41 protein-coding genes (1 of these 41 cut by a window edge) are annotated in these 57,671 nt (G+C 53.0%); 31 read left to right on the forward strand and 10 right to left on the reverse strand.

Annotated elements, in window-relative coordinates:
- The 3 genes in view from HW115_RS09925 to HW115_RS09935 are tightly spaced (at most 51 nt apart) and all read left to right on the forward strand, a layout consistent with a single transcriptional unit that may run on beyond the window.
- Nucleotides 1–280, forward strand: partial view of a PPC domain-containing protein gene (locus tag HW115_RS09925; RefSeq protein WP_178932467.1) — the 3' end only. The gene continues 2,141 nt to the left of window position 1, outside the view; 280 of the gene's 2,421 nt are visible here — the last part of the coding sequence; its start codon lies beyond the left edge, outside the window; the stop codon is at nt 278–280.
- Between the two features lie 51 nt (nt 281–331).
- The gene (locus HW115_RS09930) at nt 332–3,157 is read left to right on the forward strand and encodes a PSD1 and planctomycete cytochrome C domain-containing protein (protein ID WP_178932468.1); all 2,826 of its coding nucleotides are present in this window, start codon (nt 332–334) and stop codon (nt 3,155–3,157) included.
- 26 nt (nt 3,158–3,183) lie between these two features.
- The gene (locus HW115_RS09935; RefSeq protein ID WP_178932469.1) at nt 3,184–5,664 is read left to right on the forward strand and encodes a WD40 domain-containing protein; all 2,481 of its coding nucleotides are present in this window, start codon (nt 3,184–3,186) and stop codon (nt 5,662–5,664) included.
- A gap of 640 nt (nt 5,665–6,304) precedes the next feature.
- Here HW115_RS09935 and HW115_RS09940 read toward each other — a convergent pair.
- The 5 genes from HW115_RS09940 to HW115_RS09960 all read right to left on the reverse strand — a co-directional run bounded on the left by HW115_RS09940 (nt 6,305) and on the right by HW115_RS09960 (nt 15,204).
- The gene (locus HW115_RS09940; protein ID WP_178932470.1) at nt 6,305–7,708 is read right to left on the reverse strand and encodes a sulfatase family protein; all 1,404 of its coding nucleotides are present in this window, start codon (nt 7,706–7,708) and stop codon (nt 6,305–6,307) included.
- Nucleotides 7,709–7,870: 162 nt separating this feature from the next.
- Nucleotides 7,871–8,668 carry a LamG-like jellyroll fold domain-containing protein gene (locus HW115_RS09945; RefSeq protein ID WP_178932471.1) on the reverse strand — a complete coding sequence of 266 codons (798 nt, stop codon included), beginning with the start codon at nt 8,666–8,668 and terminating at the stop codon, nt 7,871–7,873.
- A gap of 153 nt (nt 8,669–8,821) precedes the next feature.
- A complete protein-coding gene (locus HW115_RS09950) occupies nt 8,822–9,970 on the reverse strand; it encodes a XylR family transcriptional regulator (RefSeq protein ID WP_178932472.1) in 1,149 nt (382 codons plus the stop codon).
- Between the two features lie 79 nt (nt 9,971–10,049).
- The gene (locus HW115_RS09955; protein ID WP_227021403.1) at nt 10,050–12,119 is read right to left on the reverse strand and encodes a right-handed parallel beta-helix repeat-containing protein; all 2,070 of its coding nucleotides are present in this window, start codon (nt 12,117–12,119) and stop codon (nt 10,050–10,052) included.
- A gap of 124 nt (nt 12,120–12,243) precedes the next feature.
- Nucleotides 12,244–15,204, reverse strand: coding sequence for a hypothetical protein (locus tag HW115_RS09960; RefSeq protein ID WP_178932475.1), 2,961 nt, complete (start codon nt 15,202–15,204; stop codon nt 12,244–12,246).
- A gap of 266 nt (nt 15,205–15,470) precedes the next feature.
- Between HW115_RS09960 and HW115_RS09965 the strand changes: the two genes are divergently transcribed.
- Nucleotides 15,471–16,910: an SGNH/GDSL hydrolase family protein gene (locus HW115_RS09965; RefSeq protein ID WP_178932476.1), complete on the forward strand. Its 1,440-nt coding sequence runs from the start codon at nt 15,471–15,473 to the stop codon at nt 16,908–16,910.
- 3 nt (nt 16,911–16,913) lie between these two features.
- Here the strand turns inward: HW115_RS09965 and ppk2 are convergent, their stop codons facing one another.
- The gene (ppk2, locus tag HW115_RS09970) at nt 16,914–17,759 is read right to left on the reverse strand and encodes a polyphosphate kinase 2 (RefSeq protein WP_227021404.1); all 846 of its coding nucleotides are present in this window, start codon (nt 17,757–17,759) and stop codon (nt 16,914–16,916) included.
- Between the two features lie 128 nt (nt 17,760–17,887).
- On the opposite strand from ppk2, the gene HW115_RS09975 reads away from it, so the two are divergent.
- From HW115_RS09975 to HW115_RS10010, 8 genes are all read left to right on the forward strand, one after another.
- On the forward strand, nt 17,888–18,250 hold the full coding sequence (locus HW115_RS09975) for a hypothetical protein (protein ID WP_178932478.1): 363 nt from the start codon (nt 17,888–17,890) through the stop codon (nt 18,248–18,250).
- 95 nt (nt 18,251–18,345) lie between these two features.
- Complete coding sequence (locus HW115_RS09980; protein ID WP_178932479.1) at nt 18,346–18,954, forward strand: tetratricopeptide repeat protein; 609 nt, start codon at nt 18,346–18,348, stop codon at nt 18,952–18,954.
- Nucleotides 18,955–19,001: 47 nt separating this feature from the next.
- Complete coding sequence (locus HW115_RS09985) at nt 19,002–21,377, forward strand: ComEC/Rec2 family competence protein (RefSeq protein WP_178932480.1); 2,376 nt, start codon at nt 19,002–19,004, stop codon at nt 21,375–21,377.
- Nucleotides 21,378–21,528: 151 nt separating this feature from the next.
- Nucleotides 21,529–23,097 (forward strand): ABC transporter permease, encoded by a 1,569-nt coding sequence (locus HW115_RS09990; protein WP_227021420.1) that lies wholly within the window; start codon nt 21,529–21,531, stop codon nt 23,095–23,097.
- Between the two features lie 61 nt (nt 23,098–23,158).
- Complete coding sequence (locus tag HW115_RS09995; protein ID WP_178932483.1) at nt 23,159–25,051, forward strand: purple acid phosphatase family protein; 1,893 nt, start codon at nt 23,159–23,161, stop codon at nt 25,049–25,051.
- 18 nt (nt 25,052–25,069) lie between these two features.
- On the forward strand, nt 25,070–25,975 hold the full coding sequence (locus tag HW115_RS10000; RefSeq protein WP_178932485.1) for a tetratricopeptide repeat protein: 906 nt from the start codon (nt 25,070–25,072) through the stop codon (nt 25,973–25,975).
- A 512-nt stretch (nt 25,976–26,487) separates the two neighbouring features.
- Nucleotides 26,488–27,048 (forward strand): ribonuclease H-like domain-containing protein, encoded by a 561-nt coding sequence (locus tag HW115_RS10005; protein ID WP_178932486.1) that lies wholly within the window; start codon nt 26,488–26,490, stop codon nt 27,046–27,048.
- A 286-nt stretch (nt 27,049–27,334) separates the two neighbouring features.
- Entirely contained in the window at nt 27,335–28,549 is a 1,215-nt protein-coding gene (locus HW115_RS10010) for a S16 family serine protease (protein ID WP_178932487.1), read from the forward strand.
- On the opposite strand, the gene HW115_RS10015 is transcribed toward HW115_RS10010, so the two are convergent.
- Together HW115_RS10015 and HW115_RS10020 are read right to left on the reverse strand one after the other, a co-directional pair.
- Entirely contained in the window at nt 28,530–29,489 is a 960-nt protein-coding gene (locus tag HW115_RS10015; RefSeq protein WP_178932488.1) for a methionyl-tRNA formyltransferase, read from the reverse strand. The two genes, HW115_RS10010 and HW115_RS10015, sit on opposite strands and share 20 nt — an antisense overlap.
- 15 nt (nt 29,490–29,504) lie before the next feature.
- Entirely contained in the window at nt 29,505–29,804 is a 300-nt protein-coding gene (locus HW115_RS10020) for a hypothetical protein (RefSeq protein WP_178932489.1), read from the reverse strand.
- 552 nt (nt 29,805–30,356) lie between these two features.
- Between HW115_RS10020 and HW115_RS10025 the strand changes: the two genes are divergently transcribed.
- The 15 genes from HW115_RS10025 to HW115_RS10095 all read left to right on the forward strand — a co-directional run bounded on the left by HW115_RS10025 (nt 30,357) and on the right by HW115_RS10095 (nt 51,300).
- On the forward strand, nt 30,357–30,899 hold the full coding sequence (locus HW115_RS10025; RefSeq protein WP_178932490.1) for a phage tail protein: 543 nt from the start codon (nt 30,357–30,359) through the stop codon (nt 30,897–30,899).
- A gap of 60 nt (nt 30,900–30,959) precedes the next feature.
- Nucleotides 30,960–31,694, forward strand: a complete 735-nt coding sequence (locus HW115_RS10030; RefSeq protein WP_178932491.1) for a PEP-CTERM sorting domain-containing protein — start codon at nt 30,960–30,962, stop codon at nt 31,692–31,694.
- 51 nt (nt 31,695–31,745) lie between these two features.
- Complete coding sequence (locus HW115_RS10035) at nt 31,746–32,297, forward strand: phage tail protein (protein ID WP_178932492.1); 552 nt, start codon at nt 31,746–31,748, stop codon at nt 32,295–32,297.
- An 18-nt stretch (nt 32,298–32,315) separates the two neighbouring features.
- The gene (locus HW115_RS10040; RefSeq protein ID WP_178932494.1) at nt 32,316–33,347 is read left to right on the forward strand and encodes a hypothetical protein; all 1,032 of its coding nucleotides are present in this window, start codon (nt 32,316–32,318) and stop codon (nt 33,345–33,347) included.
- A gap of 234 nt (nt 33,348–33,581) precedes the next feature.
- Nucleotides 33,582–34,334 (forward strand): OB-fold-containig protein, encoded by a 753-nt coding sequence (locus HW115_RS10045; RefSeq protein ID WP_178932496.1) that lies wholly within the window; start codon nt 33,582–33,584, stop codon nt 34,332–34,334.
- Complete coding sequence (locus HW115_RS10050) at nt 34,327–36,399, forward strand: flotillin family protein (protein WP_178932497.1); 2,073 nt, start codon at nt 34,327–34,329, stop codon at nt 36,397–36,399. Before HW115_RS10045 ends, HW115_RS10050 begins: the two co-directional genes overlap by 8 nt.
- Nucleotides 36,400–36,450: 51 nt before the next feature.
- Nucleotides 36,451–36,825 (forward strand): GxxExxY protein, encoded by a 375-nt coding sequence (locus HW115_RS10055; protein ID WP_178932499.1) that lies wholly within the window; start codon nt 36,451–36,453, stop codon nt 36,823–36,825.
- Nucleotides 36,826–37,174: 349 nt separating this feature from the next.
- The gene (locus HW115_RS10060; RefSeq protein ID WP_178932501.1) at nt 37,175–42,301 is read left to right on the forward strand and encodes a DNA repair ATPase; all 5,127 of its coding nucleotides are present in this window, start codon (nt 37,175–37,177) and stop codon (nt 42,299–42,301) included.
- A 171-nt stretch (nt 42,302–42,472) separates the two neighbouring features.
- Nucleotides 42,473–44,107: a hypothetical protein gene (locus HW115_RS10065; protein ID WP_178932503.1), complete on the forward strand. Its 1,635-nt coding sequence runs from the start codon at nt 42,473–42,475 to the stop codon at nt 44,105–44,107.
- Between the two features lie 108 nt (nt 44,108–44,215).
- Entirely contained in the window at nt 44,216–45,868 is a 1,653-nt protein-coding gene (locus HW115_RS10070; protein WP_227021405.1) for a DUF2130 domain-containing protein, read from the forward strand.
- Between the two features lie 195 nt (nt 45,869–46,063).
- Complete coding sequence (locus HW115_RS10075; RefSeq protein ID WP_178932505.1) at nt 46,064–47,758, forward strand: potassium channel family protein; 1,695 nt, start codon at nt 46,064–46,066, stop codon at nt 47,756–47,758.
- 55 nt (nt 47,759–47,813) lie between these two features.
- Nucleotides 47,814–48,746 carry a hypothetical protein gene (locus tag HW115_RS10080; RefSeq protein ID WP_178932506.1) on the forward strand — a complete coding sequence of 311 codons (933 nt, stop codon included), beginning with the start codon at nt 47,814–47,816 and terminating at the stop codon, nt 48,744–48,746.
- A gap of 27 nt (nt 48,747–48,773) precedes the next feature.
- Complete coding sequence (locus tag HW115_RS10085; protein WP_178932508.1) at nt 48,774–49,802, forward strand: hypothetical protein; 1,029 nt, start codon at nt 48,774–48,776, stop codon at nt 49,800–49,802.
- Between the two features lie 119 nt (nt 49,803–49,921).
- Nucleotides 49,922–50,440 (forward strand): DUF3365 domain-containing protein, encoded by a 519-nt coding sequence (locus HW115_RS10090; RefSeq protein WP_178932509.1) that lies wholly within the window; start codon nt 49,922–49,924, stop codon nt 50,438–50,440.
- A gap of 179 nt (nt 50,441–50,619) precedes the next feature.
- Nucleotides 50,620–51,300 carry a 3-keto-disaccharide hydrolase gene (locus HW115_RS10095; protein WP_178932510.1) on the forward strand — a complete coding sequence of 227 codons (681 nt, stop codon included), beginning with the start codon at nt 50,620–50,622 and terminating at the stop codon, nt 51,298–51,300.
- 142 nt (nt 51,301–51,442) lie between these two features.
- On the opposite strand, the gene HW115_RS10100 is transcribed toward HW115_RS10095, so the two are convergent.
- Nucleotides 51,443–53,086, reverse strand: a complete 1,644-nt coding sequence (locus tag HW115_RS10100) for a peptide chain release factor 3 (RefSeq protein WP_178932511.1) — start codon at nt 53,084–53,086, stop codon at nt 51,443–51,445.
- A 170-nt stretch (nt 53,087–53,256) separates the two neighbouring features.
- Between HW115_RS10100 and HW115_RS10105 the strand changes: the two genes are divergently transcribed.
- From HW115_RS10105 to HW115_RS10120, 4 genes are all read left to right on the forward strand, one after another.
- Entirely contained in the window at nt 53,257–53,955 is a 699-nt protein-coding gene (locus HW115_RS10105) for a hypothetical protein (RefSeq protein ID WP_178932512.1), read from the forward strand.
- A gap of 54 nt (nt 53,956–54,009) precedes the next feature.
- Nucleotides 54,010–54,483 (forward strand): hypothetical protein, encoded by a 474-nt coding sequence (locus HW115_RS10110; RefSeq protein WP_178932513.1) that lies wholly within the window; start codon nt 54,010–54,012, stop codon nt 54,481–54,483.
- A gap of 95 nt (nt 54,484–54,578) precedes the next feature.
- Entirely contained in the window at nt 54,579–55,151 is a 573-nt protein-coding gene (locus HW115_RS10115; protein ID WP_178932514.1) for a hypothetical protein, read from the forward strand.
- 79 nt (nt 55,152–55,230) lie between these two features.
- Nucleotides 55,231–56,151 carry an endonuclease/exonuclease/phosphatase family protein gene (locus HW115_RS10120; RefSeq protein ID WP_178932515.1) on the forward strand — a complete coding sequence of 307 codons (921 nt, stop codon included), beginning with the start codon at nt 55,231–55,233 and terminating at the stop codon, nt 56,149–56,151.
- 43 nt (nt 56,152–56,194) lie between these two features.
- On the opposite strand, the gene HW115_RS10125 is transcribed toward HW115_RS10120, so the two are convergent.
- Nucleotides 56,195–57,595, reverse strand: coding sequence for a DEAD/DEAH box helicase (locus HW115_RS10125; RefSeq protein ID WP_178932516.1), 1,401 nt, complete (start codon nt 57,593–57,595; stop codon nt 56,195–56,197).
- Nucleotides 57,596–57,671: the final 76 nt, after the last annotated feature.

The following is a 57,671-nucleotide window of genomic DNA, read 5'->3' on the forward strand; positions in this document are numbered from 1 at the left end:
GCGACACATCAACAACCAAAGCAAAGAAGTCATCTTTGATCTCGAAGTCGCCCATGACGCAGCCAAGGGCAACCACAACTCCCTGTTCTGCCAAGTCCTCCCGAAACAAAACGGTCACGCCATCCCACACCAAACAGCCCAAGGTGGATCACTCCGAATCAACCCGCCACCACCGGTAAAAAAATCCACCAAACCGGGGCAAAAACCCGCAGCCGTAAAAAAACCAGCGGCAAACAAACCACTCTCCCGCTTGGAACAACTCCGCCAACGTAACCAATAAGTGCAAACCCTTCAGTTGCCCCACCACATCACACCTCACCTCGCCCGGATCATGTTCCGATTTCCCACCATCACCCGTTCAGCACTGACCAGCAGCACCCTGACCCTCATCTTCCAGGGAAGCTGTCTGGGCTCACCCGACTTTGTCAAAGAAGTGCAGCCTATCCTGGAAGAGAACTGCATCCGCTGCCACGGGGAAGAAAAACAAAAAGGATCACTCCGGCTCGATACCCGCGCCTTCATGCTCGAAGGTGGCGAAAATGCGGCAGCCATCGACCTCGATAAACCTGAAGGTAGCGAGATAATCCGCCTGGTTTCACTGCCAGCGGATCACGACGACCTGATGCCGCCACCCGGGAAAAAGGCAAGCCCTCCACTCAGCAAAGAACAGATCACCACCCTCACGGACTGGGTGAAAGCCAACGCCCCCTGGCCGGATGGCATCGTTCTGAAGGAACGCGCCCGCAGCCGCCGTGAAAGCAAGCTCGACCAAGCCGACCCGAACCTGCTGTCGATCGAAGTCTTCCCGAAACAAATCAGTCTGGAAACCAAGGAAGATTTTCACCGCCTGATTGCCATCGCCCGATACAAAGATGCCACCACCCGGGACATCACCCCCTCACTCAGTATCCACTTCGACGACCCGTCGCTGGTCCGGCTCGAAGGCACCACGGTCCACCCGGTCAGCGACGGCAGCACGCAGATGCACATCCACTACCGGGGGCAAAAGCAATCGGTTCAAGTAAGCGTCAAAGGGGCGACCACCCCCCGCCCAATCAGCTTCCAGCGGGATGTGATGCCCGTGCTCACCGCCGCTGGCTGCAACACCGGCTCCTGCCATGGATCAGCCCGTGGTCAGGATGGGTTCCACCTCTCTCTCTTTGGCTACGACCCCAAGGGCGATTACCACCGGCTCACCCGCGAAATGCCCGGCCGACGTATCAACCTAGCACTCCCCGAGGACAGCCTGCTACTCACCAAAGCCATCGAATCCGTCCCACACACCGGCGGCAAACTCATGGATTCCGACAGCGCAGCCTACCGCGTGCTGCTCAACTGGCTACAAGCCGGCGCCCAATACGACCCAAAAGATCCCGTGCTCCCGGTGGGTATCGAAGTCCGCCCGGTCGAGGCGGTTCTCAAAGGTTCGGGCGAATGGCTCCCACTCACCGTGCGCGCAATCTACTCGGATGGCAGTGACCGCGATGTCACCCGCCTGACCACCTTTTCGTCGAGTAACGACAACTCGGTCCAAATCGACCCCGCCACCGGCTTGATGACATCGGCCAAGCGCGGTGAAGCCTTTCTCATGGGGCGCTTCCACACCTTCACCGAAGGCATGCAAACCATCGTCATCCCGGAACAGGCCGATTACCGTCAACCCTCACCGCCTGAACACAATTATATCGACCCACTGGTGCATCAAAAACTCCACAAACTCCGTGTCATCCCCTCCGAACTCTGCGACGATGCCACCTTCATGCGCCGTATCTACCTCGACCTCATCGGCCAGGTCCCCACAGTCGAGCAACGAGCTCAATTCCTCGCGGATCAAACCCCGGACAAACGCGCCAAACTCATCGACCAACTCATCGACACCAAGGAGTTCACCGAAATATGGGTGATGAAATGGGCCGAACTCCTCCAAATCCGCACCTTCAATAACCAAGTCAGCTACAAAGCCGCCCTACTCTATCATAACTGGCTGCGCGAACGCCTGGTCGCCGACATGCCATTCAATCAAATCATCTACGAACTGCTCTCGGCCCGTGGCGGAACCTTCTCCAATCCCGCAACCAACTACTATCAAGTCGAATTGGAAACCAAAAAGCTCACCGAAAATGTGGCTCAGGTATTTATGGGCACCCGGATTCAATGCGCCCAGTGCCACAACCACATGTTCGACCGCTGGACCATGGACGACTACTACAACTTCACCGCCTTCTTCACTCAGGTGAAACGAAAAAAGGCCGAAGACCCACGCGAACAAATCATCTTCGACGGCAATGGTGAGATCCAACATCCGGTCACCAAACAAAATGCCATCCCCAAATTCCTCGGAGGGGGCACGCCCAACGAAGAAGACATGAAAAAGAAATCACGCCGCGAAGTCGTTGCCTCATGGCTGACCGCTCCGGAAAACCCGTGGTTTGCCCGCAACATCTCCAACATCGTCTGGGCCCACTTTTTTGGTGTCGGCATCGTCGACCCCGTCGATGACGTCCGGGTCTCCAACCCTCCATCCAACCCGGCACTACTCGATGCCCTGGCCAAACACTTGGTCGATTCCAATTTCAATATCAAAAGCCTGGTGCGCGATATCTGCAACTCACGCACCTATCAGCTGTCCAGCCGGACCAATGCCACCAACGTCAGCGACACCCGCAATTTTTCCCACGCCCAGGTGCGTCGGTTACGTTCCGAGATCCTGCTCGATGTCATTTCCCAGATCACCCAGACTCCTAACAAGTTCAAAGGCCTACCCCGCGGAGCCCGGGCGGTTCAGATCGCCGATGGCAACACCTCCACCTATTTCCTTAAAACCTTCGGCCGATCCACCCGCGAAACTGTGGCATCCACCGAAGTCAAAATGGACCCCAGCCTATCCCAATCACTGCACTTGCTCAATGGTGACACCACCCACAAACGCATCCAGCAGGGGAAAGTCATCCGCAGCATGCGCCAACAAAAAAAATCTCCACAGGAAATCATCGACCACCTCTACCTCACCTGCCTGTCACGCCCGCCCACATCAGGAGAATCCCAAACGCTGATGCTTCACCTGAACGAACTCAAAGAAGAAAAGGCCATAATCGAAACCCTCGAAGACATCTTCTGGGCACTGCTGAACTCCAAAGAATTTATCTTTAACCACTGATACCCAACTGCACCCAAGGATCAACCATGCACTTATCAGCTCCAAAGATTTACCTTCTGACTCTTGTTTGCGGATGCCATGCCGCCCTCGGCGCGCCACCCAATTTCGACGACCACATCCTGCCGATATTCGAGCAGTCGTGCAACAACTGCCACAACCCGGACAAATCCAAAGGAGACCTCGACCTCAGCACCTACAGCGCCACCCTGCGTGGAGGCTCCGGTGGAAAAATTGCCGAACCCGGCGAAGGCGCGGCCTCCAAACTCTACGGCGTGATCACTCACACCCTGGAACCAAAAATGCCGGAAAACGGCGATAAGATGGATAAAAAACAAGCCGACCTGATCCGGGCATGGATCGATGGCGGCATGCTGGAAAATAAGTCCGGTAAACCGAAAAAGAAGAAGAAAAACAACTTTGCCCTCGCCGCCCCAACCAGCACAAACAAACCGGACGGCCCGCCACCGATGCCCAAACACCTGCTGCTCGAACCCCTCGTTACCACCACCCGGGCCACGGCCGTCAACGACCTCGAAGCCAGCCCCTGGGCGCCCTTGCTGGCCATCACCGGGCAACGCCAAATCCTACTCTACCACACCGATACCCTGGAGCTCGAAGCCATCCTCCCCTTCGACCATGGTCAACCCGAGGTGCTCTCCTTCCACCCGTCCGGCAAGTACTTACTCGCTGGTGGAGGTATCGGAGGTAAATCCGGCACCACCATCACCTGGGACATTGAATCCGGCACCCCGGTCATTCGCGCCGGCAAGGACTTCGACTCCGTACTCGCCGCCTCACTGCGCCCCGACCTCGGTGGCGTCAGCCTGGGAGGTCCGGGCAAACGAGTCAAACTCTGGGACACCCGAAGCGACGAAGCTCTGGTCTCCATCAAAAAACATACCGACTGGATTACCAAACTCGCCTACTCCCCGGACGGCGTGCTACTGGCGTCCGGCGGGCGTGGCGGAGGCGTCTACATTTGGGAAGCCCACACCGGCAATGAGTTCCACAACCTACGCGCCCACCAAGCAAGCATCACCGACCTCGTCTGGCGCTCCGATTCCAACCTCCTGGCAACGGCCTCCGAGGACAAACAAATAATCGTCTGGGAAATGAACCACGGTAAGCAGGTGAAAAAATGGGCTCCTCACGGCGGCGGCGTGCTTTCGATCGATTGGGCACGGAACGGCAACCTCGTCACCAGCGGGCGCGACAAAAAAGTCAAACTCTGGAAACCGGACTTCAATGCACTCAAAGAACTCCCCCCTTTTCCCTCCATGGTTGTCGACGTGGTGTTCAGCCACGATGGCAAACGCCTGATCTGTGCCGAGTGGTCCGGCACCATCAGCGTCTGGGACGTCGCCAGCGCCAAGCAGCTTGGCACTCTTGCCGCCAACCCGCCGACGATTGCTGACCGAATCATCTCCCTGCAAAAGTCCATCACCGGGCTCCCAGCAAAAACCAAACAAGCCGAGCAGGCATGGAACGAGGCAAAACAGCACCTCACAAAGCGTCAACAAGCCGAGCAGCAGGCAAAGGCCACGGCCCAACAAATGAAACAAAAACAACAACAGGTCGAAAAAGAACGCCAACAAACCGATCAACAACAGAAGTCACTCGCCCAGGTTGGAAAACAATTGCAAAGCGAACATGAACAAAAACACCAAGCTGCCAAGAAAGCGCGGGAAGCTCTGCAACAACACAACCAACGCATCGCCGCCGCCCGACCACCCATCCAACAAACGGAAGCTCGATTGAAACAACTCCAGCAACAAAAACAGGAACGGCACAAACATGAAACCAACACCCGGAAACAAGCCGAGGCCGAACCCGAAAACCAAAACCTCAAACTGGCACACGAAAAAGCCGTCAGCGACCGACAAAAAACCGAACAGGAACTAACAAAAACACAACAATCGCTGGATCAACAAAAACACTCGCTGGCCCAACTCGAACAACAACGGAAAGGACCGGGAAACCAACAGGCGATAGCCGATCAGCAACGCCGCGAAGTCGATGCCAAATGGCAGGCCCATCACGAACAAAAAAAACAGCTAGAACAAAAGTTTCATCAAATCAACAAATCCAGCGGCGAACTCAAACAGCAACTCAAGGCCCAGGAGCAAAAACTGAAACAAACAGCCGAGGCCAAAACCAAAGCCGAGCAGCTGTTAAAAACCACAACAGGAGAAAAGGAACAGCTCCAGCGACAAGGCGCCAAACTCAACCAACAACTCAAACGTTGGCGTGCCGCCGCCATCAACACCGAGGCGATTCAACTCGAGAAAGAAGCCAAGCAGCTCCACCAGCAACAAGAGCGGTCGATCCAATCGTTTACCGCTCTCGCCGACTCGATCAGCAAGATGAAAAATCCGGCCGATCTCCAACAAAAATCCCGGGAACTGGCAAAGCTCCGAAAGGAAATCGATCAGCTGTCCGCACAACTCGTCCAGGTATCCAGCCAGGCCAAAGAGCGCCTCGCCTCCTACCACGCCGCCCTAAAATAGACTAATGGGGGACCTCCCAGCCCCCGAGCAAAGCCCAAGCCCTACTTCCCGCAAAATAGGACAGGATTCCATCCTGTCGACAAGCCAAGGAACAAACAAGCCTCCTCTCAAGGCCCGATCCCGGATATACACCGAAGCATGAAATGAAGGTGCTGTCCCCGTCACCAGAAAAACAATGGAGGGAGTGGGGGAAAGTGCATCCAAGTCCTCGGAAAAACCGCTTGAGTAGGGTGAGAGAACCTCTTTCCGACTCTAGAGCCAAACATTTTATATGATCAGGCTTTCATGAAATATGCGGGCTAGCTTCCATATCAAGCTCTTCACTATTTGTCCATTCCGAGAGAATGGTATCTTACCAAGTAGCAAAACAGACGGGAAGATTGCCGAGATAAATTTCTGTTTTGGCAAGGCGCGACGATGGAATGGTGCGGGCACCATGACTGAGGAGAAACGCAGCCAGAACAGAAATTTATCCGGAACTCTGGTAGACCACGAAGTGCATTTCCTCACAGCTTTAAAACTTTCAATCGTCTCATCTGTTTTGCGGAGTGGTATTACCAAGTAAGAAAACAGAAATTCATCCGGAAGACTCGATGACCACGAAGTAATTTCCCTCAAAGCGTAACCATTTTCAATCGTCTCATGTGTTTTGAGGAATGGTATATGGCAGTGTCCGCTTTTTACTCTCTCCGCCTGCTCTGGCCCTTGGGTAGGGTTTGACCTTGGGTGTTTTAAAGTCGGCGGGTTGAGGCTTGTCCACACGCAGCGCTTGGGCATCGCCGTACTGTTGCTGTTGAGCTTTAAGCAAGTCCATCATACGGGCCACCCTCTCGGGGTTTTCCGCTGAGACATCATGCATTTCATCAGGGTCGTTTTTGAGGTCAAACAGCTGATGACGGTTGATCTGAGGGAAAACCATCAGCTTCCAGCGCTCGTCACGGATCGAGCGTTGGCTGTCCTGGTAGGCAAGCGTTGCCACATCCCGAACTTTAGCGCTTTTACCTTCCAGCACCGGGCGGATGCTTTTGCCGTCGATCTTATCGGCGATCTTACCGCCTGCGAAATCCACCACTGTGGGAAAGACATCATGCAGGTAGACCAGCGCATCTGTCTTGCCTGCATCAATCCCCGGGCCGGCAACCATGAAGGGGACTTTCATCCCGACCTCATAGATATTCTGTTTACCAAACAGGCCGTGACTGCCAAGCGCGAGACCGTGGTCGGAAGAATAAATAATGATGGTCTCTTTTTCCAAGCCGCTCTGTTTCAGGTAATCAAGCAAGCGCCCGAGATCGTAGTCCATTGCTGTCATCAGCGCGTAATAGTCAAAGATGTGGCCCCGTGTGGCTTCCTTTCCTCTTGGCCAGGCCTCCAACCTTTCATCACGAATGGTCATCGAACCGATATCCCAGTGATGCATCGGCTTGAAGTTTTTGGGCAGGGGGATCTTCGCCGGGTCATACATATCCCGGAAATGTTTCTCGGCATAGCGGGGGTCGTGTGGACCGGACACACCAAGGTAGATGAAGAACGGCTTGTCCTTGTTGCGAGTCTGCTTAAGAAATTTCAGTGCATCATCCACAAAGGGGCGGCAGGCCCGGCCGCTCATCAGCGCATTCACATTGTGCACTTCCCCGTAATGGTCGAACTGCTTGCCAATCACTGGATGGTTTGCCCACGCACTTTTTTCACGGTAAAACGTTTCATAACCAGCGGTCTTCATCACCTTGGGCAAGGTATCTCCACTTGAAGGACAGCGCATTTTAGGAGCCCAGCGGTGCCAGACTTTCCCGGTCATCACCTGATTACGCGATGCGATACAGACCGCCCCTGTGTGAGCGCCGTAACAATAACCGTTGTTAAAAACCTTGGATCGCTCGGCTAGTTTGTCGATGTTGGGTGTCTTGATGTCAGGATTTCCCAAAACTCCAATCGTGTCCGCCCGTTGGTCATCCGTAAAAATAAACAGAATGTTCGGCTTCTTCGCCATGGCCAAACCGGCCAGAGCGCTTAATATGGCAAGTGCCAATAAACTTTTATTCATAGGTAAGGGTTGTTTCATCTAGCCGGATGCTCCGAGTTCTCCCTGAGAGCCTCTCTTAATACGGCGTCTGGCATAGACTGTTGCAAAAAACACCTCACAGCTCAAACGAACAGAATCAGCTGAGGAAATCACAAACCGGGAAAAGCAGTTCCAGAGTCCGCATTATTTTCTACGGCGCAGGATGAGGGAAACCCCTCCCAAGCTGAGCAGTGCTGCCGAGGAAGGTTCAGGAACAGCATGGATACTCAGTGCGGCTACGGGATCATCACCAACCCCAAAGGTGAACATCCGCAATTCATCCATGTCCCCAACAAAATACTGTTGGTTTTCAGTATGCGATTTTTGACCGATGGCATAATCACCGGTCCAGACGGGGGCACCATTAAAGGAGTCACCCACGACCTCCTTGCCATCGACGTATAATTTGGAGATTCCGTTGTTTCGAATGATCGCAATGTTGTACCACTGGCCCACGGTAGGGGTCATGGCATGAATGCTGTCGGAAGCCACACCGTTGCGCTGTAAATTGATTGGGCTATTGCTAAGCTTTGAAAAAGTCAGGGCTCCTGTCGTTCCACTGCGAACATAACGCTGGTGGCCTGCAAGACTGTGATGGCGCACCCAGAACTCCATGGCAAAATTATCAGCCGGCAGATTAGCTGTGGCTGCGTCATTTCGCCATAGCGATGTGCTCATGGCAGCGTTGCCAGCGAAAGTGGTGTAGGAGCTACTACCCGGGGCCGCTGGAGTTGTAGTGTTGATCGTCAGACTACCAACACCTTCTTTGGTATCCATCGAATAGCCATTGCCACTGGTATCCAATGCAATATTCCCTGCCCCGGTCGATCCATCCTCCCCCATGGGAAGGTGCATGATGGTCGTAATCGCGGCATGCGACGGGACAACATTCAAAAAGCCACCCAAAGCTGCAACGGTCATTTGTTTTGTTAATTTTTTCATCGTTCTTGATACCTTATCCTGTTGCCTTCTGCATTTCGTACCCATCCATGAACCATGGGCCACATATGACGTATAATAAACAGCCGCACACCACGGTGAGTCACGCTTTATGAATTATCAAAAAGCGGCCAAAAACTGCGAAAACGCGCAGACCTATGTTCTGTGCTGCCCCCTGAACTGTCCTGGAGTCATACCGGTTTCGCGCTTAAACATGTGGCTGAGCCTTTCCGGGTATTTCATTCCCGCCAACTCGGCGATATGCGCCAGGGTAAAATCAGTATCTTTGAGCCATCCTTTGATGCGCTCGAGCTGGGTTTCGATCAACAGACGTTTAACCGTCACCCCCATTTCCTTCTCAAAACTACGCTCCAGCAATCGCTGGGATACATGGCACTGATTGGCGATATCCTTCACTCTGGCGCCCTCGGTAGCTCGTAGTCTGATTTGCTCAAGAGCCTTCGCAACAATGGGGTCGGAAACAGCGCAAACACCACTCGAGAGCCGCTCGGTAACGCCTCTGGGCGCTACCACACGTTGAATCCCCATGCCGTGAGGGTCTTTACCCTCCATCATGGCCCCTAACCAAGAGGCGGCCAACCAGCCAACCCGGGGAATATCGGGATCAATACTCGACAAACTCGGAAAAACCATCGAGCACAGCAGGCTGTCATCATCCACCCCCAGAACCGCCAGTTGTTCGGGAACCGCCTTACCCAACTCATGGCAAAGGTTAATCACCCCGACTGCGACCGCATCACAGGCACAAAACACAGCGCAGGGCATCACCAAATCATCCAAAAACTGACGGATTTGACGGGATCTGGATTGGTAATCTCCATCCGGTATAGGCGGAACTTCAAGACTGCAGCACTCATACCCCCTTTGCTCTAGCTTGCTGATGTATCCCTCCTGCCTAAAGGTTGAATAGTGGCGGTTCTCATAGCCAATATAGGCAAAGCGCTCATAACCCTTACCTATAAAGTAATCGGCGGCCAAGGCTCCTACCGCCAAATGATCACTATTGATAAGCATCCCTGCCACAAAAGCCTGCTCTCCTTCAGCACACAGGTTCAACACGGGAATACCTTCCCGGCTTTTGGCACGTGAAATCGTTTGATCCAGTGAGCGGACAATGATTCCGTCCCCTTTCCAATGCTCCAACCATCCTGGCTCCGTCGTCTTTAAACCCCGTTCCTCAAAATGAAGATTCCAATCATGCATCTGGCCATACTTGGCAATCCCTGAGAGCAGGTTTCTCCCAAACTGGGTCGAGCTTTCAATAATGACCGCGATGTTTTTCATAAAAAGAGTTTTGTTGGAACCCCCTTGTCAGGCAAGAAATTTAGCCCCCACCCCTTGGCATGAACGCTTATTAAGCTATTCATTTGATATCATGAAGCGACCACACCTTGAGCTTTTTTTCTTTGCCCTCCGGTATTTCAAATGGTCCGGGAACGGGAAACATACCGTTGCGAGCACTTCCATGGTAATCTGACTTTAAGTGGTATTGGGAGCCGTCAGGTTGTAGGTAGGCTTGTCGCGGGACCTTGACTTTGCCGAGTAGTTTACTGGTCACCCAGGGAAAACGATTCACTCCGCCATCAAGATCCGGCATGACCAGATTCAAGTGATATGCCCCGTCCTTTTGCTCTAGCTTCAACCCGACCCTGTGCTCCTTACTCAACGTCGAATCCTTGCTATGTCTCGAAGGTGTTGCGCCTTGCAAAAACACATTCCCTGCCATGAAGACATCCATTCTGGCCTTATCGTAACCGGCAAGGCTGACAGATTTTCCGATGAACACATTGTTATAGTAGCGCTCATCGCCGCTGCGATTCGGGTCCAAACCTCCCATTTCGGTGGAGTGCTCCTTAAGCCACGGAGTTCGTCGACCTTCAGCATCACCGACTTTCACTTGAATGTTGCCCGCAAACAAATTGTGCGCATAGGCCCCTCCCTGTGAATTGACCAACATCGCTTTTTCCGATAGCAGCACATTGTGATCGAGCATGACCGGACCATGGTTCACCTCGAGGAAAATATCCTCTCGAGGCTTGTTGTCATGCAATAGGTTCTTCGTCACCCGTGTTCCCTGGGTCATCCAATCCAACCAAATGCCACGGCTGCAACGGTACACATGATTTCCTTCAATCAGAGAATCCAAGGCACCGTGAAACTTCATCCCCGCCATCTCGTGACCGCTAAACAACCTGCGCACGTGGATATCATGAATCTCATTCCCGATGATTTTTGAAAAAACCGCCCCGAGACTCCCTACAATGCCCGCTTGCTCGCAATGCGAAATATGGTTTCCCCTCACGATATGGTGACCGATGTTTTGGCCATTCCAGCCATGCTTGTAGGCGCGCTCGATTGTTTTTACATATCCCCCGGCACTGTTGGCCGAAGTATTGTCCCACTTGTCACCATGTTTTCCCAAAGTGATTCCCGTACAGGTGGAGTAACGAACCGTATTGTTTTCGATCACCCAGCCTTTGCTCCAATGGGTTCCCACCAGACCGATTTGTTCCGCAGTTGGCGGTGCCCAGGGGGTCGCAGCTTGTTCCAAAATAAAGCCACGCAATGTGATGTAGTTCACTCCGGTCTTGCTCGGATAAAAAACGGATTGCCGGGCATTCACTTCCACCAGTTGGGTATTGGGATCAACTCCCATGAACTGCGCCCAGACAGTGGTCGCATCACCAGCAGCAGGCTCGGAAAACCATAGCGGCTTATTGTCAGTCGGAGCAAAGACATCCTGCTTTTTTGCCGCCTCGGTTAACCAGTGACCATTAAGATACACCGCCGCGGTGTGATGTTTACGCTTATTCGGTTTGAACCAATCCCCCCGGATCAAATCCTGAAACGGGTTGAAATCCCCAAACATAACATTGGGGATCTCGACCTTCCAGATATCCCCCTGAACACGCGTCCAACCTTTGACCACTTCCGAGCCCTTGATCACCACCGTTTCACCTTCTGCCGCCCGATAGACAATCCGATGCTCATCTGAAGTCCCACCGCGAGGGGGATCGATCCTCTCACGATACACTCCCTCATGAACGGTGATCACATCACCCGGCATGGCAAGCTCCGCAGCTTTGGCTATGTGACGAAGAGGCGCCGCAAACGTTCCGGCAGAGGTGTCATTTCCACGGGGTGACACATGATACTCTTTGGCACTCAAACATGGCATGGCCGCCATCACGGCCATGCCTGCGGCCCAATGGGTAATACCACTCCGCAAAACAGATGAGACGATTGAAAGTTTTAAAGCTGTGAGGAAATGCACTTCGTGGTCTACCAGAGTTCCGGATAAATTTCTGTTCTGGCTGCGTTTCTCCTCAGTCATGGTGCCCGCACCATTCCATCGTCGCGCCTTGCCAAAACAGAAATTTATCTCGGCAATCGTCCCGTCTGTTTTGCTACTTGGTATAACAATCGATTTCATAGGATGCATTTTTCTAAAGAGGCGAGAATACAAACGCCCTGGAATGATCATTCTTACAAACGGGTTGCCTTTTCACCATGAAAAACGGGTCCGCCGTTTTCCAGCTAAGCTCAAGGTTCATTTGTCAATCGTTGGCATCCTTGAAAACATACCAGGTGTAACCCTTGGCCTTCACCTTGACCTTGACGGTAACTTCGTTGCGATCATTCAGGCTGTGCTGCTGCTTCTCAGCAGATTCTTGTTCCTGAATCATCGCCTCGCCTCGGATTCCTGTGTAATAAAGCGGAACCCGGATTTCCTGTTCCACATCGCGTTCCAGCGGATTATAAACCATCATCAAGCCCTTCTCTTCGAGCTTCGGGTTCACATGCAGGATGTAGTCCAGACTCCGTCCGTCGGGACGTTTCAGATGGAGAATATCAGAGGTGAGGATCGCACGGTGTCTTTTGAAAAACGCGACCATTTTTTTGAGCATCGCCAGCGTTTCAGGGGAATCATACAACTGGGGGCCCCGCATCATGCTGGTGACTCCGTAACCCAAGGTGCAAGCCAAGCGGTGTTCGTAGTCCGCAAGATTCTGTTTCAACGGTATCATGGCAGCCGCTTTTCCACCTCCCTTGTAATTGCTCAGCGGGACAAAGGTCCAACCCATGATATTATTGCGACTGTGCAAGGAGCTGTCATAGATCGTCCTCCGCGTCAGCAGGTGCTGCATTTCACGTGGTGCCGACCAGGAGGCTTCCCGGTAATTGTGCTGCACTTTGGACGCGCCATACATCACATACCAATCAGGAATTCTTAAGAAAATCCCCTGACCGTTCATCCAGCTGTAAAAATCCAGAATACGTTTGCGTTGCTGCCAGACGGAATCCTTGTAGCCTTTGTGGCCAGGGTGGTAATCAGCACCGCAGGGGTCGGTAGGGTAGGAACCATCATGAGTGAATAAGCCCATTCCGGTTTTCTGATAGAATGTCTTGATGTTCTTTAAATAATTCATCCCCCAGTTGCTCGCCAAACACGGGCAACGGCCGAAACGGCAATGTGGGCCACTGGTCTTGCCTGTCGCGGGGTCAATGCAGGAATCCTTCCCTGCTCCTCGGGAGGCCAGCAGGTTGTATCCGCCGATCGTGATACCTTTCTGCTTGGCATAAGCTTCCAAGCGCTTGTATTTGGCAATATTAGCCGGACTGACATCCTCGCAATTGAAACCACTTCCAAACGACATCAACATCAGCTCGTAGCCCACATCCGCACATTGATCGATGCCTTTCTTGACGTGTTCCTCCTTGGAGCTGGTGATATCGTATTCCAGCGGGCATTCCGTGGTCCAAGGGGCTAGATTCCGATACATCTGGGACTTTGCCAGTTGCTGGCGCTCCTGATCGTGGCTGTCAAAGGGAAGCTCCCAGATCCGGTGGGAAACAAAAACCTCGTCCGGGTCCAATGTTTCCTCCGGTCCTATGGGAGGTGAGCACTCCACCCTCACCAGCGCTTTGGAGGTAACCGCCGGCTGGCTTCGAAAGCTTGGGTCCCTCATCCAGTGCACCGCATAACTGCCCTCCGCCTGAGGGCCAGGAGACGCAGATTCTGCCGAGCCGTGGCGGAACAGGCCCGATTCGATGTAGAACCGCTTGGCGGGCTCCCAGCCCTGGCCTCCCGCTGTTGTGATGTTTTCGTTGTTGATCGCCAGCAACTCACTAACATAGCTGTTTAACACACAGGGTGTTTCACCGTGGTTTTGCACGCTGATCCATTTGCTCATTACGGGCAAGCCATCGTAGAGGTTATAGTGCACATTGATTTTCAGTTCCTTGAGATACCCCAATTGAGCCAAAGTTTCGTCGGTTTTTTTGCGTGCTCCGTATACCCGGAAGCTTTGAATTTTGCTGATCATTTTTTTGCCTGGCTTGTCCGCCTTGACCACACCTCCATGCATTCCGGTTTTGCCAACTCGAACCAAATCGGGAGCCCCGACAGGCAACTTGATTCGGGCTCCTACCTTTTTCCAATTTTTGTCATTCTGGCTGTAGAAACAAACAAGCTGCCCGCCATCAAGATAAGCGCGCAGAACAACAGGGGTGCTTGGATCAATGTCAGCGATCTTTTTGTATTTTCCTTTGCAGCCTGCATATAACACCCCTTTGGAAGGGTGACTGTAAATCTTTGCGGCCTCTTCTTTTTTGCCGGTTTTCTGCCAAATGAGAGCAATTCCGGGGCCTAGGCCATTCCCCGGGTTATGTCGGTTGACGGCCTTGCCGGATTGATCTGTGCCCGGGTCGATGCGGCATTCGACAAGCTTTACCCCTTCCGGCAAGGCGCGCTCGAGAAAGACTGACTCGTTCTCATATCCTGTGTACTCTCCGGCATAGCCTTCGTTGGTAAAGGTGCTATCCGAAAGTGAAGGGCTCATAACGGCTTTCCATCGAGTTTCCAGCACAGCACCGGTAAATTCACAAGCATCCAAAATCTCAGCGCCAATGGATAAATCCTGGCTGAATGTTAGAACCTCTTGTAGCACCTCGTCATCGATGTGGTATTGGAAGCGAATTTCACGTCCTTTTGGAGGCCAATCCTTATGCTCCGCCATCCATTGCGGATTAGCCTTCCAAGCAATGTGTGCCTGGATGGGGCCCTGATGAACGGACTCCAGTTTGCATGCCCCTTTGAGAGCTTTCATCTTCGGCAGGTCTTTTTCGAGAATGAAGCCTTTTTGACTGGCTGGCTCCAGGCCGCCGACGTTCATCGTCAGGCCGTTGATGGTGATGCGGGCCTCCGGTTCGGTGCTGCGGAGGAACTCCTCACCGCTCCAAAGGTTCTTAAAACTGATGCAGGCCGTATTGGGCTCAATCTGAAAACTCCGGCTGATCAGGCCATTGGAGAGAACCAGACCGCCACTCCGGGACTGGTATAAGCCAGCCTTGGCATGACGGTTATCAATCAACCAGTCAGATTTGAGTGCCACCTTCTGTTCATCGAATAAAGGCAATACCGTGGGGTCCACCGCCTTGTCCTCCGCCGCAAACATCAATTGCCCCGCCCCTAAAACCGCGTAGAGCAGTAAGGCTGTTTTGTTTATCGTTTTCATTACCATTTTGTTACACGCACATGAATTCGCATTAAACGAATAATGCGGTAACCATCATACGCGCTACCATACAAGTTTTAGCCTGGTGTTCATTATGAAAAAGCGACAGAGACTTGCGATTCTACGCACCTCTGGTCGCACAAAAAAATGAAGCCTTATGACATACCTCAACATGTCTCATCCCTGAAAATACCAAGACGCAACCCACCATACTCTCAAAACACAGCCCATTTGACTTGGCCATCAATCCACCTTATGGGTTCAGAATGAAAAAACTCCTCTTGGGCTGCACCATGCTGCTGGCAACGCTTTCGCCAAAGAGCAGTGCAGCAGAGCAAGTGCTCACACTTGGCGACTCACTCACCTTCGCCTATGAAGCCGAATTCGGTTTTCGTATCTCCGTTCCCTTTCTAGGAACCTACGGAGATAATTTCGACTCCAGCGTCCAAAACTGGGTGGAAATTCTCCACTCCCCCGACTACCGCAACGCCTACTTTGATCAAGGCGAGCGAGACGACATCACTCTCAACCTTCTGTTCAGTTCGACCAATCTGTTTTTTAGAAGGGAATACAACTGGGCGGTCCCCGGGATGAAAATCGACCAATTGCGGCGCTACCTCAACCAGGAAGTCAGCCTCCGCGATATCCTTGCCGAATCTCCGGAATTTGCCGACTTACTTACCGCTCTCGACTTATCCAACTACAAAGATGCGGATTTCGACGTCATCGATCTGGCCGAACAAGTGGAAAACTCGGCTGAGCGTCTGGTCCTCTTCATTGGTGGGAATGATATCAACCAAGTTTATGGAGACATCTACCTCAACAATGCTCCCGGTACCTTTGTCCAGGATTATATCGATGATGCAACCGCCATCATCGATTGGATCCAAACCATCAACCCGGACCTGCCGATCGTAGTCGTCAATGTCCCCCACGTCGGTATCACCCCCGATGTTCAGGCAAGCTATCCAAGCGATCCCATCAAAACCGAGCATGTCACCCAGGTTCTGATCAATCTGAACCAACAACTGGAACAACTCTGCCAACTCAAAGACATCGCTTATGCCGATATCTTCAGCATCACCCTGCCTCTCTTAACAAACGACAAGCTCTGCATTCACGGAATCACCTTCTCTAATTCGGGAAGCACCACCGGCGAACTTTCCCACGTCTGGCTCAACGGCCCGCTCAGTGCCAATTTTCACCCCAACACCAATGCCCACACCCTGATCGCCAATCAAATCATCCACGCATTCAACCGGCATTACCAATCCGGCATTCCCCCACTGACCGCGACCGAAATGCTCGTCGGGCTGCTCAACCATTCAGCAGCCGATATCGATATGCCTTTTGATGCCTGGATGAACGGTTTTGGCTTAAACGGGCACCCGGCCAGTGATGACTCCGATCACGACGGCCTCAATGCCGGCACCGAATTCGCCCTCGGCCTGAACCCAACCTTCAAAGACTCGGAATTTTATACTCAGTCGATAGCTGGATCTACCGAAACCCCAAGCTGGCAACTCGCCTACCCCGTACGCCTGCCCTCATCATCCCACTACACCTTGACACCGAAAACGTCATCCGACCTCATCCACTTCACTCCATTAAGCCCATCCACAGGAAGCGACGGGATCACCCGAGCCAGCCACCCGATCCTTACAGGCAAGGCATACCTCCGACTTGAAACCATCATCACCCCATAGCTGTCAGTAACGCTCCGGTATCCACTTCTTTCCGGCCAACGCAGCAACATCATCATAGGCATCCGACTCATCCCGCTCCGGTAAATCCACCTGGGGATCAGGCAATACCTCGTATGGAATGGTATCCAACAAGTGAGCCATACAATTCAGTCGGGCCCGCTTTTTATCATTCGAGTCCACAATGTGCCACGGCGCCCATTTGGTGTCCGTCACTTCTAACATCGCATCCCGGGCCCGGGAATAATCAAACCACTTGCTCCGAGCGGTCAGATCCATCGGACTGAGTTTCCACTGCCGCTTTTTATCCCTGATGCGTTGTTTAAAACGGGCCTCCTGGTTCTCATTACTCACCGTCAGCCAGTACTTCACCAAAATCGTGCCACCCTCAACCAGCCAACGCTCAAAGCCGGCACAGTTCTTCTTAAACTGTTCATATTCATCATCCGAACAAAACCCCATGACCTTCTCCACCCCCAGACGGTTATACCAACTCCGGTCAAACAAAACAATTTCTCCAGCCGTCGGCAACTTGCTGATATAACGCTGCAAGTACATCTCACCCTCCTCCCGGTCATTCGGAGCAGGTAAGGCCTCGACCCGAAACACGCGCGGACTGACGCGCTCCCGGATCCGCTTGATGATGCCTCCCTTTCCTGCGGCATCCCTCCCCTCAAACACGATGACCACCCGTAAGCCCTTGTGCTTCACCCAATCCTGCAAATGCACGAGCTCCGTCTGCAGACGCTCCAGCTCCGCCTCATAATACCGGTTCCTCAACTTTCCCTTTTTGTTAACCGGCCCTTTGTCCTTTTTCGTTTGCTTGCTCATCAGTTCATTCTCCAGATTCATTCTCAGATCATTCAAAATCCTATCGGCCAACCTAGCCCCCATCTCACGACCTTGCAAGAACTTCGTCAAATCGACCCCATACATGCTCAACACTTGCTTTCCACCACCATCCATGGTTCACTTATCCCGTGCTACAAATTGTCTTCAACGAAATCAGCGCCTCCGAGATCTCTCGGATGGACACGCTCGACCAACTCGAATTACTCGATGCCTTTAAAGTCACCGAGGCCGATTTAACCGACCTCGATGGAGACAGGTTTGGTAAAATCATGCGCGACGGAAAAACCCTCTACCGCTTCCGCACCGATGATTGCCGAATCTATTTTGAAGTCGCTGACAATTCCGTGGTCGTCCACCGGGTACTCCACAAAAATTCCTTTTCCGACTTCCTGTTCCGCTCGCAAATGCCACTCGCCGAAGACGAAGAACTCTCGAAATCGAAACATTTCTGGAACCTGATCGACGAAGGCCGCAAAGCCCGACGGATGTAAGCAGATCCGCGCATCACGGGCATGAAATCATGCTGCCCCGCTCACCACTTTCGTTCTTTTCATCATAAGGACAATGTGATAGATCTTCTATCGTCATGACCAAGAAGATTCTCCACGTTATCGTCTTTCTCGCTGTTGCCGCTATTGTCTCCTCAGCTTTTCTCGGTGAAGGGGATGATGACGTCAAAGCCATGGGCCAACTTCCCGCCTTGATGTTGGCCGCTGTCTATCTCGGCGTGATGTTTGTCACTTACATCCTGCCTGCCCTTACCGACCGTGCCACCACCGCAGTGCTCGACTCCGGTGAAATCGTCGAAAAAGACCCACTGCATGACGCTCGGGCCGCCTACGCTCGCGGCGACTACGAAGAAGCGATGGAAGTCTACCGCAGCGTCACCAGTGACGACCCCTATAATCGCTTACCATGGGTCGAAATCGCAAAGATCCAACATGACAACTTGGAAGACCCCGATGCATCCATCGAAACGCTTCGCGAAGCCCTCGAAAGCCACGAATGGCCAGTCAATGACGCCGCTTACTTCATGGGACGCCTCTCGGAAATCTATCTCGAGGACAAAAACGATCAGGAAGCCTGTATCACCATCCTCAATCAGATGATCGAGCTGTTCCCGGAAACCCGCCACTCAGCCAACGCCACGCATAAGCTCAACGAAATTATGCGCGCCAACGAGGCTCAGGCCTAACACGCCACCGCACAAGCATCAACCGGCAGCCCCCACCCCCACTGCTTGTGCCGTCTCCAAATTCTTCTCCCAAAAGAACTCCGGCTCAATTTCTAACAAAATTTCCGCTGTGGCCGCTCATCCTTGGCACCCTCCTTGGTGTTCTGATCGCCGACCACTGCGGGCTACACTTCGAATCAAGCTTCGGCCTAACCCCTCCGCTTCTTGACTCCTGGTTCTGGCTCATTGAAACCACGGCGCTTGCTGCGCTCGCCCTGATCGTCCGCAAGCCTGCCGTCACCCTGCTATCACTCGGTATCATTTTTGGCCACCTCAGCCACGGTTTAACCATCGAGCGACAACAGGAAGGACGACAATACGTAACAGCAACGCCCGATCGCAGCGTAACCATCCATGCCGTCATCCTCGATACCGGTCGATCCGAAAAAGGCCCCTACCTCGCCAAGGTCATCACCTCCGACCAATCAGGAGTTAAAACATCGAGCGTATTACCGGCAGGGTTACGCATTGTCTTGATTACAAGCAAGGATCAGACATCACCACTCCAGATCGGCGACCTGGTCCACGTCCAAGGATCACTCAGCCCAATCCCTCCTCCACGCAATCCACACGGGTTCGATCTTGCGCGTTGGCGCCACCGTCAAGGAGCCAACCTTCAACTCGTCGCAGACCACCCTGTCCAGGCGGTCGGGATCAACACCCTGCGGATCCCCCTCAGAACCATGGCCAAATGGCGCAACACCCTGCGCAAAAATATGACCCGTGGCCTCGAACCTGAATCCGAAGACGCCCAACTCATCCGTGCCGTCGTGCTCGGAGAACGGCCACCCCAGCCTTCGACCATGATCGATGATTTTCGCAACAGCGGCACCCTGCATGTGTTTGCCGTCAGCGGCCTTCACGTCGGGATGGTGGGTCTGCTGATAGGTTTTGTCCTGTCACTGCTCCGTGCACCCCGCTGGATGATCATCACCCTCACTATCCTTGGCATGGCCCTCTATGCCGGTATCACCGGTGGCAGGCCTCCCGCTGTTCGAGCTGTGATCATGGCCAGCGTTTTTCTCTCAGGATTTTTGGTCAAACGCCACCCAGTGCTGATCAACAGCCTGGCTGCCAGCGCCGTGCTTGTCCTTCTGTGGGACGGCCACCAGCTTTTCACCCCCGGCTTTCAACTCTCCTACGGCGTGCTGCTCGCCATCGCCCTGTTCACCCGCTTTTGGACCCAACGCCTTCACCGCATCGGGCAGCTTGATCCCTTCATGCCCCGCCTGCTGCTGAGCCACTGGCAAGAACGCCGCCTCGTAATTCGTGAACACTTGCAAGGGTCTCTCTCGGTTTCCTGTGCTGCCTGGATGGGATCCAGCCCCCTGATCTGGATTCACTTCGGCATCATCACACCCATCTCCATCCTTGCCAGCATCCCCCTGATGCTTATGATTTTCGGCGTGCTCGCCCTGGCCATGGCATCGATCAGCCTCGGCTCCCTCTCTTCCAAAGGTGGAGAAAAAATCAACCAACTCAACGCCCTGCTTGCCCGGGTCACCCGAAACACCGCCGCAGGTTTTGCCACTGTCCCCGGAAGCCACTTCCACAAGACACGCAAAAGACCCGAACATGGACAGGTGATCATCTTCGACCTTCCCAAAGGAGGCGGGGCCCAGTTCCTCGACTTCGGTGGCGGCATCCTCTACGACAGCGGCAGCCCACGGAATTTCCGCTTCCACGTTCAACCTACCTTGACCCACCTTCGAGCCAGACCCGACTCCCTGATCATCAGTCATGCCGATTCCAGCCACTGCGGAGCCATGTACCAGTGCCTCTCGCTCTACCAACCCAAACAAGCCATCATTCCCCGCCCCGATCAACGAAGCCCGAGCTACCGCCAATTCATCCGCTCAGTCGACCAATACGGCTGCCGAACGATCACGCCCCAACCCGGACAATGCTTCCTTCTTTCATCCGAGCCATCCAAGCCACTGGGGACTTTCCTGGAAATCCTTCACGCACCCGCCAACCTCAAGGGACGTGGTCGAGCCGATGACACCGGACTCGTCACTCGTCTCCACTGGCGGGGGTGGACGATTCTTTTTACCTCCGACGCCGGATGGATCACAGAAAACCGACTACTCCAATCCGGGCTTAATCTGCAAGCCGACGTTCTCGTCATGGGCCGCAATGCCAACGATTACACCGGCCAGCTCCACTTCATTGATGCCGTCTCACCCCAAGCGATCATTTCCAGCCATGCACCCTTCCCAGAAGCCGAACGCATCCCCAACACATGGGCTGCCTCAATCCGCCAACGCGGGATCCACCTCATCGACCAACAACAATCAGGAGCCGTCACCCTGACCATGGAAAAGGATCAGCTAAAACTGAGCCCGACATTACCCGATCGTCCAACTCTCATACTCACGCGGTGAATTCATTGGACAAAACCACCGCCAGACCTCAATTTTCAGCGCGAAGAACAACCACCCTCACGCCATCGTCCGAAAAAATTTCAGCCTGCTACTCGCTCTGCGCTACCTCAACCCGCTGCGCACCCACGTTTCTGTCATCACCCTGATCTCGCTGGCAGGGGTGGCTACCGGCGTCATGGTTCTGATCGTCGTCCTCTCCGTCTTCGGTGGCTTTGAACAACTGGTCAAAGAACGGGTCCTCAGCTACACCCCGCACATCCTGCTGCAACGGATCGCCCCGTGGCCCGATCCCGAACAATTCCCCGAATACAACGCCGAAGAAGAATGGCGGGCCGTCGAACAGTCGATGACCCAACTCGACGGTGTGGAAAGCGCCTACGCCCTCATCAATGATCCGGTTCTGCTCGACCGCCACGGCGCCATCGCCCCAGCGAGCATGCAAGCCATCGACGCCGCCAACCTCTCTCAGGTCGCCGCTCTCGAGGAGCTGATCAAACCCGGCAACGGCAACGCCGACATGGGAATGGGCGAAACCGCCGTGGTCTCCTCCCTCACCGCGGAAAAATTTGGCATCTCCCTCGGTGATGTCATCCAGATCCACTCCAGCCGCAACCTTCAGGAAATCAAACCTGCCCTCGACCGGATCGGCACCGAGGCCTTCGCCACCACCCACGCCGAGGTCCTCAGCCAGATCAAGGCGGATATCACCCGCATCACATCCGTAAAAGATGATCAGGAGGCCGTCCCGATCGAGGAACTACAACACCTCTACTACAATCAAATCCAGCCACTGCTCGACTACAACATTCGCAATGCCGAAAAACAAATCCTCGATAACACCTTGAGGCATTTGGAAACATTCACCAGCCGCAGCACCCCGGACCCCGACACCAGCGGCGACTTCCTTTTTCCCAAAGGCCACATGGCCAAAGCCATTGCACTGCTCGATCAACTCAAGGATGTGGACCTCGATCAGGAAGACATCACCAACGTCAAGCAGATGAAAACCATCATCCTGCCCAAAGACCTCGAAGTCATCGGTATCTATCAGGCAACCCGCCATGCCTACAGCCCCGATGTCTTTGTTCCGCTTCCGATCGGCCAGGACCTTCTCGGCATCGGTGATGGTGTCCGCGGAATCGCCCTGCGACTAGACGAACCCTACGACGCCCAAAAGGTTCTAGATGAAAGCATCCTACCCAACATGCCAAAGAACGGCCTCTGGTCGGCCCGCACCTGGATGGAAGACCACCAGCAACAACTCGGTTTGATCAAAACCCAGCGCCAGTTACTCACCGTCTCACTATCCTTTATCATGCTGGTTTCCGCCTTCTCCATCATGGCCGTGATGTTCACCGTCACCATCCAGAAAAAACGGGAAATCGGCGTCATGAAAGCCCTCGGAGCCACCCCGGCCCAACTCGTTCGCGTCTTCCTTTACCAGGGGATCCTGATCGGCCTGTTCGGAGGCATCATCGGCCTGACACTCGGCAATCTCGTGCTCGACAACCTACAATCCATCCTCGACCTCTTTGCCTCCTGGGGATTCGACCCCTTCCCCTCCGATTTCAACGGCTTTGACGGCCTACCCGTGATCAAACAACGACACGAATTCATCGCCGTCTTCCTCTTCGCCTTCATCCTCTGCACTCTGGCCACCCTCGTCCCCGCTATGGTCGCCTCCAAAAGCGATGCCGCCAAATCCTTGCGAAATATGTAAGACTCCCAGTCCGTAACTCTTCCATCCTTATTCTTTTCACCCACTATCCGGAACTTTCACCATGCGATCCATCATCATTCTCCTCGCCGCCACCGCCACCCTGGTCCAGGCAAAAATCACCCGCACCCCCTACCTCCAACTCGCCAACGACAGCTCAATCCATATCGTTTGGCGCACCGATAACGCAATCCAGCCAAGCATCCGCTACGGCCTGAGCGCGGAGCAGTTAGGGGAAAGCTCGGATACCGTCCTGACGCGGCAAACCAAAAAAGACAACAAGGACGCAAGCACGCCCCCCCTATTCGACGCCCCCAAAGGGACCTTCCAGTATGAAGCCAAGGTCTCCGGACTCAAAGCGGATACCCTCTACCACTACGCCGTTTTTGACGGCCAAAAGCGCCTCACCCCCAACGACGGCACTTACACCTTCCGCACCCACCCAAAACCAGGCAGCCCGCGCGACCTCTACTTTTGGGCTGTCGGCGATTCCGGCACCGGCAGCATCTATCAGAAAAAAGTGTTCCAGGCGATGCTCGACTACAACGCCAAACACAAACTCACACTGGATATGTATCTGCACGTCGGAGACATGGCATACGGGTCCGGCAAAGACCCCGAATTCCAATCGAAATTCTTCCAAATTTACCAACCAACGCTGCGCAACACCGTCTGCTGGCCCGCCATGGGTAACCACGAAGGTTACACCTCCAACGGCAAAACCGGAGTCGGCCCGTATTACGACGCCTATGTCTCACCAACCAAGGGAGAAGCCGGCGGCGTCCCCTCCGGCACCGAAGCCTACTACTCCTACGACTACGGACGCGTCCATTTCATCGTTTTGAACTCCCACGACCTCGACCGCAAACCCACCGCCACCATGGCGCAGTGGCTCAAGGAAGACCTCGCCAAAACCTCCTCGAAGAAGTCCGACTGGATCGTCGCCTTCTGGCACCACCCACCCTACACCAAGGGAAGTCACGACTCCGATAAAGAAAAGCAACTCATCGAAATGCGTGAATACATCATGCCGATTCTCGAGTCCTCCGGAGTCGATCTCGTCCTCACCGGTCACTCCCATATTTACGAACGTTCCATGCTCATCGACGGTGCCTACGACACCCCGACCACCGCGGAAAATCATGTCCTCGATGACGGTGACGGCCACCATCAGGGTGACGGGTCCTACCAAAAAAGCCCGGGCTTGAAACCCAACGAAGGAACAATCCAGATTGTCACCGGCCACGGTGGCCAGGGGCTCCGCCGCAAAGGATATTCTCCCATCATGAAGCGTAGTATCCTCGAACATGGCTCCACACTGGTCTGGGTCAAAGGTGATACCCTGAGTGCCATCATGCTCGATAAAACAGGCAAGGTTGCCGATGAATTCCAAATCGAGAAAAAACAAGCCGTCACCCCAACCCGGATCGCCAAACCCTGGAGCCCCACCGATTTGACCGCCGGCACCTATCTAATCCCGAAAAATGCCAGCTGGTCATACCTCTCCGAAGGTCACCCCGCTGCCGAATGGGCCAAGCCGGGGTTCAATACCTCAACCTGGAAAACCGGGCGCGCCGGATTCGGCTACGGTGACAACGATGACACCACCATCACCAACATCCAAGGAAAGCAAAACTGCATCTACATCCGCAAAAACTTCACCTTAAAAAAGGCCGCAGATGCCAAAAAACTCTGGTTGTCCATCAACTACGACGACGGCTTCATCCTCTACCTCAATGGCAAGGAAGCCTTCCGCCAGAATGTCAAAAAAGGTCGCGGGAAAGAGGCCAAGGGTGTGGCCCACCACGATGCCGTCAAGTTCGATCAGTTCGATCTCTCCCCCTTCGCCTCACTGCTGAAGGAAGGCAATAACACCATCGCCATCGAAGGACACAACCGTAACCTGAATAGCTCCGACCTCAGCCTTCACCCGACGCTGATCCTAAAGACTAAATAGTCTCCAGCAAGATGTCCCATGGGACCGATCAAACCAACTTCCGTCTTTCTCGTTCTGGCGCTCTGCGCGTCCTTAGTTCACGCTCATGAGAGCCCGGAACACACGATTGAAGCGATCAATCAACACGCCCAACTCACGCCGGCCCAACTCCACCAGCGCGCAATCGCCAAACGGGCACTGAACCAACACTCATCGGCAATCACCGACCTCACAACCGCCATTCAAGCCGCTCCCGATCAACTCGGGTTCCGACTGGAGCTCGCCCGAACCCAACTCGAAGCTGGCCACAACCGCAACACCCTGCACACGCTGGCTCAGGCCCTGCCTCTGGCCACCACCCCGGAACAACAGGCGGAAATCCACCAGCTACGCGCCGAGGCCTATCAGGCGCTCAACCAGCACCAACAAGCACTCAAATCGATCCAGCAAGCATTCCAACTCATCCCCTCGGGAGAAATCGACTGGTATCTGCTCCGTGCCCATAGCCAGGGCCACCTCGGCCAACACCAACAACGGATCGATGACCTCGCCTCCGGCTTGAAACATCACCCGAGCGCTGTCGTTAAAAATCATTGGATCGATGCCCTCATCGACGCCGGATCATTCCATTCCGCCCTTGTTGAAATCAACCGCGAGCTCGAAGACCGCCGCTGGACGTCCTCCTATCTCATTAAACGTGCCCGCAGCCTGCAAGGGCTCAACCGAACGCAGGAAGCTACCGCCGACCTCAAAACGGCCCTCGCCGAAATCACAGCCCGGCTCAATCCCCAACGCCCCGACCTGCTGTTACTCGCCGACCAAGCGGTCGCCTATTCTCTCCTCGGTGAGCAAGACCAGTCAGCCCGATCCATTCAACAACTCCATGCCCACCACGCTCCTCGATGGATCATCAGCCGGGCCAGCAGACACATCCCCAACAAGTAGGGCGGATCGTTCATCTACCGTCCGCTTTGTGCAGAATATACATTCGCTCGCCCTCCCTTGCTCCCTTTCCCTGGATTGCCGACAGATTGGAAATCTGCCTCCCCTCCACACCGCATCACCACAGCCCACCATGATCGCCAAACCCTCCAAATGGACCCTGCCCATCACAATCCTGCTCATTTTTATCGTCATCATTCTCGGCTGGCTCTTCGGAAACTAATACCAAGTAGTAAAACAGACGGGACGATAGCCGAGATGAATGAGTTCTTTGGTAAGGCGCGACGAAGGAATGGTGCGGGCACCATGACTAAGGAGAAACAAAGCCAAAGGAGTCATTCATCCGGAACTCTCATGCATCACGCAGTGCTTTTCCAAATACCTCAACAACGATCAATCGTCTCGTCTGTTTTGCGGAGTGGTATTAGCCGCCAACCAAACGTCCTCGCATAGAACCTTGATCCACCCCATCTTCCTCCTTGCCCATTCTTCACCCCTCACCTAAAACTTTCCTCATGCGCGACATCGTTTATTTCGACCTCGAAACCCAACGCAGCTTCGGCGACGTCGGCGGAGCTGCCAATAAAGACAAAATGGGGATTTCGGTCGGTGTCGCCTACTCTACCCGCACCGGCGAATACCACATCTTCGGCGAAGACCAAACCGACGAGCTCGTCAACATGCTCACCCGGGCAGACCTCGTCGTCGGCTACAACCACATGTATTTCGATTACCCCGTGCTGCAAGGGTACACCATCCTCGATCTCGCCAGCACCACCGTGAACCTCGATATGCTCATCGAAGTCGAACAATTGCTCGGCCACCGATTAAAACTCGATGCGATTGCCTCCGCCTCACTCGGCATGGGCAAAACCGCCGACGGACTGGACGCCCTGCGCTGGTGGCAGGAATACAAAAAAACCGGCAACCCGGAGCCCATGATGAAAATCGCCGAATACTGCTGCTACGACGTCAAATGCACCAAAGAGGTCCACGAATACGGTGTCAACAATGGCCTGCTCAAGTACTCCGACCGATCCGGCAATATTGCCGAGGTCAAAGTCGACTGGTCCTAACCACCAGTGCACAAAGAAGTGGCCCCACCGCAGGGCTCCTGCATTAGGGAGATTATCTCGGTGATACCTGCAGCGCTAACAGGATAGTCAGGATTTGTAATTTTCAAAGATCAAGGTTTGCCCAAAACTTATCGCTCACTTCAAAAAATCCTGTAAATCCTCTTCGATCATGTGAATCCTGTCAGCGCCGAAGGCTGTTAGCCCCGAGTATATTCGCCCTGGGGTTCACCGAACGATTCGACCTTGACCTGTCACATAGCTTACGTTAGAGATTCAAGCCATCGATATGGCTTCTTTCACATTGTCACGCCTTTTTCCTATCTGGGGACTCAGTCTCTTACTCACATCACTCAGCAACGGCCAAACTGATCCGGCTCCAAGCACGGAAACCAACCATAGCCACACCGGACTCCAACAAACCGAGATCAAAGGGCTCTTGGTCATGAAAATGAGTAACGGCAAATATGCTGGTGCGGCGGCTCAAATGAACGCCACCGTGATTGAAAAAAAAGCCGACTTCGAAATCGGCTTTAACCAATCCGTTGGCAGCATGATGGACTCGGCCACCAAAGAGGTCGAAAAATTCATCCGGGTTCGATACGCCAAACGTCTCCCTACAGGCATGCGGATTGAATTTGCATTTTCAAACAAGTATTCCCCCAAAGACGGCCCATCCGCAGCCGTTGCCTGCGCACTAATGGCCGACTCCATTCTATCCGGAAACGAGCTCGATCAGGGCTTTGCCGCCACCGGCGACATGACTGCCACCGGAGATGTCCGCGCTGTGGGAGGTGTTCAATCAAAGATCAAAGGGGCCATAAAAAAACAATGCACCATCGTCACCATCCCAAAAGGAAATCAGGCAGCGGTTGCCGACTCCTACATCATCAAAGGACTCAAACCTCTGTATGCTATACAAATCTTCTCCGTTGAAACCTTCGATGAAGCTCTCGAACTCGCCAAATCGAAAAGAAAGGAAAACATACAAAAAGCCATCGATGAGTTTGCCCTGGTGCAAAAGGCACTCAATAAAAATGAGAAATACATCTATAACAGTAAAGTACAGGCAAAATTGCGGCAGGTCATCACACTTGCACCCCACCACCTGTCTGCAAAAAATCTCCTGCTTCATGGTCTGAAAAAAGGACCTCAACGGCTCTCACTCGTCGGATCCATCAATTGCATCAATGCCGCTCACGAAAACTTCGGATCCATTCTCGAGGACAATAGCTTCTCAACCAGCCGCATCGATCAAGACGTCCTCACCGAACTAATCTACGAATTCAGACGACTGCGAACCAAACTCGACAAGCGAACGATCCCCTGCACCGACGCCTACGTCGATCTCGCTGAATTTATCAAAGACGTACGCAACCGGAAAATCTTCAACCAACAACTTCAGGAAAAGCTAACCTCCATGATCGAAACCGTGGTATCCGAACGCAAAAAACTCTTCAACAATCCGCAAGTTCGCGAAGAAATCATGGAAGACTACCAATAGCCGCCCCCTCAAGCGTTTCAAAGCGCTCCCCCGATTTCAGCTGAAACAACTGACGAAAACGAACACCGGTACACAGGAGGTCACGAGAAGAGACCACGTCCACCCGTAGACAAGCGGCATCCCTGCAGAGAATATACAAGTTCGGATCGCCCTGAGCCTCAACAACCGTTCCTGCAGGCTCATCAGGTGGATCCGATAAAGAGATCACAGTTACCTCATGCAAGCATAACGGAACCATACGTATGCCTGTTTCTGCTCCCGGATAGGAAGGGTTGCAGGCTCGGACCAGACGATCTATTTCATCCGCATCCATCTGCTCCCAGTCAATCTGCAAATCCGTACCGGCCGGGCGGGTCTGGTAATTTGCAACTGCTTCATCCTGCTCACATAAGGTTCCCTCGCCTCGCTCCAAATACTCACACAACGCATCCATTGCCGCCGGACCTCCATGTGCCAACTTGGCCAGATGCGTTCCCAACACGTCATGCTCCGTGAAATCCAAGGAATGCGACCATAACACCTCTCCGGAATCGAACATCCTCTCCATCTTGTGCAGAGTTAAGCCCCCACCCTTCTCTCCATTCCTCATCTGCCAAAACACCGGGTCTGGTCCCCGATAGAATGGCAATTGGCCGAGGTGAACATTCCAGCACCCTTGCGCTGGAAAAGCTAACACGCAGTCAGGAAACCGGTAAGGAAAGGTCATAACAACGATGGCCTCAGGATTTACATCCTTCAGCCACGCCATCAAATTGCATTCCAACTTATTTTTCTGACAGACAAAAAAGGGAATCCTTGCCGATTCGGCCACCCCCCGCACTTCCAGCGCATACGCATGTCCGTAATCAGAAACCACCACACCAGCCAACACCTTCCGCTGTAGCAATCTCACGAGAGCCAGCTGACTCACGCCATGATTACAGAATAATACTATTTTCATGATCCGTTTTTTTGATTACCCGACAATCGCAACATACTGACACTTCGCTTCACCCCCATCCTCCAACATCTTCTCAGCTTGTAGATTGAACACCCCACATTCTTCGCTTTCCACGCATCTCCACGCAACAACACCCCCGTCCACCTCAGGGCGAAAATCACCATGAAACACAAACACATACGGCTGACTCGAAACACCCTCAGGCAAATCTCCAACACGCTCAGGCAAAACCACCACCTCTTTCAGCACCAACAATAAATTTTTTTTGCAAGCTATCTGATAGGTTCGACCGACTCGATTTTTGTGGTGTTCCATATGCATTCCCGATCTATCCACCACTCCGACAAGCTTGTCAATAAGTCAATCGATCACAAATCGTCACACAAGCGAACATCTTTTTTCTAGACACTCACCTTCATTACATTAAGTTCGGCGAGTCCTCACCAAACAAACTAACATTTTCTATCATGTTCTATGTGAACCCTGTATTACAGGACCAAGGACAACCTAACTAAAACCACCAACCAAACCCCACTCGCAAACAAAACATCGAACTGCTTATTTTTTCAAACCCCACACCGCCTGGCATAGGCACTGTGCGCTAGTGTACTGAACCCCCGGTCATACTAAACCAACACCAATCGCATCCCATCGCCGCAAATCGCAGCCAATCGCTTTCGATAAACTAGCGATAAACCAACGATAGGCGCATGGTCGATTGTTGACGCTCAGACTACTGAACTGGCGCAAACTCAACAGGAACATTCCCTGCATGGCACCACTGTGCCCGGTGAAAGAGGAACAATTGACCTCCTCTCAAAGCAAATCCAAACCCATCAACCAACTAAACCATTAATTCAAGAATCCATGTCTGAACCCCTCATTGCTGAAATTAAAATGTTTGGAGGCAACTTCGCCCCGCGCGGCTGGGCTTTCTGCAACGGTCAAACCCTTGCCATTTCATCCAACTCCGCTTTATTCTCCATCCTCGGCACCATCTACGGAGGTGACGGCCGCACCACCTTCGCCCTACCCGACCTTCGCGGCCGCACCCCCATCTCATCGGGTCGTGGCCCGGGGCTAGCCAACTACAACCTTGGCCAACGAGGGGGCAGCGAACAGGTTGTTTTAAACAGCACTCAAATCCCCTCACATCACCATACAGTCAACAACCTGAAGGTAGGTGTCAGCACCCAGGCAGCAGATACCGACGACCCCTCAGGAGCCGTCTTCGGAGTCGGCAATGAAGATGCCTTTTTTGAAGGAGCCGCCAACGCCACAATGGATGACACCTCCCTTACCGGCAACACGGACTTTACAGGTGGAAACCAATCCCACACCAACATGCAACCTTACCTCGCCACCAACTACATCATCGCCTTGCTAGGAATCTACCCATCAAGAAGTTAGATCAAACCAAAACAAACTAACGACTTTTTTTACTTCTTTAATAAAACCCAATCCAAACGAATGAACGCATTAACAAATCACAAAAACATTCTCAGTATCGCTATGACCACCGCCCTCGGCGTTGGCTTATCCCATGCCGCCCTCATTTCCAGCAGCATACCGACCGTTGGCGAAACCGGCGGCTTCAGTGACGGAGTTGGCGACTACTTCGGCATTGTTACTGGCGGTCTGATTGCCGGCAACACCTTCTCACCCAACACTACAACACCTCCCGAAGGGGCACTCGCAGGGCGCGACCTCGACGACGGAGGCGCCTTGCCCGCCGACCGGACCGCTGAGTGGTCACTCCCCCTTCCCGGAGGAGCCACTCCCCCCATGAGCAGCATCATTTTCAATGGCTCCATTGCCGCGCGTGACAGCACCTCATGGGATGCCTCGGACTCCATCAAACTCGAACTCTTCATCGACGGACTCATCGCAGATAGCATCGAGTTTCGACCCAATAATCCTACCAGCACTACATCGCTGGCCGAGGACACCAATGCAGACAACATCGGTGACGGCCCAGCCATCAATCCGCTTGCACCTTACGCGTTCCAGCTTTCCTCTCCCACCACCGCCAATACCGGCGTCACTGTAAAAATCACCGCCCATTCCGACTCAGCGAATGAAGAGTTCTGGGTCAGCGGCACCCTCTCTGCGGAGGTTGATACCTCAGGAACCGTCCCTGAACCCTCCTCCACCATGCTGCTCGGACTGGCAGGATCCATCTTGATCTTCCGTCGCAAAAAATAAGACCCATCGATTCGATTAACATCCAGAATAACCCACTAATCCCACACAACCATGGCTGATCCTTTTCTCGCAGAAATTAAAATGTTCGGGGGCAATTTTGCACCTCGCGGCTGGGCCTTTTGCAATGGCCAATTGCTCGCCATCAACAACTACCAAGCGCTCTTCTCCCTGCTGGGCACCACCTACGGGGGCGACGGACGCACTTCGTTTGGTCTGCCCGACCTCCGTGGACGAGCCGCTATTCACTCTGGAAACGCCAGCGCGGGCCCGGGACTGACCCCTCGCCCATTGGGACAAAAATCCGGGGTTGAACAGGTCACCCTGACCGCCAACCAAATTCCATCACACCATCACACTGCCTCGAATCTGAAGGTAGGAGTCAGCACTCAGGCTGCTGACACCGATGATCCGTCCGGCACTGTCTTCGGCGTGGGTAACGAAGATGCTTTTTTCGAAGGAGCAGCCAACGCCAACATGGGCGACAGCTCAATCACCGGCACCACGGACAACACCGGCGGCTCCCAGCCACACACCAATATGCAACCCTACCTTGCGGTCAATTACATCATCGCCCTTCAAGGCACATTCCCATCACGTAGTTAATCCCAAGCCCCCATCACCATGCGCACATCACAAACCCGAAGACATTTTCTTCACAGACTTGGCTGGGTCTCCGGTGCAGGCCTGGCCTCGCCACAGTTATTACTCGCCGATACCAGCTCACACCGCCGCAGCGGCCAAGCCCGTCGTAGCCTGCAAAAAGTCCTGTCATTCGTGGACCGCTATGCCAGCCAATCCTGCCTTTGTGGTATCAGTGCCGCGGTAGAAGCCACCGGAGGCCAACAAAACACCCCGGTTCAGATCCTTGCCTGCATTGCATCCACCGAAAGCCTGACCCGAGCCCTCACCCATACGGCAGGGTTACCATTCAATCAGGTTTACGCCGATGGCAACCAACTCGCATTCCACTACTCAGGACGCGAATACACCATCTTCAACCAGCATGCTGAAGAATTCTCACAGCAAAAAGAAACCATTCACCGCTATGGAGTAGGACCGGAAAGCAGCACCGCAGCCTATGCCCACGACTACCTTACTTGGGACAACCAATCCCGAAAACTCAGCGACCTCAAACGCACGGTTGTCGGCAACAAGATCATACTCAAAAAGGTCCTGCCAGCCGGAGTTTCCTACCAATTCCAGGATATTCTCAAAGGTATGCTCGACGCCTCCATCCTGGAGCTTGAGACGCCGGAAGCCATCCTTAACGAATGGCGGCACACCCTGAAGAATACCCAACCTGAGGACCCGGATACCATCACCGCCTGCTTACTGAGCCACCTGACCGACCTTAGCTTCTACCTGGAGGAGCCCGCCATCATCTCGCTGCTGCAAAGCCCACTACTTGCTGAGTCACTTCGTCAGGTGTTGTCGATTCGCACTCAGGATCTCATTACCTGCTTCAAACAACTCAAACCAAAGGCTCTGCGAAGAAAGGATCAGGAAAGCCTCTGGCACGCAGCCCTCATCGCCGTTTGCCCGGATGGAGCGAATAACCAGACACTCCAAGCCCACTTCTTAAACCCCGGTTCGCATTCCAAGCGAATCTCTCCCCACGCGACCTGGCGTCGCGCCTGCCAACTGAGTGCTTGATGCTCCTAAGTACCACGTGGCACTCCCCCTCTGCGCCTTTGGCGCAAAACCAAAACCCCCTTCCCCCAGCCTGTGCCCACCCCGGGGCACAGGCATTTTTTGGCCTCTTGCCCGGAAACCAAAGCCCCATGTGCTCGCTCATTGCTCTCATCCCTCAGGACACGGCCGGCTCTGTAAAATTCCCCAACATTTATAATCGCCTCAAACCTGGTTTTCGTCTTTGATGCACGCACTGTGAAGGAAATCTGGGAACAAGCGATACTCTCCTACAACCTGCCACTCACCGTTGCGCTGGGTCTGGTCATCGTTTTCTGGATTCTGGCCGTCATCGGAACCATCGATTTCGAGTCACTCGACTTCGATTTTGATTTCGACGCCGATGTGGATGCAGACCTCGATGCCGATCTGGATACGGATGTCACCCCCGGTTCTGGAGGTTTCATGATGACCATCCTCAAATTTGTCAATGCCACCGATGTGCCGGTCATGATGGTGCTGAGTTTTCTCACCTTGTTCATGTGGACTTTCGCCATCATCTCCAATGCCGCCTTCAACCCGAATCACTCCTGGCTGATTGCCTCTGGACTGATCGTCGGCAATTTCTTCCTCAGCTGCCTGATGGTCAAAATCACCACCCAGCCTTTCCGTCCGTTTTTTAATGCGTTCAAAAAAGGGGAAAACGATGACGAACCGGTGATTGGCCGGGTCGGCACCGTCAAATCCCGGGTCATCGACACCAAATACGGTCAGGTCGAAATCCCACGGGATAACGGAGCCCCCGCCATCGTCAACTGCCGCATGGCTGACGATCACGAGTCCATGGTTCGGGGCGACCAGGTTCTGGTCTTCAGTAAGGATAAGGAGAAAAACTTATTCCTCGTCCGCAGCGCCACCCCCTCTCAGGAAAAACAAGAATCAACAGAAAAACAAACAACCCAGCATCAAACAACTACATCACAACCATCCCAACTAGAAAACCATGAATAATATAACACTAATCGCAGGACTCTGGGACATCATCAAAGGTCTCGGTGTTGGAGTGCCCATCGTCTTCGGCGTTATTGCCATCGCCGTCATTTTCGCTTTCGTCAATTGTTTCCGTAAAGTGGAAAAGGGAACCGCCTTGATCCGCACCGGACTAGGTGAAACCAAGGTTACCTTCACCGGCATGATGGTCTACCCCGTCGTCCACCGCGCCGAACTCATGGACATCTCACTGAAACGCATCGAAATCGACCGGACCGGTAAAAACGGACTGATCTGTAAGGATAACATGCGGGCCGATATCAAGGTTGCCTTCTTTGTCCGGGTCAACAACGTGCGCGAAGAAGTCGTCCGCGTCGCCGAATCGATTGGCTGCGACCGTGCATCGTCCGAACAGGAAATCCGCGTCCTCTTCGATGCCAAGTTCTCTGAGGCCCTGAAAACTGTCGGTAAGAAATTCGATTTCATCCAGCTCTACGAAGAGCGGGACACCTTCCGTGATGAAATCCTGAAATGTATTGGCACCGACCTCAACGGCTTCGTGCTCGATGACGCCGCCATTGACTACCTTGAACAAACACCCATCGAGGCCCTCGACCCCGATAACATCCTCGATGCCGAAGGTATCAAAAAGATTCACGACCTCACCGCCGCCCAGGCGAAACTCTCCAACAACATTCAACGAGACAAGGAGAAGGTGATCAAACAACAAGACGTCGAGGCACGCGAGGCAATCCTCGAACTCGAACGCCAACTCGCTGAAACCGAAGCCAAACAACAGCGGGAAGTCGATACCGTCCAGGCACGCGAACAGGCCGAAGCCCTGAAAGTCCAGGAAGAAGAACGCCAAAAGGCCGAGCAGGCACGCATCGCCGCCGAAGAGGAAATCCAAATTTCCGAGGAAAACAAACAACGCCAGGTGCTGGTTGCCCTTCGGAACAAGGAGCGAACCGACGCCGTCGAACTCGAACGCGTCAAACGCGATCAGGAACTTGAAGCGATCGAACGCGCCCGCGTCACCGAACTCAAGGACATCGAGAAAGATAAAGCCGTCGAGGTGCAGAGGAAGGAAATCCAGGATGTCATCAAAGAGCGTGTCGCCGTGGAAAAAACCGTGGTGATCGAACAAGAGAAAATCAAAGACACCGAAGCCTTTGCCGGTGCCGACCGGACCAAGCAGGTGAAAGTCACCCTCGCCGAAGCCGAAGCCCAGGAAGTTTTGATCGAGCAGATCAAAAAAGCCGAAGCCCAGAAAGAGGCTGCCCAGCTGCGCGCCGATCAGGAGCTCTACGAGCGGGTCAAAGCCGCCGAAGCCGCCAAACAAGCCGCCGAACTCCACGCCGAGGAGGTCGTGGTTGCCGCCGAAGCCGAACAAACCGCCGCCGAGAAACAAGCACTCGCCAAGAAGATGCTCGCCGAAGCCACCGCCAAGGAGGCCGCCGCCGTCGGATTGGGTGAAGCCGAGGTCATGCTCGCCGTGGCCGATGCCACCGAGAAACAAGGAACCGCCGAAGCCACCGTCGACCGCCTCAAGTTCGAGGCCGAGGCCGATGGTATCCACAAGAAGGCCGATGCCATGAAACTCTTCGAAGAAGCCGGTCAGGAACACGAAGAATTCAAACTGGAACTCGAGAAGGAAAAAGCTGTGGAGCTCGCCGCGATCGACGTCCAACGCCAGATTGCCGAACAGCAGGCAGTCGTGGTGGGAGAAGCCCTCAAGTCCGCCAACATCGACATCGTCGGTGGCGAGACTCAGTTCTTCGACCGCATCACCAATGCCATCACCACCGGTAAGGCCGTCGACCGCACCGTCGACAACTCCCGGGTGCTGGGCGATGTCAAGGAGACCTTCTTCAACGGCGACCCGGAGTATTACAAGTCCCAGATCCAGTCGTGGCTCGACCAGTTTGGTGTCGAAACCGAGGACATTAAAAACCTCTCTGTCGGCGCTCTGCTCGGCAGCTTGGTCCCAATGGCCGAAGGTGAAAAGCGCACCCAGCTGCTCTCATTCCTCAACGCCGCCGAACGTTTCAACATCAAAGACCAACCCGCCAAAAACTTCCTCTAACCTGGATAGGATTCGACCACGGAACACACCGAATACACGGAAATTATTGCCATGAGCTTGCTGTTTGAAAAGGAAAGCTATGCAATCCGTGGGGCGTGTTTCGAGGTCTACCGGGACAAAGGATGTGGATTCCTAGAGGATGTCTACCAAGAGTGCTTGGAAATTGAATTTGAGCATCAAAACATTCCCTATGTAGCCCAACCAACTCTTGAGCTGGGCTACAGGGGAAAAACTCTCAGACAAACTTACAAGCCCGATTTCATCTGCTACGGAGAAATCATCCTAGAAATCAAAGCTGCAAAAAACATTGGCGACTCACACCGAGCCCAACTCCACAACTACCTCAAAGCCACCCGGAAACGTCTCGGTTTCCTAGTCAACTTTAGCCATCACCCCAAAATAGAAATCGAACGCATCATTCTGTAAAACTTCCGTATATTCTGAGCATCCCATCATTCTCAATGACCCACGCAACCATAGCACTTTCCGTGTATTCAGTGTGTTCCGTGGTTAACATTGAACACTCACTCTCAACACCCGCGATTCGAAACATCCGTCCGATTCAAGGTTTCAAATAATCATCCCAAGCCATCATCCCAAGCCATCAACCCCTGCACTTTCCGTGTATTCAGTGTGTTCCGTGGTTAACATTGAACACTCACTCTCAACAACCACGATTCGAAACATCCACCCGATTCAAGGTTTCAAATAATCATCCCAAGCCATCAACCCCTGCACTTTCCGTGTATTCAGTGTGTTCCGTGGTTAACTAAAAATGTCAGATCAACAGCAACAGCTAGAAAGTGGTGCCTACGAGGTCATCCGTGGGCGCATGGAAAAACATGGCCTGGACCTGCGTGAACGGATCGAAAAACTCAACACCGACCGGAAGCAGATCTTTGGTGCAATCGACCCCGCCCTCATCGCCACCGAGCGCATCAGCACCGAGCACAACTGCGTGCCGCGCGATATGGTATCGATCGGGGCCAATCGATTCCTGTTCGGCTACAACATCCAGTTCGGGCTGAAAAAAACCACCCACCCGTCCGACGTTTTCGACATCTACGAATACGACCCGGAATCCCATGCTTTCTCCAAGCTCGATGAAGTCGCCATCTTTGGTTCCGAGTTCGCCGAAGACTTCCAGTACCTCTACAAGTACTACAAACAAACGACCTTTGTAAAATTCATGCTCATCGGCCCGCACCTCTACATGGGCATGCGGATCGGCAAAGCGATCGACGACATCAAAACCTTCAAGTGGCTCATCAATGGTGATGGCTCACTCGAATACCTCGGCAACCGCTTCGACCACGAGTATCTTTTCCCACCCCAGCAGGAATTCGAATGGATCCGCGCCCACCGCGATATGCAACGCGGCGGCGAACACCCACACATTTCGATCGACGACCGGATCTTTGTCGAAACCGTCGGTGGCGACCTCACCATCAAGGTCGAGGATAATACCTCAGACGGCAAAGGCATCTACGAAGAAGAAGTCTCCGACCTCGACCAAACACTCGACGATGCCGAGATCTTCTACGCCAGCGTCGGTCCCCTGATCCTACTTAAAATCCTCCCCTACCGCGAGGAAGACTACCGCTACCTCGTCTATAACGAAAAAACCCAGGATGTCCACCGACTCGATGCCATTGGCCACTCCTGCGTCCTGCTCCCCGACGAGCACGGACTGATCTTTGCCAACGGCTACCTTCAACTCAGCGGCGAAATCAAAACCTTCGACCACGGTATCCTCGACATGCGTTTTGAAAAACGCATTGTCAGCGCCAACGGCGAAGACACCCTCTTTGTGTTCTACAACCGAGCCAGCGGAGATTACGTTCTACTCTCCTACAACTTGATCGAGCGCTCGGTGGAAAACCCGATCATCTGCAGCGGTTACTCACTCTTCCCCGACGGCAAACTACTCTACTTCCGCTCCGAGGGACAGCGCTCCGGCAATGGCGAGGCCAAGCCCCCCGAACCTCAAAAACATCATGTCATCCAGGCATGGCAAACCCCCTACCTCAACGACGAGTTCTCGGCCCGAATCACCGCCGAAAACGATTCCTTTCTCTTCAAAATTGGCAACCCGGACATCGTCCGCTGTATGGCCGAGTGCCGCGAGGTTCTCAATTTGTTAGGAAAAGAGGATTCCTATGCCGGACTCTACCTCGATCTGGTCAAAAAGACCGGCGACATCAACGACGCCTATTTCTGGGTCAGTAAAAACGAAGCCTACAAGCTCTCCGATCCACTACGGGAAATCAATGCCGCCGCCAACTCCGCCATCGATGAGTTCGACAAGGTGGTCCGACTCCGCCAATCGACCGGCGAACAGACCACGGCCACCCAGGAATCCGTTCGCACCCTGATCCGTCAGGTCGAACACTCCCCGCCCGATGACATCCAGGGATACGTGCACCAGCTCACCAGCCTACGCACCCTGCGTGGAGATATCATCGGCCTGCGCGACCTCCGCTACGTCGACCTCGATCTTGTTGCATCCTTAGAACAAGACGTTGTCACCGCCACTGAGACGGTTTCACAAAAAACCGTCAATTTCCTGCTCACGCCGGAAGCTCTCGATTCCTACCGGTCCGCTGTCGATGAACAAAAAGCATCGATTGCAAAATTGAAAAAGGTCACCGAGGCCGACGACACCGCTGAGTCACTCGACAACGCCGGCGCCGAACTCGAAATGCTGATCGATGTGGTCAGCAATCTAAAAATTGAAGATGCCACCCAGACAACCGCGATCATCGAGAGCATCTCCAGTATTTACTCGACCCTCAATGCCGTTCGCGCCGAACTGAAAAACAAACGTCAATCGCTGGCGAAGTCGGAGGGCACGGCCCAGTTTGGTGCCCAGATGAAACTGCTCGGTCAGGCAGTAGTCAATTACCTCGACCTCTGCGATCACCCGGACAAGTGCGAAGAGTATCTGACCAAAGTCATGGTGCAGATCGAGGAACTCGAAGGAAAATTTGCCGAGTTCGATGAGTATGCCGACGAACTCGCCGCCAAACGCGAGGAGGTCTACGACGCCTTTGAAACCCGCAAGACCACCTTGCTGGAAAAACGTAACAAGCGGGCTGCCAATCTGGTCAAATCCGCCGAGCGGGTGCTCTCCGGGATCAAACATCGCGCCGAAGGCTTCAAGGAGATCAATGAGATCAACGGCTACTTCGCCGGCGACCTGATGATATCCAAAGTCCGCGACATCATCGAGCAACTTGAAGAACTCGGCGATACCGTCAAAGCCGCCGACATCCAGACCCAGCTGAAAACGCTGAAAGAAGATGCCGTCCGACAGCTCAAGGACCGCAAGGAGCTCTACGTCGATGGCAAAAACATCATCCAATTCGGCAAACACAAATTCAACGTCAACACCCAGGAGCTGCAACTCTCAATCGTCCCCCGCGACAAGGATATGTGTTTCCACCTCGCTGGCACCGATTTCTTTGAGCCTATCACCGAACCCGCCTTCCTCGAAACCAGCGCTGTCTGGGAGCAAGAGGTTATCTCGGAAAACAAACAGGTCTACCGCGCCGAATACCTCGCTTACCAGTTTCTTCGTGACGGTGACCTTCGGTCAGCCAGTCAATCGCTTGAAACGGAGCACTTGAAACTTGAAACTCTGAGCCGCTTCGCCGCCGAGCGTTACACTGAGGCCTACACCAAAGGCGTTCACGACCAGGACGCTTTCAAAATCCTCGAAGCCCTGCTCCCCATTCATAAAACGATTGGCCTCCTAAGATTCTCACCAGCCGTCCGAGCCGCGGCCATGCTCTTCTGGCACACTTGGGAGTCACCTGAAAAATCAATTCTGGAATCCCAGCTTCATTCCATCAGCGAGATGCGGAAAAGCGGCTTCGCCTCCAACACCGACTCTTCGAGCTACCTGCCCCAGCTCACCGAAGCCCTCTCGGAGAGTAAACTCAATACTCTCAACTCCAACCTCCAACTTCAAATCGCGAAGTATCTGTTCGCCCAACTTTCCTCTGGCTCCCCCTTTGTGGTTTCCCCCGAGGCGAACAACATCATCCAGAAGTTCAACCAAACGCTGACCGCCAAACGTGCCAAGGACGCCTTCGAGACATCCACTGCCAATCTCACTGGCCAGGCCAAATACCAGACGATCCTCGACTGGATCATCTCCTCCCGCGAGCTCAGCCAGCCCGGAGAGCCAGAACCTCATTCAACACTCAGCATTCTACATTCCCAATTCCGCGAAGCGGCGGCCCATCTCCTGATGGGGCAACCAGCGAAGCGGGATGTCCACCACGTCGAGGTCGCCACTGAAATCAACGGCCTCCTGGGCTCCCACACGGTCATTGATGAAGGCAATTATCAGCTCCACTACAATGCCTTTATGGATAAACTCGATGCCTTCGAGTCCACGGATGTCCCCACCTTCCAGGCCTATCAAAGAACCAAACAAGAACTCACCGAGTCCAAACGCGACGATATGCGCCTGCACGAGTTTCAGGCCCGCGTCATGTCCGCCTTCGTGCGCAATAAGTTGTTGAATGATGTCTATCTGCCCATGATCGGCGACAACCTCGCCAAACAGATGGGCACCGCCGGTGTGGATACCCGCACCGACCGCATGGGGCTGTTGCTGCTCATCTCCCCTCCGGGGTACGGAAAGACCACGCTGATGGAATACGTTGCCAACCGACTTGGTCTGACGTTCATGAAGATCAATGGTCCGGCCATCGGCCACGCCGTTACCTCACTCGACCCGAACGAGGCACCCAACGCCTCAGCCCGTGAAGAGGTCGAAAAACTCAACCTCGCACTCGAGATGGGCGACAACGTCATGCTCTACCTCGATGACATCCAGCACTGCAACCCGGAGTTCCTGCAAAAATTCATCTCCCTCTGTGACGCCCAACGGAAAATCGAAGGGGTCTACAATGGTCAGGCAAAAACCTACGACCTGCGCGGTAAGACCGTATCGGTCGTCATGGCCGGTAACCCGTACACCGAGTCCGGCGGTAAGTTTCAGATCCCGGACATGCTCGCCAACCGCGCCGATACCTACAACCTCGGTGACATCATTGGCGGCCATGCCGAGTCGTTTAAAGCCTCCTACATCGAAAACTCGCTGACCTCCAACAGCGTGCTCAGCAAGCTGGCCTCACGTTCGCAAAAGGACGTCTACGCCGTGATGCAGGTCGCCAGCTCCGGCAGCCAGGAAGGAGTCGACTTCGAAGGCAACTACACCGCCTCAGAAATCGATGAGTTTGTTAAAACCACCCAGCACCTCTACACGGTGCGCGATACCATTCTCAGTGTAAACCTGCAGTATATCCGCTCAGCGGCTCAGGAAGATGCCTACCGCACCGAACCCGCCTTCAAACTCCAAGGTTCTTACCGGAACATGAACCGGATCGCCGAAAAGGTGCTGCCACTGATGACCCACGAGGAAGTCCGCGAGCTGATCATCGACCACTACGAAAACGAATCCCAGACACTCACCACCGGAGCCGAGGCCAACTTGTTGAAGTTTAAGGAAATGGAAGGCATTCTCACCAAGGAGGAAGCCAAGCGCTGGGAGCAGATTAAGAAGGACTTCAACAAAAACAAAGTGCTCGGTGCCGCTGGCGAAAACGATCCGCTGGGCCGCGTCGTCGCCCAGATGACGATGTTCAACGATGGGCTCGATGCCATCCAAGAGGGGATCGCCAAGGCCGGCAGTCACTACGCCCAACCTCAGACGCTCGCAGAGGACACCATCAGCCAGCTCGAAAAGATCATCGCCGGCCTGCGTGCCGTGCCCGTAGAGGTCGATATCAACCTGATCGCCGAAGAAGAAGACGGCGTGGAAGGCCTCGAAAAAACCTCCAGAAAACCACCAATCAACGTCAAACCGGAAATCCGCCAGAAAGACTAAACCATAAACGATCCACCACGGAACACACTGAAGACACGGAAAATTAAGGGAGGCTCTTTAACCTCTATCCAATTCACCAAACCTTCCGTGTATTCAGTGTATTCCGTGGTCAACCATCACAACCCACGCCGCTATTCGTGCAGATTCGTACGATTCGTGGTTCCCAATCTTATGAAACGACTACTCATCATCAGCCTCCTCCTCCCCTTCCTCCTCACCTCTTGTTTTCAAGAAGAGAAAACCTTCATCATCAATCCGGATGGCACCGGAAAAGTGGAATTCAAAGCGACCTTCCCACTGGATTCCGTGATCAGTCTGGGAAATGAGAAAGAGCTCACTCCCGAGAAAAAAGCCAAAAACGCAGTCACTAAAATTATCGAGGAATCCGAAGGCGTCGCTGCGTGGGCAAACGTCTCCTACAAGATCAACGATGAAGGAAAAATCGAATTTCAGGGCACCGCTTACTTCAAGGACCTCAACAAAGTTGAGCTGAAGATGGGCAGCATTGACTCTAACACTTTAAAACCCACCCTGGTTAAGAAAAATGGATTGGTCACGATAGAATGCGCACTCGAAAGCAAGAATGGAGACAAGGCCAAACCTAAAAAGGATCAGCCGAAGTGGGATGAAATGACCGAAAAACAGCAGAAACTTGCCATCGCAAAAACCCGCCAGCAACTGCAGCAAATGAAAGGAATGCTCAGCGGAATGGCAGGAGACATGAGCACCAAAGTCACCATCCAACTGCCAATCCCCGGCCAAAAAGCCAGCGGATTTAAAAAGCTCTCGGACTCATCCTTCAGTATCACCCAGACAGGACAAATGATGCTCGATGGAATCGACAAGGTGTTGGCTGATGAGAAAATCATGCAAACCATCTCAGGCGATATCAACATGACAGATGAGCCACCGGCAGAAGTGATGCATCAGATGTTCGGCTTTTCCATCAATCCCACAGTGAGTTTCCCCGCCACTGCCAAGCCGGCATTCGACTACAAAAAAGAGCTCAAGGCAGCGCAGAAAGCGGCTCCCGCGATGATGAAAAAATTGGGGCTCTCCGTCACCCCTCCGGCACCCATGGTCGGAGAAGCCAAGTTTAAGTCCTTGAAGGTCGCAGGTATCCGCATCGTTACCCCCGCCCCCGATCAAAAGGTTCGTGCCTTTAACTGGTCAGAAGGAACCTCCATTGCCTTGATTGGTGAACTCCCGGGCGCGGTCATCAGTGCCGACGAAGGAACCATCGAAACCTTCACCCTGAATAACGGCCAGGACCTGCTTTCAACGAAAAAATGGGACCAAAAACCACGGTCCATCGATCTCAGCGAAGACGGCACCCTGCTCGGGTTCGAAGTGCAAACGGACCAACTACCCGAAGATGGCGCCACATCAATCAAAATGCTCAAGGGTGAGATCATCTGCATGGCCGCAAGTTCAAGTCAAACCGTCGACTTGGAATTTGCTAAAGTAGCCGAAGGCGAAGAAAGCGAACACTACGGCGCAAAAATCACCAAATTCAAGGAAAGCAAATACAACGAAGGTCAAAAAGAGCTCTCAATCCAATTTGAGCTCAAAAGAAATCTCATCAAAAAGGTCTCCTTCTTTGATAAAGACGGCACCGAACTCAAAGTCAAAGAACACGGCTATTCCTGGTCGGGAAAAAGGGGCACGCTCTCTTTCCTTTGCGACGATACCCTTCCCGAGGATTGCGTGATTGCACTCGACCTCTACACCGACCTGAAACAACACGCGTTCCCATTCAAGATTGAGAACAGCCCCCTGATCCCCGTCAGCCCCAAAAGTAAGTAAACCTTCCACATAGGTAAAAGAAACCACCAATCTTACGAATGGAACGAATCTTTTCAGGAACGGCAATCGACCCATTCTAACAACATCAAAACTTTATCACATAACCATATGACCGAAATTTCATGCCCTCACTGTGGAAAAGCGTTCAAGATAGATGAGACTGGATATGCTGACATTCTCAAACAAGTCCGTGATAAAGAATTCGACGCACAGCTTCACAAAAGGTTGGAGCTGGCTGAAAAGGATAAACTCAACGCTGTGGCACTCGCAAAGGAGAAGCTCAGCCGCGAACTACAAGGTGAGACTCAAAAAAAGGAAGCAACCATCAATGAGTTACATGCTCAGTTAGAAGCAAGGAAAACCGAGCAAAAGCTGGCGGTCAATCATGCAGTTACCACAGTCGAAAAAGAGCGGGATGACCTACTTAACCAACTAGAGCAAGCAAAGCAGGAAACTAAAAATGCCACACAACAGGCTGAGAAAGAAAAGGCAAATGCTATCGAGCTAACGGAGCAAAAAGTAAGTAACTCTTTGCAGACTGAGATTCAGGAACAAAAGGCCATCATCCAAAATCTGAAAGCTCGGCTGGATGCTGGAATAACAGCTCAACAATTGGCCGTTACAGAAGCCGTCAATTCTTTAGAAAAAGAGAAAAGCGATCTCGCGAATCAATTAAATCAATTGAAAGTTGATGGCGAGAATGCCTCGAAATTGGCTGAAATTGAAAAGCAAAAGGCATTGCAGGAGTCAACCGCTCTCAAGGAAAAGGAAATCCAGGAGTTGAAAGGTCAACTCGAAGCCAAGGAGGTTCGCCAGAAGCTGGCCATAAGCGAAGCTATGAGCGTGGTTGAAAAAGAACGTGACACGCTCAAACACAACTTAGACCAAGCTGCTCTCGAAAAGCAGGTCGCCGAGAAGGCTCTAACGGATAAGTATGAAATTCGTTTGAAAGACCGCGATGAGGAGATTGAACGCCTGAAAGACTTTAAGGCGAAGCTCTCCACCAAGATGGTGGGAGAAACCCTTGAGCAACATTGTGAAACGGAGTTCAATCGTATCCGTGCAACGGCCTTTCCACGGGCGTATTTTGAGAAGGACAACGACGCCAGCACGGGCAGTAAGGGAGACTTCATCTTCAAGGACATTGACGAAGCTGGAACCGAAATCGTTTCCATCATGTTCGAGATGAAGAACGAAAGTGACACCACTGCGACCAAGAAGAAAAATGAGGACTTCTTCAAAGAGCTCGACAAAGACCGGAATGAAAAAAGCTGTGAATACGCCATACTGGTCTCGCTGCTCGAGCCCGAAAACGAACTCTATAACACAGGTATCGTTGATGTCTCCCACCGCTATAAGAAGATGTATGTCATCAGGCCGCAATTCTTCATCCCGATGATTACTTTGCTCAGAAATGCAGCGATGAATTCTTTGAGCTACAAAAATGAACTCGCGCTGGTAAAAGCCCAGAATATCGACGTGACGAACTTCGAGTCTGATTTAGAAGATTTTAAGGCCAAATTTGGAAGAAACTACGAGCTCGCCTCAAGACAATTCCAAACTGCCGTTTCTGAAATCGATAAATCCATCAATCACTTACAGAAAACGAGAGATGCTCTTCTGAAATCGGAGAACAACCTCCGCCTCGCAAACGACAAGGCCCAGGACGTAACGGTGAAAAAGCTGGTGCGCAAGAACCCCACAATGAAGGAAAAATTTGCGCACGCCAAAACACAAAAGCAAAGCGAAGTCGCTGAGTAGAACCGTTACACAAAGGCGCAGAACCGCCACGAGAGCAGCCGATTCATCGGTTGGGAGCTTTGCGTGAGATCTTCCTTTCTCCCGACAAACCAAAAAGCCCGCGATGACTACCAAACAATCGGGTAGAAGTCTTGGGCTTTTATCGAGAAACGCGATTGGCTTTTGCAGACCAGCCGTCTAGTATGCTCGTCAATCGTGAAAGCCCTCACCACTGTTCTCACTACCTTTTTGGAAAACCGGACCAGCCGTCAAAATCTGATGGCCTTATTCCGTTTGCTCTTCGTCTTTTTGATCATCGTCACGGTTTTCAGTGTGATCTTTCACGAGCTGATGGAGCGGGAGGGCCAGCACCACAGCTGGGTCACCGGCTTTTATTGGACACTGACGGTGATGTCGACGCTTGGATTTGGTGACATCACCTTTTCATCCGACCTGGGCCGGCTCTTTTCCATCGTGGTCCTGGTCACCGGTGTCGTCTTTCTGCTGGTCTTGCTTCCCTTTACCTTTATCGAGTTCTTTTACGCTCCCTGGATGCGGGCCCAACAGGCGACCCACGCCCCGCGTGAGTTGCCAGCCACAATGAAACGGCATGTTATTCTGACCCTGCACGGCCCGATCACCAAGCTGTTGGTAAAGATGTTGAAAAAACACCACCACCCGTACGTTGTACTCGTCCCAACCCTGACAGAAGCCCTGGATCTTCATGAAAACAATGTGCCCGTGGTTCTGGGGGAATACAGCGACCCCGAAACCTATCAAAAGCTCCGGATCGAGCAGGCGGCCATGGTCGTCACCACCCGATCAGACATCATCAACACCAACGTGACGTTTTCCGTCCGCGAAATCTCGGAAAACATCCCCATCATCGCCTCGGCGAGGTCAAGCGCAGCCGTGGATGCTCTCGAACTATCCGGGGTCACCCACATCCTGAATCTGGAAGAAATGATGGGGCAAGCACTGTCCCGCCGCGTGGTGGGCGGCGATTCCAAAGCCCACGTGATCGGGGTGATGGACAAACTCGTCATCGCCGAGGCTGCAGCCGCCGGCACGGAACTGGTAGGGAAAACCATCGCCGAGAGCAAGATCAAGCCGATCACCGGAGTCACGCTGGTCGGCTTCTGGAATCATGGAAAACTCTTGCCTGTGGCTCCCGACACCCAGATATGCGATTCGTCTATTTTCATCCTCGGCGGCACCCACGACCAGATCGAAAAATACAACACGGCCTTTGGCCATCAAAGCAACAAAAAGAGCAGCGTTGTCATTGTCGGAGGCGGCCGGGTGGGGCGCGCCACGGCTCTTGCACTGGACGAACAAGAAGTGGAATGGAAGATGATCGAAAGGCTGGCTAAGCGGGTGAAGTTTCACGACCGAACCCTCGTCGGTGATGGCTCCGAGTTCGACCTGTTGGTCAAAGCCGGCCTGCACGAGGCGTCCACGGTGATCATCACGACACACGACGACGACACCAATATCTTCCTAACCATCTTCTATCGCCGCTTGCGTAAAAGTCTCCAAATTATCAGTCGCTGCACCCAGGAGGAAAACGTAGCCCGCCTTCACCGGGCCGGGGCCAATGTCGTGCTGTCCTATTCCACCATGAGTGCCAACACCATCCTGAACTACCTCCGTGGCAGCGAAACCCTGCTGCTCGCCGAAGGAGTCAGCATCTTTACTGCCAAAACCCCAAAAGTCTTGGAAGGCACGACCCTGGCCAAATCCCAGGTGCGCTCCAAAACCGGCTGCTCGATTATCGCCACGGATCAGGACGGAAAACGCAGGATCAACCCCGACCCCGACACGGTGCTTCACGAAGGGAAGAGCCTCATTATGATTGGGTCACTAGCGGCTGAAGAGAAGTTCTTCGAAATCTATGAGCCCGAGATCTAAACAAAGAGCTTCGAACCATCTTGAAAGGACCGCAGCCGCCAACTCAGCGAAAATCATGACAATGAAAACCACGGCCCTCTACTTCGCCATTACAGCATTTGTCCTTCTTGCAACACACAGCAGCTATGCCACCCCGGACCGCAGTGTCAGGGTCCATGAAAAAATGCTCGGTACACATGCTGATGGATACGCGATCATTCGCGAAGAAATCGACAACCTGGGAAACTATTATACCGACGACCGGAATATATGGTTAGATGAATACTCAAAGGATGACGCTTCGGGAAGCAAAGTGAAAACCACTTTTCTGTTAAATCAGACAGACTCGGTCGACATGGATGATGGCACGGTCAAAACCACTTCTACGCAACCCGATACACCGACACCCACCTTATCGGATTTAATAAGCCGCTACTCACCCATGGGGCTAAAAGCATGGTCTCAAGATCAAATCAAAGAGCTACATATCGACCACAAAACCGGACACATCGCCTACAGATCCCAGTCCCTCTTTGATGCAAACACCGTGCTCAAGCAACGTTTCCGTGAATCACACAGCGAGCAAAACTTCAGTTTGGTGTCGGTTGCAGAAGACTCGAATGCAATCTTTCTCACCATTTCGACCATGGTGCAAGAAGGTAGGCAGGAACGTGTGATTTGCGTTTCTCCCAGCGTCACTCGTAATGTCAGAGCTCTCCAAAACCTTGAACCCATTCATCTCTCAGCGGGCACATTTCAATCAGCCGAGGAGGCATGGGACTTCAAACGAAAACTCGATAAGGACAAAAAAAATCGTCGCTCCGAATCGAGTGTCTGGTCTGTCTTCCGGGAGAAGGATGCAAAACTCGATTATGTTGTCATCCTCACCCATTCGAAATCCTTCATTGGTAAGAATGATCGAGGAAGGATGAAAACCGTCCCTGAAGTTACTTTGGTTCCCATCACCAGTGACCATTTTCGCTCCCTGATTGTTGATGCAGCCCCATAACACAGCATGCCTGCCCTTTAGAAAACCATGAAACCATTAGTCATCACCCTACTGAGCTCCTTGTTTCTCTTTGGGCTGCTTCAATCAGAGGGACTCGGACAGCAAACGATCATCGAGGAGCAATTCTTCGGCTCCAACTCAACATCCTACGCACTTCTGCGAACAGAAACCATGTTGTCACCCGCTGGTGAAAAAATCCGCAGCCGCACCTGGCTCGATGAATACACAAAAGTGCCGACCCTACTTTACAACTACTCGACGAAACAGCCATACGAGGAACAGATCCAACAAGGTGTCTATGGCAGCAAACTATCTCGGTCCGTTCTTTTACTGGACACCAGCCATAATCAGAAAAACCATAAACAGCCTACTTCTGAAACACAAACCACAGAGAAAAGAAACGTCCATACACAGGAGCGCACAACCACCATCTCCAAGCTTCTTCTTCGCTACCCATGCCGCAGTTTAAAGCCATGGCCAGCCGAACATGCAGCACAACTGCGTCACTCCGATGAGAGTTTGTTCATATCGTTCAAGGGGCAAGTCATGGTGAATGGTAAAGCGATGAGAACTCACATGGGTGGACTCGATATGGGTGATACAAAAGCCAAGTCATTGATAGGGTCGCGGACGGTTGACCAGGTCGCTGACGACAATAACTGCACCTATCTGACCGTCACGGCACGTTCTGAGCAAAAGGTCCAGACCCGCATCTTTTGCATGGTTCCCCCACTGGCCGATAATCTACATGCCTTATGGACTAGGGAGCCTCTTTACCTCACAACTGGTCTCATCAACGAAAAAGAAGAGGCTCTACATTTGGCCAAGGAGATGCGTGGAAAACTAATCAAAGAAAAGGCATGGTCTGCGGTTGGCGTAGAGGTGTGGTCATTTTACAACTCGTCCTATTCTCGTCGTTTTTTCTGCGTCGCCATTTCTGACACCATGGATCTCATCAAGCGCCGCCAGGTTCGGGCCCTTTCCGAACTACTCGACATGCAGTTCGTTCCTATGCCAAGCGGCACATTCGCCGTCTCCGTTCAGAAGTTTCCGTAAACAAAGGCATACTTTGGAGTCATCCAATTGAAATCAGGGGCTTGTGTGCCAAGCTTGTGTGCCGAGCTTGTTTGGCTTTTGTCGGCTGCAAGGGTGTGGTATGCCCCGGGCGCAGGGTTATGAAATGTGTCGTCTTATTCACCGTCATGGTTTTATGTGCTTGTTCGTCCAAGCCGAAGGTCGAAGATGTAGGGATAAGTGAAGCGTCGTTTCGCTCATACCATTACCAAGTGCTGTATGATTTTTTCGGTGGGCAGGGATTTGATAAAGCGAACCTTAGCTCTCATTCACACCACCTGATGCAGGTTCAAGAGGTGCAGAAAGTCTTTACATCCGCTGAGGCCGATCTATCAGGCGTGCTTTTTGTCGATTGTAAGGACAAAGAAAAAATAAAAATATCAGCATTCCCTACCCGTGAAGATTTAGACGACCAAACGAGAAAACTCAACGATACCGAAAAAAAGGCTCTCGCAAGCTTGTTATCAAAAAAGGAAGGCTATGCGGGATACCGGGAAAAAGGCTCAGAAGTCCATTCATTTATGTGGCCTGTCCGCGCCATTCATGAGACATGTGTCACATGCCATGGGGGTGAAAAAGGAGCCTTATTGGGAGCGATTGTTTATCAGTTTTCTGAGTGAAACCAAAAGCACATCTGGCAGTATGCAACAACCAATCACTGCCACATATAGCGCTTCTCCAGACATGAATCATGCCGCTATCCGCTCTGCCCGGTTTGTTTTTCCTTCTTGTCAGCAGCGCCTCCTGATTTAGGGTGACTCCCTCGCTCCTATCTACCTACTTAGCCAACGACATCACCATGAAAACCACCACTCTCTGCTTCGCCATTGCCACATGTTGCCTTTTTGCTGCATGCTCGAAAAAGACAGAATCGTCCAATCAGCCAACGGATGCAACAGCTTCTGAGAACCTGCTCGATGCATGGTCCTATGTTCTCGTGGATGAGGACGTCAAAAAAGAAGATGTCTGGAGCGAAAAAGATGGTGTGATCATCTGCAAAGGAGAACCCTTGGGCTATTTGGTAACCAAAGAGTCCTATCAGGATTTCAAACTGGAGTTGGACTGGCGTTGGGCACCCGGAACCGCACCCGGCAACAGCGGTGTGCTCCTGCGGATCGCTGGAGAACCCGCGACCTTCATGCCGAAGTGTGTCGAGGCCCAGCTCAAGAGTGGCAGCGCCGGCGACCTCTGGGCATTTTTCGGAGCCAGTATGGAAGGTGAGCCCAGCCGCTTTCGGGAAATCAAAGATCACAAGGATCTCGGAGACTTCAAAGGCATCGCAAAAATCAAAGCTGCAGAAAAAGCACCCGGAGAGTGGAATCATTATGAGATCACGCTTTCGGGAGGTAAGATCAACGTTGTGGTCAACGGAGAAGCCGTCAACCAAGCAAGCGGACTGGATGTTCTATCCGGGCCCATCGGCCTGCAATCGGAAGGTGGTGAAATCCACTTCCGGAATTTCAAAGTCACCCCTCAATAATCCCCGGAGTCCTCAACTCGGCAACGGGGCGAAGACGGGAGCGATACCGCAGCCGCTTGCCCTTATCCCGACGAGTAACCATCATCGTTCCTTTCGAGTCTTCGCTCTGCTTCACTTACGGCCAATCCTCCGACCGATAAAGCTACTCCTCCCCATATGCGTGGTCCCGGAATGTCAGGTGATCATTCCGGTCGTGCAAAACGCCCAGCATATATTTGGACGAAAGTAACACGACCCACTGCCCGTCCTGGTCACGAGCGATGGCCGATCCGGTCGGTAGATGAACCTTGGGGGCATTGCGATCACGTCTCAAGGGATCAGGCTCGTGTTCATCAAACCACTGAACAACCGACCATGGCGAATGTTCCAGCCGGGTTTCGACCCCATACTCTGCGATCAGGCGAGCTTGCAACACCTCAAACTGGAGAGGTCCCACAGCTCCTAACATCGGAACAGCCTGAAGACTTCCATGCACGTGGTATGCCTGGGCCACACCTTCTTTCATCAACTGCTCCATCCCTGATCGGTAACGTTTGATATTGGCTGTATCCTTGTTGACGATGTAGGTGAAACACTCCGGAGTGAAACGGGGCATCTCTTTATAAACCACCTTGGGGGCGCTCGTCAGAGTGTCACCGATGAGGAAATTATAATTACCCACCAAGGCAAGGATGTCACCAGCGTAGGCGGTATCCAAGGTCTCTCGGTCCTGACCAAACAACTTTTGGGCATTGGCGAGTCTGACTTTTTTACCGCTGCGCTGGTCGACCACCTGCATATCCCGCTCGAACACACCGGAAACAATCCGAATAAAGACCGCCCGGTCGCGGTGCCGCGGGTTCATGTTGGCCTGAATTTTGAAAACAAATCCTGAGAAACTATCTGTATTCGGCTCTACCATCTTGCCATCACTGACGCGCCCGGCAGGTGGTGGTGCCATTTGCAGAAAGCTCTCCAGCATGTTCTGCACCCCGAAGTTGTTCATCGCGCTCCCAAAATAAATCGGCATCTGTTCACCGGCCAGAACCCGATCAATCTCCAAGGGCTCGGTCAGGCCATCGAGCAATTCCACTTCCTGGGTCACTGTCTCATAAAGGTCATCACTCAAGGCCTCGCGGACTTTGTCATCCTCGATCCCGGCAACTTCAAGAGGCGCCTTAAACGTTCCACCCGTGGTTCGTTCAAACAGGTTCACCTCGGCTTTTTCGCGATCATACACGCCACGGAAGCGCTCTCCGTCACCAAGCGGCCAGTTGACCGGTGCCGGGGCCAATTTGAGCACCTTTTCCAACTCGTCGAGCAATTCCAGCGGTGGACGTGAGGGACGATCCATTTTATTGACGAACACAAAAATGGGGACGCCACGCCGACGGCAAACGTCAAACAGCTTCAAGGTCTGCGCCTCGATCCCCTTACCGGCGTCGATCACCATCACCGCGGCATCCACCGCCGAAAGCACCCGGTAGGTGTCTTCAGAAAAATCATGGTGACCCGGAGTGTCGAGCAGATTGACACAGCAATCGTTGTATTCAAATTGCAGCACTGTCGAGGAAACCGAAATCCCCCGCTCCTTCTCCATCGCCATCCAGTCGCTGGAGGTCGATTGTTGTTCTTTTTTAGACGTGACACTCCCGGCCAGGCCAATGGCCCCCCCGTAGAGCAAAAGCTTCTCGGTGAGGGTCGTTTTCCCCGCATCCGGGTGGGAGATGATGGCAAAGGTCCGGCGCCGAGAAATTTCGTGTGCAGCGGCGGCGGAAACCGGGTTGGTGATCGTTGAAGTGCTCAAAGGTGAAAGGGGGGTAACGCAAAGCAGCGCAATTGGCAACTCAGCAACCCAGGCGATTTGGTAAATTTTCAGCCGCGCGCTGTTACCCGCTACATAGGCTGATACAAAAGCTGGCCGTCATGTCACTTTTTACCTTTCCTGTCTGGCTTTCACCGTTACTGTCCTCCTTTATGCATCGCTTTCATCAATCCCTCAAACGCGCCATTCTCACGTGCTCTCTGACGACCTGCCTCATCGCCCCATGCAGTTTTGCCGGTAACTCCTTCGGTATCAAAGAGCTGAAAATCGACGAGACAATGCAAAACCGCTTCATGGTGGATGCCATTTACTACTCCCCCAGCTGCTCCAGACTGATCAACACCGTCACCAACGACCACTGGAGAATTCTTAAGTTCCGCCTGACAGCGAGCAGTGATGACTGGTATTTTCTAGACTTCAACAATGGTCAAAGTGATGACCCCACCTTTGTGATTTCGCCGGTCAAAAACCCCAAGCAATCTTCTTCGTTTACCGCGACCACCTTACATATTCCGGGTAATGGCCATCTCTATTTCGAGCGAACCATGAACAGTTATCTCCCCGTGGAAAAAGGTAAAATCGTCCGAACCGAAGACGGCTTCGAAGAACAGCAACAACCGTTTTACGCCATCAATCTCAAGACCAAAACCCTCAAACCCGTTCAACTCTACGGAGACGAAGCCTGCACCAAAGTCATCGCAAAACTGGGTATAGGCGCCAAGGTCACAGCGCTGGTGGCGCGCCCAAACAGCCCTCATATTCTCGTCCAAACACCCTTCGGCCTCACCGGCTGGATCAAAGACGCCTCCACAAACAGTGATCTCGATGGCATCGCAGCCAGCGGCGACTAAGCTGCACCCATTCAACTCCACCACCGCCCAACAACCCACTCACATCCCAAACCTATGTACCCAGCTCCATTGCTCATCCGTATACTCACCCTGGCCTCGGTCTTCACCCTTGCTTGCAACATGCAAATCCATGCCGAAGACAAGGAAGACAAAGTTCTTCTCACCCCAGAACTCTTCGACTACGACTACGAATTGGCATACTATAAAAAAACAAACATGCTCTACGTAAAAATGGAACGTATGGCACGTTACGGCAGAAGCATTTTGACAATATCGCCCAAAGATCTCGACCTGAAAAAGGCGGACATTGAAGACATCACCGGCGGCGGACGCCGGGGCTCCACCTACCTGTCGATTCCGCTCAAACCCAACAAACAGGTTCTCGTTCACTACTGGGATTCAAACCCGGATGAAGAGGAAGTCAAATCCCCTGAATCCATCGGTTACCAAAACTCCGTCCTGATCTGCTGTTCCAGCTCCGACGCCGCAAAAAAACTTCTCGGCATCCTCGCCAAGCTGGCAAAATAAACCCATGCCCAGGTCTCAGCCTCCAATGGAGACTGGGATCATGACCCTCCCAGTTTACCTCTATCCCGTTGTCCGTTCTTATGAGAATCCCTTGCATGTCCCATCTGAGCGCCGGAATGCTTGCGCTTCTGATCTCATCCTGTGCCGGCCCCGATACTTCCGCCGAACGTCAACAGCAAGCTCGCAAGCTAAGCCATGACCTTCAGCAGCTTTCTCCGGCTGTCAGTGCGGTCGAAGCTGACAAGATGGCAAGCGTCGCGGTGGAGGAGTCGGCCAAACTGGCCGAGAGTTACAAACCACTCGGCCCAGCATGGTTTAACAATTGGCTCGTCAACCGGGGACTACGCAAACGAGGTCTTTGCTATCACTGGCGCAACGATTTATTCCCTCACCTCTTTCAGCTGAAATCAAAAACCCTGGAACTCCACCTTGCAACCAGCAAACGTGGCACACCATTCGAGCACAATGGCATCGCGGTAACCGCACGTAACCAAGCCTTCGAGCAGGGAATCATCCTAGACCCCTGGCGCAAGGGAGGACGGCTCTGGTGGGGCCCCATCATTCAAGACCGCTATCCATGGGAACTCCAGCACCGGGATCTCACACCGATGAAACTTCGCCCCCTACTCATGCCAGAACGCTACCCAACACCAGAATCTGCAGGATGATGTAAGCCGATTCCACTCCTCGACGTAAACTCCAGGGCAAACGAACACCATCATTCCGACAATCTAGCCACTCAAATGTATGATGAACCCAGCCTTCCACTCATGTCTGAAAATCCTCTGCGCATCACTGACGCTTATCCTAACAATCAACTTGCGGGCCGCCGAACCCGATCCTCACCCTGAAACATTGAGGGTGATGAGCTATAACACTTGGTATGTTTTCGCAAAAGGGAAAGCAATCGAAGCCGGTGGAAAATGGATCCATTCTCAGACACCCGACGTAGTTGCTCTGCAAGAGCTTACCAACATCAAACCGGAGAAGCTCGAACAACTTGCTGCCAGCTGGGGGCACAACCATAGCAGCTTACTGAAAACCAGTGGTTTTTCCGTGGGCCTCACTTCACGTTGGCCTATCAAGGTCATTGAAAAAGGTCAGAAGGGAATGCACCATGGCTTTCTTCACGCGAAGACCCATGGCGTTCACTATTTTGTGGTACACCTTTCCCCATTCAAATGGGAAGTCCGCCAGCGTGAAGCCAACATCCTAACAAAAAAAATCACCCCCTTGTTGAAACAGGGTGAACGTATCATCGTCCTGGGCGATTTCAACGCCTATTCACCCGAGGACCAACCGTGGCTCGAACCCGCTGACAATACCCAAACTCTGGAAAAGAAAAAACAAGACGATGCCCAGCATGCTCATATGCAAAATTTAAAGGATGGTGCGTTTGATTACGCAGTGCTCAACACTTTCCTTAGCTCCGGTCTCACGGACACGGCTAAGGGGCACCTTCCTGAAAAAGCGGAATCCAGACTTTCCTTTCCTACTGGCATATTGACCGATAAACAATCGGCCGTCACGAGCGGTGAGCGCATCGATTTCATCCTGGCAAGTGGAAACCTTTACAGCAAGGTGCAGAGCTGCCGCATCATCACCGATGGCGTCGTCAACCAAATCTCAGACCACTATCCGGTGATCACAGATTTTTCTACCGACTAATCCCATTGGATCAGTGGGATAACGCGGTATCCACGTCGGGCAATCAGCTGGTGGGTTTCGAATAGCGCCTCCTGCGTGACCAGCGGCGAGCGCCATTGCTGTTACGTTTAGCCCCTTGACCATGGGAGCTCTCAGCCCTTTTTCCAGAGCTGCTGCTATCGCTTTTGTTACCCTTGCTGTTGCTGCCCTTACTAACACTGCTCCCACCCTTACCGCTGCGACCATTCTGATTGCTGCTTGCTTGACGGTTACCTTGCCGGCCGCGGTTGGCACCGCGTCCGCGGGTCGGGGTCGGGCTGAGCGTTTGACTCTCCCATTCCGAGGTGAACCCCTGAACTTTTTGCTGTGCGATGTTGGTTTTCAGCAGACGCTCAATGGCCATAAACTCTTTCTTCTCATCCACACAGACGAGCGATACCGCTTCTCCACTTGCCCCTGCCCGACCAGTCCGGCCAATACGATGAATGTAATCCTCGGCCACTTTCGGCAGCTCAAAATTGACCACGTGCGGTAACTGGTCGATATCGAGCCCTCTGGCCGCGATGTCGGTTGCAACCAGCACCTGGACTTTTCTGTTTTTAAAATCTGACAAGGCCCGTGTCCGGGCTCCCTGGCTTTTATTGCCATGAATAGCGGCACCACGGATCCCCACTTTGTCCAACTGCCCTGCCAAGCGATTGGCTCCGTGCTTTGTCCGGGTGAAGACAAGGACCTGCTCCCATTGCCCCTCTTTGATCAAATGCGCCAACAGGTGCCGCTTTTGATCCTTTGCGGTTTTATAAACCACCTGGGTAACCGTGTGGGCTGCCGTATTTTCGGAAGCGAGCTCGATCATCTGCGGGTTACGCAACACACTTTTCGATAGCTGTTTGATTTCTGGAGAATAGGTGGCTGAAAAAAGCAAGTTCTGCCGGTTTTCCGGTAATAGCTTCAACACCCTACGGATGTCATGAATAAAACCCATATCCAACATACGGTCCGCTTCATCCAAAACCAAAACCTCCACCTTTGATAAATCAACCGTACCCTGATTGGCGTGGTCAAGCAACCGTCCGGGGCACGCCACCAAAATATCCACCCCACGGCGCAAAATATTGGTTTGAGGGTTGATGCCTACCCCACCGAAAATACAGGCCGAGCGTAAGGGTAAATGTTTACCATAGGTCTTGAAACTATCGTGCACTTGGGCCGCCAGCTCACGTGTCGGAGCCAACACCAACGCTTTCGGTTGCGGCGTTCGTCGATTCCTATCTGCCAACAACTGCAGCACTGGCAGAGCAAAGGCTGCGGTTTTACCGGTTCCGGTCTGCGCCCCTCCTATCACATCACGACCAGCCAAAATGGCGGGAATCGCTTGTTCCTGAATGGGCGTAGGACTTGTGTATCCTTGGGTCGTAAGTGCCTTTTGCAAAGCCTGCGACAAATTAAATGTTTTAAAACTCATATGATCAAAAGATTCATTCGCCCTCGTCTCAAAATGACAGAGGTTGCGGTCCTGATGAATCCGTATTTGCGCCAGT

The organism is Oceaniferula marina, assembly GCF_013391475.1.
Classification (GTDB): Bacteria; Verrucomicrobiota; Verrucomicrobiia; order Verrucomicrobiales; family Akkermansiaceae; genus Oceaniferula; species Oceaniferula marina.

What these genes read in the sequence shown, in the direction of transcription:
- HW115_RS09930 (WP_178932468.1), top strand. Translation starts at nt 332, where the DNA reads ATGTTCCGATTTCCCACCATCACCCGTTCAGCACTGACCAGCAGCACC.
- HW115_RS09935 (WP_178932469.1), top strand. Translation starts at nt 3,184, where the DNA reads ATGCACTTATCAGCTCCAAAGATTTACCTTCTGACTCTTGTTTGCGGA.
- HW115_RS09940 (WP_178932470.1), bottom strand. Translation starts at nt 7,708, where the DNA reads ATGAATAAAAGTTTATTGGCACTTGCCATATTAAGCGCTCTGGCCGGT.
- HW115_RS09945 (WP_178932471.1), bottom strand. Translation starts at nt 8,668, where the DNA reads ATGAAAAAATTAACAAAACAAATGACCGTTGCAGCTTTGGGTGGCTTT.
- HW115_RS09950 (WP_178932472.1), bottom strand. Translation starts at nt 9,970, where the DNA reads ATGAAAAACATCGCGGTCATTATTGAAAGCTCGACCCAGTTTGGGAGA.
- HW115_RS09955 (WP_227021403.1), bottom strand. Translation starts at nt 12,119, where the DNA reads ATGAAATCGATTGTTATACCAAGTAGCAAAACAGACGGGACGATTGCC.
- HW115_RS09960 (WP_178932475.1), bottom strand. Translation starts at nt 15,204, where the DNA reads ATGAAAACGATAAACAAAACAGCCTTACTGCTCTACGCGGTTTTAGGG.
- HW115_RS09965 (WP_178932476.1), top strand. Translation starts at nt 15,471, where the DNA reads ATGAAAAAACTCCTCTTGGGCTGCACCATGCTGCTGGCAACGCTTTCG.
- ppk2 (WP_227021404.1), bottom strand. Translation starts at nt 17,759, where the DNA reads ATGAATCTGGAGAATGAACTGATGAGCAAGCAAACGAAAAAGGACAAA.
- HW115_RS09980 (WP_178932479.1), top strand. Translation starts at nt 18,346, where the DNA reads ATGACCAAGAAGATTCTCCACGTTATCGTCTTTCTCGCTGTTGCCGCT.
- HW115_RS09995 (WP_178932483.1), top strand. Translation starts at nt 23,159, where the DNA reads ATGCGATCCATCATCATTCTCCTCGCCGCCACCGCCACCCTGGTCCAG.
- HW115_RS10000 (WP_178932485.1), top strand. Translation starts at nt 25,070, where the DNA reads ATGGGACCGATCAAACCAACTTCCGTCTTTCTCGTTCTGGCGCTCTGC.
- HW115_RS10005 (WP_178932486.1), top strand. Translation starts at nt 26,488, where the DNA reads ATGCGCGACATCGTTTATTTCGACCTCGAAACCCAACGCAGCTTCGGC.
- HW115_RS10010 (WP_178932487.1), top strand. Translation starts at nt 27,335, where the DNA reads ATGGCTTCTTTCACATTGTCACGCCTTTTTCCTATCTGGGGACTCAGT.
- HW115_RS10015 (WP_178932488.1), bottom strand. Translation starts at nt 29,489, where the DNA reads ATGAAAATAGTATTATTCTGTAATCATGGCGTGAGTCAGCTGGCTCTC.
- HW115_RS10020 (WP_178932489.1), bottom strand. Translation starts at nt 29,804, where the DNA reads ATGGAACACCACAAAAATCGAGTCGGTCGAACCTATCAGATAGCTTGC.
- HW115_RS10025 (WP_178932490.1), top strand. Translation starts at nt 30,357, where the DNA reads ATGTCTGAACCCCTCATTGCTGAAATTAAAATGTTTGGAGGCAACTTC.
- HW115_RS10030 (WP_178932491.1), top strand. Translation starts at nt 30,960, where the DNA reads ATGAACGCATTAACAAATCACAAAAACATTCTCAGTATCGCTATGACC.
- HW115_RS10035 (WP_178932492.1), top strand. Translation starts at nt 31,746, where the DNA reads ATGGCTGATCCTTTTCTCGCAGAAATTAAAATGTTCGGGGGCAATTTT.
- HW115_RS10040 (WP_178932494.1), top strand. Translation starts at nt 32,316, where the DNA reads ATGCGCACATCACAAACCCGAAGACATTTTCTTCACAGACTTGGCTGG.
- HW115_RS10050 (WP_178932497.1), top strand. Translation starts at nt 34,327, where the DNA reads ATGAATAATATAACACTAATCGCAGGACTCTGGGACATCATCAAAGGT.
- HW115_RS10055 (WP_178932499.1), top strand. Translation starts at nt 36,451, where the DNA reads ATGAGCTTGCTGTTTGAAAAGGAAAGCTATGCAATCCGTGGGGCGTGT.
- HW115_RS10060 (WP_178932501.1), top strand. Translation starts at nt 37,175, where the DNA reads ATGTCAGATCAACAGCAACAGCTAGAAAGTGGTGCCTACGAGGTCATC.
- HW115_RS10065 (WP_178932503.1), top strand. Translation starts at nt 42,473, where the DNA reads ATGAAACGACTACTCATCATCAGCCTCCTCCTCCCCTTCCTCCTCACC.
- HW115_RS10070 (WP_227021405.1), top strand. Translation starts at nt 44,216, where the DNA reads ATGACCGAAATTTCATGCCCTCACTGTGGAAAAGCGTTCAAGATAGAT.
- HW115_RS10080 (WP_178932506.1), top strand. Translation starts at nt 47,814, where the DNA reads ATGACAATGAAAACCACGGCCCTCTACTTCGCCATTACAGCATTTGTC.
- HW115_RS10085 (WP_178932508.1), top strand. Translation starts at nt 48,774, where the DNA reads ATGAAACCATTAGTCATCACCCTACTGAGCTCCTTGTTTCTCTTTGGG.
- HW115_RS10090 (WP_178932509.1), top strand. Translation starts at nt 49,922, where the DNA reads ATGAAATGTGTCGTCTTATTCACCGTCATGGTTTTATGTGCTTGTTCG.
- HW115_RS10095 (WP_178932510.1), top strand. Translation starts at nt 50,620, where the DNA reads ATGAAAACCACCACTCTCTGCTTCGCCATTGCCACATGTTGCCTTTTT.
- HW115_RS10105 (WP_178932512.1), top strand. Translation starts at nt 53,257, where the DNA reads ATGCATCGCTTTCATCAATCCCTCAAACGCGCCATTCTCACGTGCTCT.
- HW115_RS10110 (WP_178932513.1), top strand. Translation starts at nt 54,010, where the DNA reads ATGTACCCAGCTCCATTGCTCATCCGTATACTCACCCTGGCCTCGGTC.
- HW115_RS10115 (WP_178932514.1), top strand. Translation starts at nt 54,579, where the DNA reads ATGTCCCATCTGAGCGCCGGAATGCTTGCGCTTCTGATCTCATCCTGT.
- HW115_RS10120 (WP_178932515.1), top strand. Translation starts at nt 55,231, where the DNA reads ATGATGAACCCAGCCTTCCACTCATGTCTGAAAATCCTCTGCGCATCA.
- HW115_RS10125 (WP_178932516.1), bottom strand. Translation starts at nt 57,595, where the DNA reads ATGAGTTTTAAAACATTTAATTTGTCGCAGGCTTTGCAAAAGGCACTT.